General features: G+C 69.5%; 59 protein-coding genes (2 of these 59 only partly in view). 33 read left to right on the top strand and 26 right to left on the bottom strand.

The features are described 5' to 3' along the window. The 3 genes from ESP51_RS02290 to ESP51_RS02280 all read left to right on the top strand — a co-directional run. Window positions 1–199, top strand: the end of a protein-coding gene (locus tag ESP51_RS02290) for a dihydrodipicolinate synthase family protein (RefSeq protein ID WP_129519253.1). 1004 nt of this gene lie to the left of the window's left edge; 199 of the gene's 1203 nt are visible here — the last part of the coding sequence; its start codon lies off the left edge, out of view; its stop codon occupies window positions 197–199. Continuing rightward, window positions 196–1074 (top strand): sugar phosphate isomerase/epimerase family protein, encoded by an 879-nt coding sequence (locus ESP51_RS02285; protein WP_129519252.1) that lies wholly within the window; start codon window positions 196–198, stop codon window positions 1072–1074. Before ESP51_RS02290 ends, ESP51_RS02285 begins: the two co-directional genes overlap by 4 nt. Before the next feature lie 66 nt (window positions 1075–1140). Next, a complete protein-coding gene (locus ESP51_RS02280) occupies window positions 1141–2508 on the top strand; it encodes a GNAT family N-acetyltransferase (RefSeq protein WP_129519251.1) in 1368 nt (455 codons plus the stop codon). A gap of 36 nt (window positions 2509–2544) precedes the next feature. On the opposite strand, the gene ESP51_RS02275 is transcribed toward ESP51_RS02280, so the two are convergent. Next, window positions 2545–3675: an AI-2E family transporter gene (locus ESP51_RS02275; protein ID WP_206737165.1), complete on the bottom strand. Its 1131-nt coding sequence runs from the start codon at window positions 3673–3675 to the stop codon at window positions 2545–2547. Window positions 3676–3791: 116 nt separating this feature from the next. On the opposite strand from ESP51_RS02275, the gene ESP51_RS02270 reads away from it, so the two are divergent. After that, window positions 3792–5249 carry an MDR family MFS transporter gene (locus ESP51_RS02270; RefSeq protein WP_129519250.1) on the top strand — a complete coding sequence of 486 codons (1458 nt, stop codon included), beginning with the start codon at window positions 3792–3794 and terminating at the stop codon, window positions 5247–5249. 61 nt (window positions 5250–5310) lie between these two features. Here ESP51_RS02270 and ESP51_RS02265 read toward each other — a convergent pair whose 3' ends face one another. The 3 genes from ESP51_RS02265 to ESP51_RS02255 all read right to left on the bottom strand — a co-directional run bounded on the left by ESP51_RS02265 (window position 5311) and on the right by ESP51_RS02255 (window position 11325). Then, complete coding sequence (locus ESP51_RS02265) at window positions 5311–8898, bottom strand: metallophosphoesterase family protein (protein ID WP_129519249.1); 3588 nt, start codon at window positions 8896–8898, stop codon at window positions 5311–5313. A 205-nt stretch (window positions 8899–9103) separates the two neighbouring features. Next, on the bottom strand, window positions 9104–10543 hold the full coding sequence (locus tag ESP51_RS02260) for a lipase maturation factor family protein (protein ID WP_129519248.1): 1440 nt from the start codon (window positions 10541–10543) through the stop codon (window positions 9104–9106). A 53-nt stretch (window positions 10544–10596) separates the two neighbouring features. Beyond that, window positions 10597–11325 carry an NUDIX hydrolase gene (locus ESP51_RS02255; RefSeq protein ID WP_129519247.1) on the bottom strand — a complete coding sequence of 243 codons (729 nt, stop codon included), beginning with the start codon at window positions 11323–11325 and terminating at the stop codon, window positions 10597–10599. 81 nt (window positions 11326–11406) lie between these two features. Between ESP51_RS02255 and ESP51_RS02250 the strand changes: the two genes are divergently transcribed. Next, on the top strand, window positions 11407–12219 hold the full coding sequence (locus ESP51_RS02250) for an MBL fold metallo-hydrolase (RefSeq protein WP_129519246.1): 813 nt from the start codon (window positions 11407–11409) through the stop codon (window positions 12217–12219). 3 nt (window positions 12220–12222) lie between these two features. On the opposite strand, the gene ESP51_RS02245 is transcribed toward ESP51_RS02250, so the two are convergent. Next, on the bottom strand, window positions 12223–12795 hold the full coding sequence (locus tag ESP51_RS02245; RefSeq protein WP_129519245.1) for an NADPH-dependent F420 reductase: 573 nt from the start codon (window positions 12793–12795) through the stop codon (window positions 12223–12225). A gap of 101 nt (window positions 12796–12896) precedes the next feature. Here ESP51_RS02245 and ESP51_RS02240 point away from each other — a divergent pair, with 101 nt between their 5' ends. The 3 genes from ESP51_RS02240 to ESP51_RS02230 all read left to right on the top strand — a co-directional run bounded on the left by ESP51_RS02240 (window position 12897) and on the right by ESP51_RS02230 (window position 14822). After that, window positions 12897–13418 carry a MarR family winged helix-turn-helix transcriptional regulator gene (locus ESP51_RS02240; RefSeq protein WP_129519244.1) on the top strand — a complete coding sequence of 174 codons (522 nt, stop codon included), beginning with the start codon at window positions 12897–12899 and terminating at the stop codon, window positions 13416–13418. 130 nt (window positions 13419–13548) lie between these two features. Then, entirely contained in the window at window positions 13549–14190 is a 642-nt protein-coding gene (locus tag ESP51_RS02235) for a ClpP family protease (RefSeq protein ID WP_129519243.1), read from the top strand. Further along, window positions 14187–14822, top strand: a complete 636-nt coding sequence (locus tag ESP51_RS02230; RefSeq protein ID WP_129519242.1) for a ClpP family protease — start codon at window positions 14187–14189, stop codon at window positions 14820–14822. Before ESP51_RS02235 ends, ESP51_RS02230 begins: the two co-directional genes overlap by 4 nt. Here the strand turns inward: ESP51_RS02230 and ESP51_RS02225 are convergent. The 3 genes from ESP51_RS02225 to ESP51_RS02215 form a co-directional block, all read right to left on the bottom strand. Then, window positions 14804–15265 (bottom strand): helix-turn-helix domain-containing protein, encoded by a 462-nt coding sequence (locus ESP51_RS02225; protein ID WP_129519241.1) that lies wholly within the window; start codon window positions 15263–15265, stop codon window positions 14804–14806. The two genes, ESP51_RS02230 and ESP51_RS02225, sit on opposite strands and share 19 nt — an antisense overlap. 77 nt (window positions 15266–15342) lie before the next feature. Further along, window positions 15343–15645 carry a DUF1540 domain-containing protein gene (locus tag ESP51_RS02220; protein WP_129519240.1) on the bottom strand — a complete coding sequence of 101 codons (303 nt, stop codon included), beginning with the start codon at window positions 15643–15645 and terminating at the stop codon, window positions 15343–15345. Between the two features lie 157 nt (window positions 15646–15802). Beyond that, window positions 15803–16000 carry a hypothetical protein gene (locus tag ESP51_RS02215; protein WP_129519239.1) on the bottom strand — a complete coding sequence of 66 codons (198 nt, stop codon included), beginning with the start codon at window positions 15998–16000 and terminating at the stop codon, window positions 15803–15805. Between the two features lie 283 nt (window positions 16001–16283). On the opposite strand from ESP51_RS02215, the gene ESP51_RS02210 reads away from it, so the two are divergent. Beyond that, the gene (locus ESP51_RS02210; protein ID WP_129519238.1) at window positions 16284–16757 is read left to right on the top strand and encodes an NUDIX hydrolase; all 474 of its coding nucleotides are present in this window, start codon (window positions 16284–16286) and stop codon (window positions 16755–16757) included. Between the two features lie 9 nt (window positions 16758–16766). Here ESP51_RS02210 and ESP51_RS02205 read toward each other — a convergent pair whose 3' ends face one another. Genes ESP51_RS02205 through ESP51_RS02195 form a run of 3 tightly spaced genes read right to left on the bottom strand, consistent with a single transcriptional unit; the run spans window position 16767 to window position 18939 of the window. Then, window positions 16767–17057, bottom strand: a complete 291-nt coding sequence (locus tag ESP51_RS02205) for a DUF4287 domain-containing protein (RefSeq protein ID WP_129519237.1) — start codon at window positions 17055–17057, stop codon at window positions 16767–16769. 42 nt (window positions 17058–17099) lie between these two features. Then, complete coding sequence (locus tag ESP51_RS02200) at window positions 17100–18320, bottom strand: AI-2E family transporter (RefSeq protein WP_241842928.1); 1221 nt, start codon at window positions 18318–18320, stop codon at window positions 17100–17102. 34 nt (window positions 18321–18354) lie between these two features. Continuing rightward, on the bottom strand, window positions 18355–18939 hold the full coding sequence (locus ESP51_RS02195; RefSeq protein ID WP_129519236.1) for a cupin domain-containing protein: 585 nt from the start codon (window positions 18937–18939) through the stop codon (window positions 18355–18357). Window positions 18940–19053: 114 nt separating this feature from the next. Between ESP51_RS02195 and speB the strand changes: the two genes are divergently transcribed. The 4 genes from speB to ESP51_RS02175 are packed head-to-tail and all read left to right on the top strand — an operon-like array spanning window position 19054 to window position 22583. Next, window positions 19054–20094 carry an agmatinase gene (gene speB, locus ESP51_RS02190; protein WP_129519235.1) on the top strand — a complete coding sequence of 347 codons (1041 nt, stop codon included), beginning with the start codon at window positions 19054–19056 and terminating at the stop codon, window positions 20092–20094. Continuing rightward, entirely contained in the window at window positions 20091–20525 is a 435-nt protein-coding gene (locus ESP51_RS02185; RefSeq protein WP_129519234.1) for a YybH family protein, read from the top strand. Before speB ends, ESP51_RS02185 begins: the two co-directional genes overlap by 4 nt. Window positions 20526–20569: 44 nt before the next feature. Then, complete coding sequence (locus ESP51_RS02180) at window positions 20570–21961, top strand: purine-cytosine permease family protein (protein ID WP_129519233.1); 1392 nt, start codon at window positions 20570–20572, stop codon at window positions 21959–21961. Continuing rightward, window positions 21954–22583, top strand: a complete 630-nt coding sequence (locus ESP51_RS02175; RefSeq protein ID WP_129519232.1) for a cyclase family protein — start codon at window positions 21954–21956, stop codon at window positions 22581–22583. The genes ESP51_RS02180 and ESP51_RS02175 overlap by 8 nt, the downstream gene beginning before the upstream one ends. Window positions 22584–22639: 56 nt before the next feature. Here ESP51_RS02175 and ESP51_RS02170 read toward each other — a convergent pair whose 3' ends face one another. Genes ESP51_RS02170 through ESP51_RS02155 form a run of 4 tightly spaced genes read right to left on the bottom strand, consistent with a single transcriptional unit; the run spans window position 22640 to window position 25324 of the window. Beyond that, window positions 22640–23335: an NAD-dependent deacylase gene (locus tag ESP51_RS02170; RefSeq protein ID WP_129519231.1), complete on the bottom strand. Its 696-nt coding sequence runs from the start codon at window positions 23333–23335 to the stop codon at window positions 22640–22642. Window positions 23336–23338: 3 nt separating this feature from the next. Beyond that, entirely contained in the window at window positions 23339–23758 is a 420-nt protein-coding gene (locus ESP51_RS02165; protein ID WP_129519230.1) for a DoxX family protein, read from the bottom strand. Continuing rightward, a complete protein-coding gene (locus ESP51_RS02160; RefSeq protein WP_129519229.1) occupies window positions 23755–23946 on the bottom strand; it encodes a hypothetical protein in 192 nt (63 codons plus the stop codon). The genes ESP51_RS02165 and ESP51_RS02160 overlap by 4 nt, the downstream gene beginning before the upstream one ends. Window positions 23947–23980: 34 nt before the next feature. Next, the gene (locus ESP51_RS02155; protein WP_164990360.1) at window positions 23981–25324 is read right to left on the bottom strand and encodes an HNH endonuclease signature motif containing protein; all 1344 of its coding nucleotides are present in this window, start codon (window positions 25322–25324) and stop codon (window positions 23981–23983) included. 276 nt (window positions 25325–25600) lie between these two features. Between ESP51_RS02155 and ESP51_RS02150 the strand changes: the two genes are divergently transcribed. The 3 genes from ESP51_RS02150 (at window position 25601) to ESP51_RS02140 (ending at window position 27509) form a co-directional block, all read left to right on the top strand. Further along, a complete protein-coding gene (locus tag ESP51_RS02150; RefSeq protein ID WP_129519227.1) occupies window positions 25601–26698 on the top strand; it encodes a trans-sulfuration enzyme family protein in 1098 nt (365 codons plus the stop codon). 69 nt (window positions 26699–26767) lie between these two features. Next, on the top strand, window positions 26768–26995 hold the full coding sequence (locus ESP51_RS02145) for a helix-turn-helix domain-containing protein (RefSeq protein ID WP_129519226.1): 228 nt from the start codon (window positions 26768–26770) through the stop codon (window positions 26993–26995). Window position 26996: 1 nt separating this feature from the next. Further along, entirely contained in the window at window positions 26997–27509 is a 513-nt protein-coding gene (locus ESP51_RS02140; protein ID WP_129519225.1) for a Clp protease N-terminal domain-containing protein, read from the top strand. Between the two features lie 67 nt (window positions 27510–27576). Here the strand turns inward: ESP51_RS02140 and ESP51_RS02135 are convergent, their stop codons facing one another. Continuing rightward, the gene (locus ESP51_RS02135) at window positions 27577–28881 is read right to left on the bottom strand and encodes a glycosyltransferase (RefSeq protein ID WP_129519224.1); all 1305 of its coding nucleotides are present in this window, start codon (window positions 28879–28881) and stop codon (window positions 27577–27579) included. 75 nt (window positions 28882–28956) lie between these two features. On the opposite strand from ESP51_RS02135, the gene ESP51_RS02130 reads away from it, so the two are divergent. Beyond that, window positions 28957–29613 (top strand): TetR/AcrR family transcriptional regulator, encoded by a 657-nt coding sequence (locus ESP51_RS02130; RefSeq protein ID WP_164990359.1) that lies wholly within the window; start codon window positions 28957–28959, stop codon window positions 29611–29613. A gap of 18 nt (window positions 29614–29631) precedes the next feature. Here the strand turns inward: ESP51_RS02130 and ESP51_RS02125 are convergent, their stop codons facing one another. Both ESP51_RS02125 and ESP51_RS02120 read right to left on the bottom strand, forming a co-directional pair. Then, a complete protein-coding gene (locus tag ESP51_RS02125) occupies window positions 29632–30573 on the bottom strand; it encodes a cytochrome b/b6 domain-containing protein (protein WP_338420333.1) in 942 nt (313 codons plus the stop codon). Between the two features lie 174 nt (window positions 30574–30747). Beyond that, window positions 30748–31593, bottom strand: coding sequence for an alpha/beta fold hydrolase (locus ESP51_RS02120; protein WP_129519222.1), 846 nt, complete (start codon window positions 31591–31593; stop codon window positions 30748–30750). A 71-nt stretch (window positions 31594–31664) separates the two neighbouring features. Here ESP51_RS02120 and ESP51_RS02115 point away from each other — a divergent pair, with 71 nt between their 5' ends. Further along, window positions 31665–32447 carry an EI24 domain-containing protein gene (locus ESP51_RS02115; protein WP_241842932.1) on the top strand — a complete coding sequence of 261 codons (783 nt, stop codon included), beginning with the start codon at window positions 31665–31667 and terminating at the stop codon, window positions 32445–32447. On the opposite strand, the gene ESP51_RS02110 is transcribed toward ESP51_RS02115, so the two are convergent. Next, window positions 32444–33034, bottom strand: a complete 591-nt coding sequence (locus tag ESP51_RS02110) for a class I SAM-dependent methyltransferase (RefSeq protein WP_129519221.1) — start codon at window positions 33032–33034, stop codon at window positions 32444–32446. The genes ESP51_RS02115 and ESP51_RS02110 overlap by 4 nt on opposite strands. 155 nt (window positions 33035–33189) lie before the next feature. Here ESP51_RS02110 and ESP51_RS02105 point away from each other — a divergent pair, with 155 nt between their 5' ends. Further along, window positions 33190–34071 (top strand): intradiol ring-cleavage dioxygenase, encoded by an 882-nt coding sequence (locus ESP51_RS02105; protein ID WP_129519220.1) that lies wholly within the window; start codon window positions 33190–33192, stop codon window positions 34069–34071. Window positions 34072–34152: 81 nt separating this feature from the next. On the opposite strand, the gene ESP51_RS02100 is transcribed toward ESP51_RS02105, so the two are convergent. Next, window positions 34153–35304, bottom strand: coding sequence for an epoxide hydrolase family protein (locus ESP51_RS02100; protein WP_129519219.1), 1152 nt, complete (start codon window positions 35302–35304; stop codon window positions 34153–34155). A gap of 61 nt (window positions 35305–35365) precedes the next feature. Beyond that, a complete protein-coding gene (locus ESP51_RS02095) occupies window positions 35366–36775 on the bottom strand; it encodes an MFS transporter (RefSeq protein ID WP_206737163.1) in 1410 nt (469 codons plus the stop codon). Between the two features lie 80 nt (window positions 36776–36855). Here ESP51_RS02095 and ESP51_RS02090 point away from each other — a divergent pair, with 80 nt between their 5' ends. Next, window positions 36856–37290, top strand: a complete 435-nt coding sequence (locus ESP51_RS02090) for a winged helix-turn-helix transcriptional regulator (RefSeq protein WP_129519218.1) — start codon at window positions 36856–36858, stop codon at window positions 37288–37290. Between the two features lie 2 nt (window positions 37291–37292). Further along, complete coding sequence (locus ESP51_RS02085) at window positions 37293–38258, top strand: helix-turn-helix transcriptional regulator (RefSeq protein WP_129519217.1); 966 nt, start codon at window positions 37293–37295, stop codon at window positions 38256–38258. Between the two features lie 21 nt (window positions 38259–38279). Here ESP51_RS02085 and ESP51_RS02080 read toward each other — a convergent pair whose 3' ends face one another. Further along, complete coding sequence (locus ESP51_RS02080) at window positions 38280–38894, bottom strand: histidine phosphatase family protein (protein ID WP_129519216.1); 615 nt, start codon at window positions 38892–38894, stop codon at window positions 38280–38282. 146 nt (window positions 38895–39040) lie between these two features. Between ESP51_RS02080 and ESP51_RS02075 the strand changes: the two genes are divergently transcribed. Further along, window positions 39041–40294 carry an endonuclease/exonuclease/phosphatase family protein gene (locus ESP51_RS02075; protein WP_129519215.1) on the top strand — a complete coding sequence of 418 codons (1254 nt, stop codon included), beginning with the start codon at window positions 39041–39043 and terminating at the stop codon, window positions 40292–40294. Between the two features lie 17 nt (window positions 40295–40311). Here ESP51_RS02075 and ESP51_RS02070 read toward each other — a convergent pair whose 3' ends face one another. Both ESP51_RS02070 and ESP51_RS02065 read right to left on the bottom strand, forming a co-directional pair. Continuing rightward, window positions 40312–40848 (bottom strand): hypothetical protein, encoded by a 537-nt coding sequence (locus ESP51_RS02070; protein WP_129519214.1) that lies wholly within the window; start codon window positions 40846–40848, stop codon window positions 40312–40314. Window positions 40849–40950: 102 nt separating this feature from the next. Then, window positions 40951–41940, bottom strand: a complete 990-nt coding sequence (locus ESP51_RS02065; RefSeq protein WP_206737162.1) for an NAD(P)-dependent alcohol dehydrogenase — start codon at window positions 41938–41940, stop codon at window positions 40951–40953. A gap of 143 nt (window positions 41941–42083) precedes the next feature. Between ESP51_RS02065 and ESP51_RS02060 the strand changes: the two genes are divergently transcribed. From ESP51_RS02060 to ESP51_RS02045, 4 genes are all read left to right on the top strand, one after another. Beyond that, complete coding sequence (locus ESP51_RS02060) at window positions 42084–42782, top strand: TetR/AcrR family transcriptional regulator (protein ID WP_129519213.1); 699 nt, start codon at window positions 42084–42086, stop codon at window positions 42780–42782. Window positions 42783–42942: 160 nt separating this feature from the next. Then, window positions 42943–43677: a DUF2306 domain-containing protein gene (locus ESP51_RS02055; RefSeq protein WP_129519212.1), complete on the top strand. Its 735-nt coding sequence runs from the start codon at window positions 42943–42945 to the stop codon at window positions 43675–43677. 5 nt (window positions 43678–43682) lie between these two features. Beyond that, the gene (locus ESP51_RS02050) at window positions 43683–44813 is read left to right on the top strand and encodes a sensor histidine kinase (RefSeq protein ID WP_129519211.1); all 1131 of its coding nucleotides are present in this window, start codon (window positions 43683–43685) and stop codon (window positions 44811–44813) included. Beyond that, window positions 44768–45463 (top strand): response regulator, encoded by a 696-nt coding sequence (locus tag ESP51_RS02045; RefSeq protein ID WP_422386820.1) that lies wholly within the window; start codon window positions 44768–44770, stop codon window positions 45461–45463. The genes ESP51_RS02050 and ESP51_RS02045 overlap by 46 nt, the downstream gene beginning before the upstream one ends. A gap of 48 nt (window positions 45464–45511) precedes the next feature. On the opposite strand, the gene ESP51_RS02040 is transcribed toward ESP51_RS02045, so the two are convergent. Continuing rightward, complete coding sequence (locus ESP51_RS02040) at window positions 45512–46447, bottom strand: aldo/keto reductase (RefSeq protein ID WP_129519274.1); 936 nt, start codon at window positions 46445–46447, stop codon at window positions 45512–45514. Between the two features lie 44 nt (window positions 46448–46491). Further along, a complete protein-coding gene (locus ESP51_RS02035) occupies window positions 46492–47364 on the bottom strand; it encodes an aldo/keto reductase (protein ID WP_129519209.1) in 873 nt (290 codons plus the stop codon). A gap of 102 nt (window positions 47365–47466) precedes the next feature. Here ESP51_RS02035 and ESP51_RS02030 point away from each other — a divergent pair, with 102 nt between their 5' ends. The 7 genes from ESP51_RS02030 to ESP51_RS02000 form a co-directional block, all read left to right on the top strand. Further along, entirely contained in the window at window positions 47467–48390 is a 924-nt protein-coding gene (locus ESP51_RS02030) for a LysR family transcriptional regulator (protein WP_129519208.1), read from the top strand. A gap of 101 nt (window positions 48391–48491) precedes the next feature. Continuing rightward, window positions 48492–50024, top strand: coding sequence for an alpha-N-arabinofuranosidase (locus tag ESP51_RS02025; RefSeq protein WP_206737174.1), 1533 nt, complete (start codon window positions 48492–48494; stop codon window positions 50022–50024). A 20-nt stretch (window positions 50025–50044) separates the two neighbouring features. Next, a complete protein-coding gene (locus ESP51_RS02020; protein WP_129519206.1) occupies window positions 50045–51046 on the top strand; it encodes a LacI family DNA-binding transcriptional regulator in 1002 nt (333 codons plus the stop codon). 96 nt (window positions 51047–51142) lie between these two features. Next, window positions 51143–52126 carry a carbohydrate ABC transporter permease gene (locus tag ESP51_RS02015; protein WP_241842927.1) on the top strand — a complete coding sequence of 328 codons (984 nt, stop codon included), beginning with the start codon at window positions 51143–51145 and terminating at the stop codon, window positions 52124–52126. Further along, window positions 52123–52950: a carbohydrate ABC transporter permease gene (locus tag ESP51_RS02010; RefSeq protein ID WP_129519205.1), complete on the top strand. Its 828-nt coding sequence runs from the start codon at window positions 52123–52125 to the stop codon at window positions 52948–52950. Before ESP51_RS02015 ends, ESP51_RS02010 begins: the two co-directional genes overlap by 4 nt. Before the next feature lie 94 nt (window positions 52951–53044). Then, a complete protein-coding gene (locus tag ESP51_RS02005) occupies window positions 53045–54244 on the top strand; it encodes an ABC transporter substrate-binding protein (protein WP_164990357.1) in 1200 nt (399 codons plus the stop codon). An 89-nt stretch (window positions 54245–54333) separates the two neighbouring features. After that, window positions 54334–54534: the start of a glycosyltransferase family 39 protein gene (locus ESP51_RS02000; protein WP_129519203.1), read on the top strand. The gene runs 1389 nt beyond the window's last position; 201 of the gene's 1590 nt are visible here — the first part of the coding sequence; the start codon lies at window positions 54334–54336; the stop codon falls past the right edge of the window.

Here is a 54534-nt window from a genome sequence, read left to right as displayed (position 1 = left end):
GGCGTTCAGTATGGTCGGCGGCCTGCACGCCGCCCGCAGCCTGCCGCACCTCTCCGAGATTGTGCGGCTCGCGAACGCGTGCGGCGCGCTCGAGCGGCCCGAGCTCGCGGCGGCGCGCTGGCAGTCGCTGCTGACGCTCAACGGCATCGAGCCGGCGGAGGTCACGATCGAGGCGGACCTCGCGGAGGCCCTCGCATGACCGCGCATCCGCGACTCTCGCTCAACCAGGCCACGATCAAGTACGCCCCGTTCGACGAGGCCCTGCGCCTCACGCGCGCCGGCGGCTACGAGTCGATCGGGCTCTGGCGGGAGCCCGTCGCCGCGGTCGGCCTCGACGAGGCGGCCCGCCGGCTCGCCGACTCGGGCCTGCGCGTGTCGAGCCTCTGCCGCTGCGGGTTCTTCACCCTGCCCGAAGGCCCCGAGCGGCGTGCGGCGATCGACGAGAACCGCAGGGCGATCGAGGAGACCGCGACGCTCGCCGCCGCCGGTGCTCCCGGTTCGGCCGCCGTGCTCGTGCTCGTCGCGGGCGGCATCCCTGCCGGGTCCACCGACCTGGCGGGGGCACGTGCACGCGTGAGCGAAGCCCTGGGCGAGCTGGCTCCGGATGCCGCGGCCGCCGGGGTGACCCTCGCGATCGAGCCGCTGCATCCGATGTACGCCTCCGACCGTGCCGTCGTCTCGACGCTCGGGCAGGCGCTCGATCTCGCGGAGCCGTTCGACGCGGCGACCGTCGGGGTCGTCGTCGACACCTTCCACGTCTGGTGGGATCCCGCGGTGTTCGGGCAGATCGCGCGCGCCGGGGCATCCGGTCGCATCGCGAGCTACCAGGTCTGCGATTGGGCCACGCCGCTGCCGGCCGACGTGCTGCTCGCGCGGCACTACCCGGGCGACGGCGTCATCGACTTCACCGCGTTCACTCGGGCCGTCGAGGCCGCCGGATACGCGGGCGACATCGAGGTCGAGATCTTCAACGAGGCGATCTGGGATGCCGCGTGGGCCGAGGTCGTCGAGCGCACCGCGTCGTCGTTCGAGCGCATCGTGGCACCGCACCTGTCGGCGCGCGTCGGGGCCTGACCGCTCCGGCAGCAGCAGCACCTCTTCTCGCCCGAATCCCCAGCGTGCCGCAGGTACTCTGGGGTGATGTCGTTCGATCTGCAGGACATCCCGCTCGACTCCGCGGCATCCGCTGCCATCGCGGCGCAGGGACTCGAGTATCGGCTGCTCGACCCGGGCAACCGGGCCGCGCTCGCGGCGTGGATCCAGGCAGACGTACGCGGCTTCCACCGCGCCCGGCCACGCAAGTCGGATGCCACGCATCAGTTGCAGGTCCTGACAGACCGGCGCGTCCTCGGCGTCTACGACCCGAAGGCCGCCGACCGCGAGACTCCGGTCGCGACGGTGTCGGGCTGGCCGGCCGGACTCACGGTACCCGGCGGACGCAGCGTCGACGCCTGGGCGGTCAGCTCGGTCACCGTCTCGCCGACGCATCGGCGCCGCGGCATTGCGAGGGCGCTCATGGCGGGCAGCGTCGCCGATGCCCGTGCCGCCGGCGCTGCGCTCGCGATGCTCACCGCCACCGAGGCGACGATCTACGGTCGCTTCGGCTACGCCCCCGCTGCACAGGCGGCGACCATCACGATCGACCGTCCCCGGGTTCGCTGGATCGGTCCCGCCGCGCCCGGACGCCTCGAGCTCGTCGAGCCCGCCGAGCTGCGCAACGACGCCGCAGCCCTCGTGCGTCGCGCCGTCGCGCGCACCCCGGGCGAGATCGACCGCTGGCCCGGCCTCCTCGATCGCGTGCTCGGTCTCATCGATCTCGAACGCGACTTCGCCCGAGCAACCCGTGTCGTGCGCTACGACGACGAGGACGGGCAGCCGCAGGGCTTTGTCACCTATCGCATCACGCGCGAGCTCGACGAGCCCGGCATCCTCGATTTCGACTTCCTCGTCGCCGCCACCGACGATGCGGAGCGCGCGCTCTGGCGATTCCTCGTGGAGCAGGACTTCGTGACGGCGGTGCGCGGGCGACTGCGCTCAATCGACGAGCCGGTGGCGTGGCTGCTCGAGGACCCGCGGGCGATCACGGTCAGCGACGTCGTCGACCATCTCTGGGTGCGAGTGCTCGATCCCGTCGCGGCACTGTCCGCCCGGGTCTACGGCGCGACCGGAACGCTCACCCTCGAGATCGCCGACCCCGACGGCCCCGCCGACGGCACGTTCGAGCTCGAGGTCGCCGGCAATGGACGGGGCGAGTTGCGGAGGGTCGACGATACGCCGTCGGCGCCAATGGCCACGCCAACGCGGGCCGCGCCGAGCACTCGTCGCTCGCGTCCGTCGCAGGGCATCCGACTCGGTGTGCAGGAGCTCGGCGCGATCTACCTCGGCGGGGTGCGGCCCTCGGTGCTCGCGCGCGCCGGTCGGCTGGCTGAAGTGGCGCCCGGGTCGATCGCGCTCGCCGACCGCATGTTCGCGTCCGAGCGCACGCCGCACCTCAGCATCTGGTTCTGACGAGCCCGGGCGTTCACACGGTGCAGCGCCGCAGCGCTACATCGCGTCCTGTCGCGGGAACACGACCTTGTCCATGATGATGACGAGCGACGCCGCCACGGGGATGGCCACGAGCGCCCCGAGCACGCCGCCGAGCGTTGCGCCGGCCACCGCGGCGATGACCACGAGTGCGCCGGGCACGGAGACCGCGCGCGACATGATGCGCGGGCTCAGCACGTAGGCCTCGACCTGCATATAGATCAGGTAGTAGATCGCCGCCGCGAGTGCGGTCGCCGGCGAGGCGGCGAGCGACACGAGCGAGATGATGACGGCGCCCGTGATCGTGCCGACGAGCGGAACGAGCGAGGCGAGGAAGGCGATGAAGGCGAGCAGGATCGGCTGGGGCGCGCCGATGATCGACAGGTAGACGAGGCTCAGGATGCCGTTGATCGCGCCGAGGCTCACTTGGCCGATGACGTACCGACCGACGGAACCGGTGATCTCCTCCGAGACCTCGCGGTACGCACCGCGCGAGCTTCGGGGCACGAATCGCGCGGCGTAGCGCTTCAACGAGTCGAGTGAGGCGAGGAAGTAGAGGGTCAGGATGAGCACGATCACCGCGCCCGTGAATCCGCCGAGGATGCCGGCGCCCACCGCGAGGATGCCGCCGCCGAGCGAGCCGAGATTGTCAGGGTCGGCGAGCCAGTCGCCCGCGGAGACGATGGTGTCTTCGATGGCGGTTCCGGTGCCGGTCAGCGAATTGAGCCAGCCGACGAAATCGCTGTTCAGCACCCGCTCGACGATCTCGTCCCAGTCGGTGATGATGTTCGTCGTCTGCTGGATCACGATCGGCACGATGAGGGAGATGAGGCCGACGAAGAGGCCGATCACGATGACGAATACGAACAGGATCGCGAGCCCTCGCGGCATGTCGCGGCGCTGCAGCCAAGTGACGATGGGATCGAGGCCGAGCGCGAGGAAGAGCGCGAGGGCCACGTAGAGGATGACCGTGCCGAGCTCGCCGACGATGTTGCCGAGCAGCAGGGCGAGCAGCACGCCGAGCGCCCCGACGAATCCGATGCGGAACGCGCGGATCTTCACCTCGGGTGCGCGCGATCCGCTGTAGGCCGTGAGTTGCGTCGTCGGCTCAGGTTCCGGCCTCGGCCGTCGTTTCAATCGCACCCGCATGCCCCGACGCTACACGGGCGCGGGGCGTCCGGCGGGAATGAAACGGGCGCGAACGCGTTGCGACTGAGAGAGTGACTGAAGGGGCGACCGTCGGCGTCGCTTCAGCGAGGAGCAGGATGACGGAGCAGAGCGCGGTGGGATTCCGCTCCGATCGAGGCCCCGTGCTCGTCGCGGTCATGCTCGCGACGGGGCTCATCGCCATCGACGCCACCATCCTCGCGACCGCCGTGCCGTCGATCGTGGCCGACCTCGGCGGGTTCACGCAGTTCCCGTGGCTGTTCTCCATCTACCTGCTCGCGCAAGCGGTGTCGGTGCCGGTCTACTCCAAGCTCGCCGACACGATCGGGCGCAAGCCGATCATGCTCATCGGCATCGGCCTGTTCCTCGTCGGCTCGATCCTCTGCGGCTTCGCATGGGACATGACCTCGCTCATCGTGTTCCGCGCGCTGCAGGGGCTCGGCGCCGGAGCCGTGCTCCCCGTGTCGATCACGATCACAGGTGACATCTACACGGTGCGCGAGCGTGCGCGGGTGCAGGGTTATATCGCGAGCGTCTGGGCGGCCTCGTCGGTCATCGGGCCGACGCTCGGCGGGCTGTTCGCCGAGTTCGCGTCGTGGCGGTGGATCTTCTTCGTGAACATCCCGCTCTGCATCATCGCCGCGTGGATGCTGCTCCGCGCGTATCACGAGTCGGTCGGGCGTGAGAAGCACCGCATCGACATCGCGGGTGCGAGCGTGCTCAGCGTCGCGCTCACGCTGCTCATCCTCGCGGTGCTCGAGGGAGGCCAGGCCTGGGCGTGGCTGTCGTGGCAGAGCGTCGGCGCCTTCGCCGTCGGTGGGCTGCTCCTCGTCGCGTTCGTGCTCATCGAACGGCGGGCGGCCGAGCCGGTGCTGCCGCTCTGGCTGTTCTCGCGGCGGCTCATCGTCACGACCTCGCTCATCTCGCTCGGCGTCGGCGCCGTGCTCATCGGCCTGACGTCGTACGTGCCGACCTTCCTCGAGGTCACGGCCGGCGCTTCGCCGCTCATGTCGGGGCTCGCCGTCGCCGCGCTCACCCTCGGCTGGCCGATCGCGGCCGCTCAATCCGGCCGCCTCTACCTCCGCATCGGGTTCCAGCGCACCGCGCTCATCGGGCTCGCGATCACCGTGCTCGGCTCGGCGGCGCTCCTCGTGTCGTCGTTCACGCCGAGCGTGGTGGCGACCGCGATCGCATGCTTCATCGTGGGACTCGGACTCGGGCTCGTGGCCTCACCCACCCTCATCGCGGCGCAGTCGTCGGTGGCGTGGACCGAGCGCGGCGTCGTCACGGGCGCGAACATGTTCCTCCGCTCGATGGGCAGTGCCGTGGGCGTCGCGATCTTCGGCGCGGTCGCGAACGGCGTCATCGTGCGCTCCGGGCTCGGCGAGCACTCCCCCGTCGCGATTCAAGCCGCATCCACGGCCGTCTTCGTCGCGGTGCTCGTCGCTGCGTTCGTCACGATCGCGGGCGGCATCGCGATGCCCCGAGCCGACGTCGACGATGTCGAGCATCGCCCGGCCGAGGAGCCCGCAGCCGAGACCGTAGCCGAGGCCTGAACACGGCCGACCGCCGCCGCGGCCCGGGTGAACGGGACGCGACGGCGGCGAGGGTCGTGCGTCATCCGGCCTCTGGCTCACCCTGCCGGAAGTACGGGAAGAGCGGCGAGCTCTCGTCCCACGTGCCGGACTTGCCCGCGGCATCCGCCGTGATGAACACGGCGGGCTCCGAGGTCGACTCGCCGCCGCCGGCCGAACGGGCCGTGACGATCCAGGCATAGGCGGTGGCAGGCTTGAGGCCGGTCCACTCGACCGAGGCGACCTCGCCCGAGGCGACGGTCGACTCGCCGACCACCTGCGTCGGCACGTAGAGGGCCACCGAATCGGTGTGGAGGCTCGTGACCCGGCTCGTGAGGTCGATCGGCAGGACCATGTCGTCTTCGGTGCCGTCGTACCGATGCCGGTCGTCGTACTCCGTGGCGCCGAACTCCTCGAGGAGCGGTGAGTAGGTGTCGACGTTCATGATCCCGCGGTCGACGTCGATCTGCAGGAGGCGCAGGAAGCTCGCACCGAACTGCAGTTGGTCGTCGGGCTGGTAGCCGCCGATCTCGGTCAGCCCGAGGCGGTCGGCAGACACCGTGTAGAACTGGTAGTCGGCGAGCAGCTCGACGACCCCGTGGCCGACCTCGCCCACATCCGGCTTCACGTTCGTGCCCACGCCGTGGTGGTGCCCGGCGAGGATGAGGAAGACGTTCGGGTTGTCCTTCACGATCGTGTTGTAGAGCATCGAGCCGTCGGCGCCCGAGAGCGGTGCGTCGCGTCCGTCGGGCAGCGTGCTCGGCTGCAGGTAGTCGTGCGTGAGCAGGATGGCGTTGCGTTCGCTGAACTGCGTGAACACGCCGTCGGCCCATTCGGCCTCCTCGCGGGTCACACCGTACGAGAGCCCGACCACGACGAACTCCAGGCCGCCGGCCGAGAAGAGGTCGTAGTGGTTCTGGTTGTCGCCCTCGCGCCACGGCCCGCCGTACTCGGCCTGCTCCCAGCCCGCCGCAGCCGCCGCGTAGCGGTCGGGCCCGTAGTACTGGTTGAAGATGGCTCCCGGGCCGTTCTCGGTGCCCGACTGGTTGTCGTGGTTGCCCGCGACGACGCCGTTCGGCACGCCGGCGGCATCCAGCACCGCCTGCTGCCTGCTCGACACCTCGAACTCGCCGACCACCTGCTGCTGCATCGCCTCGGTCGCGGGAACCCGGATGTTGTTCTCGATGACATCGCCGGTGTGCGCGACGTACGCGATCTTGCGCTGCTCGGCATTGCCGGCGATCCAGTCGACGATGCCGGCGTACGCCGACTCCCAGATTGCACGCTCCGCGGCCGTCTCCTGCTCGACCGCGCCCTCCGAGATGTACTGCGTGTCGGTGAAGTGCGCGATCGAGAAGTCGTAGCTGCCCGGATCGGCGAACCCGTTCGGATCGCCGACTTCGAGATCGTCGGCGAATGGGTCTTCGCCGGTCACCATCGCGTGAACCTGACGGCCGTCGAGGTAGCGGTCATCGACCCCGGCGGTGAGCACGGTGTCACCCTCGGCTGCGCCGCGGGCGCTCGCCAGCACGTCCCACGTGCTCGTCGTGAGGTTCCACGCCCGCAGCGAGGCGAGCCGGTCGGGGTCGATGGTGCCCACCCATCGCAGCACCGGCGCATCCACGTGGCCCTGCACCATCACGTCGAAGCGCTGCCAGGCGATGTCGCGGGTCGACTCCGTGTCGAGCGTCAGCCCGTCGCCGGGAAGCAGGGTGTCGGGTCCGGCGATCTTCTGCTCGCCCTCGACCTGCAGTGTCGTCGGAACCTCGGGCGAGGTGCCCTGCCACACCTGGTTGGGTGTCAGGATCTCGGCCTGCGAGAAGGTGGCCGTCACGTCGCCGCCATCGGGCTCGGCGACCTTCGCCTCGAGGGTGACGGCGTCGTCGACGCCCTCGGTGCCGGATGCCGGGGCGAGCTCGGCCGGTGCATCGGGGATGCCGGCCGACGTGAACACGATCTCGTGGGTCACGCCATTGCCGATCCCGTCGGCCGCGGTCACGGCGAGCGCGTGCTCACCTGCGCTGAGGCCGGGTCCGATGAGGTCGGCGAGGGTCACGGGAGCCCCGTCGAGCGTCACGTCGGGGCCGGAGAGCACGCCCGAGAAGTCCTCGAGTCGCACGTCGAGTGCGACCGCCTGGGTGATGGTCGAGCCGGCGGACGGCACGCTCGACACGACGGCGGGACCGGAGTTGTCGGTCACGAGGGTGCGAGTGGCCACTTCGCCCGAGACGGATGCCGCGGCGATCGTGTGCTCACCGTCGGCCAGGGCGGAGGTGTCGAGGTCGGCGCGCAGGCTCTGCGAGGCGGCGTCGACCGTGAACTGCAGCGCGACCTCGCGGAGCGCGGTCGCGCTCGAACCGCAGTTGCCGTCACCCATGCTGTAGGAGGACTTCAGTCCGACGCCCGCGGCAGTGCCGGCCGCCGGCGCCAGCGCGAGGGCCGACACCGCGAAGTCGTCGCGGTTCACGCCGCAGGCGGCGTCGACTCCGCCGGTCACGAGCCGGATCGTGTTCGTGCCGGGCTGCAGCCACTCGTTGGGGAACACGACGTGGGTCCGCTCGTTCACGGCGTCGCCGATGTCGAAGCGCATCCCGTTCACGAGGAGGTGGTTGCGGTACCGGGCCTCGAGGGCGTTCGAGCCGACATCGAAGCTCAGGGTCGCGTCGCCTGCACCGAGCGTCGCGACCGACGGCGTCGCTGCCCCGTCGACCGCGAGCGAGGCGACGCCGGCGTCGAGGGCGGCGGGCTGCGTCGCGAAGATGGTCTGCACGCCCTTCACGATGGTGCCGTCTGCGGGCGTCACGAGCGGGGCGCCCCCGGGTGCGTTGTTCACCGTGACGGTGCTCGAGGCGGTGGCGCCCGAGGCGGTCGTCGCGACGATCATGTGCGAGCCGTTCGCGACGGTGGTCGTGTCGAGGTCGGCGGTGAGTCCGGTCGTGCCCTGCGGGTCGCCGAGGATGAAGAAGGAGAGCGTCGCGCTCAGCCGAAGCGACGTGTTCGACCCGCAGCTGCCGTCGCCGAACGCGTAGCTGTACTCGTTCTCCTCGCCGTCGGCGACCTCGCCGAGCAGTTCGAGGCCGATGTTCGAGAGCACGAAGTCGTCGTGGTTGATCCCGCACGAGGTCTCGATCGTGCCGGTGACGACCTCGATCGAGTTCTCGCCCTGCACGAGGTGCTCGTTCGGGATCTCGAGGTCGACGCGCTCGTTCACGTGGTCGCCGAGGTCGATGCGGTGGTCGCCGTTCACGAGCACGTGGTTGCCGTACCGCGCCTCGGTCGAGTTCGTGCCGACGTCGAATCGCAGGTGCGACACGCCGACGGTCGGCGTCGCGTCGACCGCCGCACCGTCGAGGGTGAGCGAGGTCACGTCCTCGTCGACGACGACGGGCGTGGCCGCGACCGTGACGATGCCCTCGAGGAAGGCACCGTCCTCGGGCGTGAGCAGGGGCGGCGTGGGTTCCGCCGGCGTCGGCTTCGCCGCCGGCAGTGTCACCGTGCCGGGCGCCGCCGAAGCCGCCTGCACGTGCACCGGCGCGATCGCGAGGCCCGCTCCGAGGAACGCCGAGATCACCACCGCCACCACCCCCATCGGTCTGCCGCCGTTGCCGCGTCCGTTCCTCCACCACTGCATGCGTGTGCACCCTCCCTGGCAAGCCGTTCGGGGCCACGCGGTCGTTGCGAGGCACCCCGGATGACACGGTGGCCAGCCACGGTGAACAACGAGAGTTCGATGGACGACGTGTCGGGGTCAGCTGGGAGAACGGTTGCCGGAAAGCAGGCACCGGTGAACGATCAGCCCCAGCCCGGTCGGCCGCAGAACGGTCAGTACCGCCCGATCAGCGCAGCCCGGCGGGCGGAATGACCTCGCCCTGCAGCGTGCGCACCCAGCGCTCACCCGTCTCGCGATACTCCGCGTGCGTCGAGAAGCGGTAGTGGTACGCACGGGCGCGCACCCATCGCGGCTGCCGCCCGTCGAACGGGTCGATGCGGATGAGCTTCAGCGTCGCGGCATCCGCTTCGAGCAGCCGCAGCAGGAACATCTCGAACCACGGCTCCCAGATGCGGCCGAGCGGCAGGAACCACATGAGCCAGTCGAGACGCAAGTGATAGGGCGCCCATTGCGGCGGCATCCGTCGCAGGTCGCCGGGCTTGCCCTTGAACTCGTACTCGCACCACTCGGCGTCGGCGTCGGGCGACTCGGCAAGGGTGCCCTCGACGACGATCTCGATGCGCCGTTTCGTGACGGTGCCGAACGCACCGTAGGCGTTCACGAGCATCCAGCGGTTGAAGCTCGCGTTCATGAGCTGCCGGCGTGAGAAGAGGTTCTGCACCGGGCGCCAGCTGAGCGCGAGCAGGAGCACCGCCACCGCCGCGACGATGACGAACCACCAGAGCGGCGTCGACGCGGCATCCGTGCCCAGGTCCGTCGGGATCGCCGGGATCAGCCAGTGCCAGGCGGAGTCGGTGACGGCGGATGCCGCGAGCACCACGGTGATCCAGTTGAGCCACGCGAAGTTGCCGGTGACGATGAGCCACAACTGGGTGAGGATCACGATCGCGGCGGCCGAGGAGCCGACCGGCCCGGGCACGAACAGCAGGAACGGCACGATCAGCTGGGCGAAGTGGTTGCCGAGCACCTCGCCCTTGTGAAACCACTTCGGCAGCAGGTGCGCCTGGCGGCTCACCGGGTTCGGCATCGGCTGCGTCTCGTGGTGGTACATGAGCGCCGTGAGGTCGCGCCACTCGCTCCCGCCGCGGATCTTGATCATGCCCGCCCCGAACTCGAGCCGGAACACGAGCCACCACACGGCGACGATGATCATGATCGGCGGCGGCTCGTTGATCGAACCGAGGAACGCGACCGTGAAGAGCGCCTCGCAGAGCAGCATCTCCCAGCCGAAGCCGTAGAAGGTCTGGCCGACGTTCACGATCGAGAGGTAGAGGATCCAGAGCACCAGGAAGACGAGCATCGGCAGCCACGGAGGGCCGAGCTGCGGGAGCCCGAGGATCACGGATGCCGCGAGCACGAGCCCCGCGATCGCCACGGCCACGAGCCGCTGATCGGTGTATCCCCAGCGGAAGACGGTGGGACCGCGGAGCCGCGACGAGAGCTGCAGCAGCACGGGAACGGGCAGCAGCCCGTGCTCGCCGAGGAGCGGCCGGAACTGGTTCAGCGTCGACCAGAACGCCACGAAGGCGAGCGCGCCCACTCCGCGCTGCAACACCTGGCGGGCGATCTCGTAGTCGTGCGCATCGAACCAGTCGATCCAGTCCACACGCTCACGGTACCGCCGGCGAGCAGCCGCCGTCGATCAGCGCCGGCCGTCGATCAGAAGCGGTGCAGGTAGACCCACGGCAGCCGGTCCATCACGAGTCGGTGCCGGCGGCCCTCGGCGTCGGGGGCGTCGTCGGGAACGGCAGGCTGGTCGCGCTCGGCGCCGTTCGCGGCATCGTACTCGTCGTCCTCCTGCCAGAACACGGTCGTGCGTCGCTCGTTGAACCGACCGACGTAGGGGCGCACCTCGCCGCTCCGCAGCTCGGCGAGTGCAGCGTCGACGGATGCCGCGTGCTGCAGGCCGTGCAGCGTGACCCACGTCGGCGGCCACAGCGTCATGGCGCCGGCGGCGTGCCGCTCGAGCGCGTCGACCGGACGCAGCCACTCGGCATCGGTGACCTCGTCGGGCGCCAGCCGCAGCTCGCCGTCGGGCACGCGCACGGCGAAGAACGTCGTCGTGAGCTGCTTCTGCGAGCCTTTCGGCGGGGTCCAGTGCGAGAACGGCACGAGCTCGGCGGGGTCGATCTCGAGGCCGACCTCCTCACGCGTCTCGCGCACGGCGGCCCTGCGGGCGGCTTCGATGCCGTCGATCGGATCTCCTGCGGCATCCGCCTCGTCGACCGCACCGCCCGGGAAGACCCACGCACCGGCGAACGAGCCGCGGTCGCGCGGTCGCTCGGCGAGGAGCACTTCGACCCCGCGCTCGCCATCGCGCAGCAGCACGACCGTCGCCGCGGCACCGGTGGTGGCGGGATCGGTGAGGGATTCGAGGTCGCTGTCCATGCCCTCAGACTAGGCCGCGCGGCACGCGAGCACACGGGTCGCGGCGTACTCCGAACTGGGTTGCGCCGATACACTGCGGGCATGGACGAGACCTCTTCCGGCCCCTCCGTCGGCGAGCCGGTCTCGGCGGTCGCGACGCTCGTGCGGGCGCCGAATCCCGGACCGATGACGCTCGACGGCACGAACTCCTTCGTGCTGCGCGCGCCTGGTGCCGCGGGCTGCGTGGTCGTCGACCCCGGCCCCGACGACGCCGGGCATCTCGCCCGGCTCGCCGCCGACGGCCCCGTCGAGCTCGTGCTCGTCACGCACCATCACGCCGACCACACCGAAGGGGTCGCCCGGTTCGCCGCGATGACGGATGCCCCGGTGCGTGCCATCGATCGCAGGCTCTGCCTCGGCGCTCCGCCGCTCAGCGATCGCGAGCGCATCAAGGTTGCAGGCCTCGAGATCGAGGTCGTCGCCACGCCGGGACACACCGCGGACTCGGTGTGCTTCGTGCTGCCCGCCGACGCGGCGCTCGGCGTGAAGGATGCGATTCTGACGGGCGACACGATCCTCGGTCGGGGAACGACGATCATCTCCGACCCCGACGGGGCGCTCGGACCGTACCTCAGCTCGCTCGAGCGGCTGCGGGCGCTCGGCTCCGAGGCGCCCGTGCTCGTGCTGCCCGGCCACGGACCGGTGCTCCCCGATCTCGCCGAGATCTGCGACGCCTACCTCGCCCATCGCGCTGAGCGGATCGAGCAGATTCGTGCCGCCCTCGCCGAGCTCGGCGCGGACGCGTCGACCGCTGCCGTCACCGACCTCGTCTACGCCGACAAGGATGCCTCGGTGCGAAGTGCAGCCGAGGCATCCGTTCGAGCGCAATTGCGGTACCTGCGCGGCACCGCGTAGCCGTCAGGCTGCGACCGCGAAGCCGCCGGTCCAGCCGATCTTCTCCTGCACGGCGAGCGTGAGCTGGAGGAAGCCGACGGACTCGAGCTCGCGGGCACGCGACAGCGAGCCTGCGTCGACCGCAGCGACGCCGCCGGCACGCACGACCTCGGCGAGGGCGTTCTTCGCGTCGACGTCGTCGCCGGCGATGAGCACGGTGGTCGGCTGGCCACCGACGGTCTTCGCGGCGAGCGTCGAGGCGAAGTTCGTATTGAACGCCTTGAGCACGCGGGAATCGGGGAGGGCCTTCGCGAGCTCGCTCGCCTTCGAGCCGTCGGCCGGCGTGACGAGGGAGTCGAAGGTCTCGAAGTTCAGGGGGTTCGTGATGTCGACGACGATCTTGCCGGCGAGCTCGGCGCCGCGAGTCGCAACGATCTCGTCGAGCGCGGGGTGCGGCACGGCGAGCACGACGATGTCGCCCGTGATGGCCTCTGACGTGTCTCGGCCGATGTACTCGACGGTGTTGCCGCCGGCGGTGACGATGTCGCCGATGACGCTGCCCATGTTGCCGGATCCGATGATGCTGACGGTGGTCATGTGTGTTCCTCTCGGCGCCGCAGGGGCGCATTACTTGTCGGTACAACCAACACTCTAACGGCAATCAGTTGTAGCGTCAACCAATGCGGTAGGATGAAGACATGAGCAGCGACACGAGATGGCTGAGCACCGAGGAGTCCGCCGCCTGGGTGCGGCTCGTCGCGCTCACAGAGCTACTGCCGAACGCACTCGATGCACAGCTCCTCCGCGACGCGGGCCTCACCCACTTCGAATACGGCGCCCTCATGGCACTCGCCGGGGCGCCCGAACGCACCATGGTCATGACCGAGCTCGCCTCGCGCACCAATGCCACCCTGCCGCGCCTCTCCCACGTCGCTCGCCGGCTCGAGGAGCGCGGCCTCATCGAGCGTTCTCCATGCCGCACCGACCGCCGCGCCACGAACGCGCGGGTCACCGAGGCCGGTCTCGACCTCATCGACCAGGCGGCGCCCGGTCACGTCGACACCGTGCGCGCGAACGTGCTCGACCTGCTCACCGAGGAGCAGATCGGCCAGCTCTACCAGATCGCGGGCGCCGTGCTCGCGAAGCTCGATCCCGAGGAGCGCCTCGCCGCCACCTCGTGCCAGTTCAGCGAGGGCCCGGCGGTCGCGCGCGCGGGGTGACGTAGCGCGAGGGTGGTTTCGATACGCGTCCGGCTTCGCCGGGCGCTACTCAACCACCGGTCTGCTCTCGGCAGCACTGCCGTGAGCGGCATCCGCCCCACGGCGCAGCGTGCCCGCGCAGGCTGGAGACATGAGCAACTATGAGACCCCTCCGATCCTCCCGATCGACGCCGAGCTGACGAAGCGGCTCTTCCACGAACGCATCATCGTGCTCGGCGACGAACTCGACCAAGCGGGCGGCAACCGCCTGGTCGGGCAACTCATCACCCTCGCGGCCGACGACCCGCGCCGAGACATCCGCTTCTGGATCAACTCCCCCGGCGGCTCGGTCTCGGCGATGCTCGCGATCGCCGACGTCATGCGCTCGATCCCGAACGACGTCTCGACGATCGCCGTCGGCATCGCGGCGAGCGCGGGCCAGTTCCTGCTCTCGGCCGGCACGCCGGGCAAGCGGTTCGCGCTGCCGCACGCGCGCATCCTCATGCACCAGGGATCCGCGGGCATCGGCGGCACCGCCGTCGACGTCGAACTGCAGGCCGACGACCTGCGCTACACGCGCGACACGGTGCTCGGCCTCGTCGCGGAGTTCACGGGCCAGCCCGTCGAACGCATCGCCGAGGACTCCCTGCGCGACCGCTGGTACACGGCGACCGAGGCCGTCGACTACGGCTTCATCGACCGCATCGCCGACGGCTTCGACGAGATGTACCCGCAGGCCCTCCGGCCCCAGTCCGGAATACAGGCACCGACCGGATTGCGAGTGACCGCATGACCAGTTACACGATCCCCTACGTCATCGAGAAGCGCGGCAACTCGGAGCGCTCGCTCGACGTCTACAGCCGGCTGCTCTCGGAGCGCATCGTCTACCTCGGCACCGAGATCGACGACGGCGTCGCGAACGTGCTCATCGCGCAGTTCCTGCATCTCGCCTCGGAGTCGAACGACGTGCCGATCAGCCTCTACGTGAACTCCCCCGGCGGCTCTCCGGGCGCCGCGCTCGCGGTGTACGACACGATGCAGCACATCCGGCCGGATGTCACGACGACGTGCGTCGGCCAGGCCGGCGGGCCTGCCGCGGTGCTCCTGGCCGGTGGGGCGAAGGGGCAACGCGCGATCCTGCCGCACGGGCGGGTGATCCTGCACCAGCCGTCGACGCAGGGACGCGGCTCGATCCCGGACCTCATCCTGCACGCCGACGAGGTGGTGCGCGTGCGCGCCGAGCTCGAGGCGGCGCTCGCCGCCGACACCGGCCGTGATGCCGTCACGCTCCGGCACGACACCGATCGCGACCTCATCCTCCCCGCGGCTGCCGCGGTCGAGTACGGCCTCGCCGATCACGTGCTCACGGCGCAAGTGCCGATCGGGGCGGCGAGCGTCGCGGCGTCCTACGCGGCGAGCAGGTAGGCGTCGAAGCGCGCGGGAGCCGGTGCCGGGTCGGGCATGGCGATGTCGGGCATGGCGTCGGGAGTGGCGAGCGGATGCTCCGGCACGGCGTCGGCGCGGAACGCGAACGAGGCCTCGACCCGCAGGAGCTCGCGCCGCTCGGCGTTCCGGCGCTCGGCCTCCTGCCGCTCGCCGAGCACCTCGCCGACACGGCGGACCACGTCGACGAGCGCGAGCCCGAGCGCGTCGGCCACCGAGCCGAGCACCTCGGACGACGGCTCCTTGCGGCCGCGCTCGATCTCGGAGAGATACTGCGGCGAGACGCCCGCGGTCGACGCGACCTCGGTGAGGATGCGCTCCTGCTCGAGTCGCTCGCCGCGCAGCACCTCGCCGAGCACGTGCCGCCACAGCGGCTTGGACGTGGGCGAGCCAGTGGCCCGCGTGAACTCGACGACCTTGCCCATGGCACGAGGGTAGCCGCGGCATCCGCTCGGGAACAGGCTGATCCGCTCAGAGCAGAACGAGTGGGTCTCTCTCAGGCTCAGCGGGGGTCGTAGGTGAGGCAATCCGCCTCGACGGCGCCCGGGCCGACGCGAACGGATGGCGCCGTGCACTCGAGCGAGGAGTTGTGCACGCACTCCGCACGCTGGCAGGCGCCGACGTGGGTGAGCACCTTGTCGAGCCCGCCCTTCGTGCCGAGCGGGATGAACGTGGCGCACTCGGCATCGCCGATGGAGCCGCCGATCGTCACCGCCGCCGCATGGCAATGCGAGTGGTCGTTGTAGGAACATCCGGAAACCGAACACTCGCTGACTGCGGGCATGTCGTCAAGGGTCATGCTCATGGTGACCTCCACTGCGTCTCGACCGTGCAATACCGAGATGCTAGCCCGGACACCCGGCGGCGCACAGCAGTTGCCGCCCGAATTTCCGCAGATCACGGGCAGTTTCTATTGAGGGGAGGCTAACCTACCCGGCCCGGATGCGAGCCCGCCGACGCCGTCAGGCGGGCGGGTTCTCGGGATCGAGCGTGTCGATCGTGTCCTGCTCGACCTCGTTGTCGGCGTCGAGCTCGTTGGCGTCGGGCCCGAGTTCCTCGGCGTCGTTGCCCTGCTCGGGGCGCACCTTCTCGGGCTCGCCGACGTCAGGGGTGTTCTCGTCGGGGTCGCGTCGCTCGAACGGCTCGCGTGGGTCGGTCATCATCGCTCCATAACTCGCCGGTAGGGGTGCGTCCAGCCTGCGCCCGGTCGCGGCATCCGTCAACTGCTTGACAGCACCGCGCCGCGACGCGCGCGGCGATTGCCACTGGCTGGACTGCGACGGCCGCGACAGAATGAACCCAGACACTCGGAGGTGGGCGATGTCAACCGAATTCGTGCTGTGGTCGATGCTGGGCCTGTATGGCGCCGTAGGCGGCCTGCTGCTCCTCGCCGCATTGTGGTCGATCATTCGCGCGAAGCGCTGAGCATCGAGGAGCAACGGCGTGCCGGTGACGAGCGCGGGACTGCTGCTCTACCGCGAGGGCGAGGAGCTCGAGGTGTTCATCGCGCACATGGGCGGCCCCTTCTGGGCGCGCAAGCGCGAGGGCGCGTGGTCGATCCCGAAGGGCGAGTACGACGCCGGCGAAGATCCGCTCGCCGCCGCCCGGCGCGAGTTCGCCGAGGAGATCGGGGTTGCGGCCCCCGACGTCGGCTACGCCGACCTCGGGTCGTTCCGCTACACGTCGGGCAAGCTCATCCGCGTGTTCGCCGGCGCCGCTGCCGACTTCACCATCGACGAGGTGCGCAGCAACACCTTCGAGGTGGAGTGGCCGCCGCGATCCGGCCGGCGGCAGTCGTTCCCCGAGATCGACGACGCGGCCTGGGTCACGGTGACGGAGGCGCGCTCGCTGCTCGTGGCCGGGCAGCGACCCGCCCTCGATGCACTCGAGCTCCGCCTCGCGGCAGCCGCCGAGTAGGGCGCGCCGTCACGCGGGCTTGGTCGCCTTGCCGTCGAGCCAGAGCATCTCGGACTCGTCGCGATGCACGCCGTCGGTGCCGACGTGCTTCACGTCGATCTGCGGGCCCTTCTTGATGACGTGCACGAGCGCCATCGCATGGCCGCGGCCGAGGTCGTAGTCGGCCTTCAGCCAATCGACGATCACACCGGCCTTCACCGCCGGGTCATCGAATCCCTTCTCGTGAGCAAGAGCGATGAACTGGCGCGGGGTCAGGCCCGTCTTCTCCTCGATGTTGTCGAGGTATGCCTGGAACGACATGGTGGGGTCCTTTCGGTGAATCGGTTCGAACGGCGGTGAACATCAGGCGACCGGGGTTCCGCCGGCCGTGCCGGGGGCTTCCGCCTTCGCTGCGCGTCGTCGTCGGCCCAGCGACCGTCGTTCCTCGATCGACGGATCTGGGCCATCCCAGACCTTGATCATCGCCCAGCCCACTGCCGCGATCGGGACGGAGAGCACGGCGCCGACGATGCCGGCGAGGATCGTGCCGGCCGTCAGCGCAACGAGGATGACGAGCGGATGCAGCTTCAGGGACTGCGCCATGACGACGGGTTGCAGGAAGTTGCCCTCGAGCTGGTTCACTCCGATCACGATCGCCACGACGATGAGGGCAACGCCCGGCCCGTTCGCGACGAGCGCGACGAGGGCGGCGAGGATTCCGGTGATCGTGGCACCGACGATCGGGATGAAGGAGCCGAGGAAGACGATGACCGCAAGCGGCAGCGCAAGCGGCACCTGCAGGATGGCGAGGCCGATGCCGATGGCCGCCGCGTCGACGAACGCGATGACGGCGGTGCCGCGCAGGTAGCCGCCGAGCACGTTGACGCTCGTCTCGCCGATTCTGCGGCCGCGAGCGAGCTGCGCCCCGCGGAAGGGACGCAGGAAGAACGCCCAGATGCGGTCGCCGTCTTTCAGGAGGAAGAAGAGCAGGACCACCACGAGCAACGCACCGGTCAGCACTTCGGCCGCCGCCTCCACCCCGGCGAGCGCTCCCGTGCCGAACTCGGCGCTCGTGAAGAATTCGACGACCGCATCGCGCGCAGCGTTGATCTGCGCCTGATCGATCGGCACCGGCAGTGTCTGGAGCCAGGCGAGCAACTCGTCGAAGCCCTCGTTCGCGGAGATGACGAGCTCTCCCCATTGATCGCGCACCGCGAACACGATGAGCGTGATGATCGCGCCGAGCAGGAGGATGCCGCCGAGCAGGGTGATCCATGCGGCGAGGATCGAGGACACGCCGTGCCGGCGCAGCCAGCCCACGAGCGGGGCTGCCGCCGCCGCGAGGATGATCGAGATGAGCACGGGGATGACCAGGAGCTTCACCTGCACGAGCGCCCAGATGGCGAGGGCCGCGAGGGCGACGACGATGAGCACCTGCAGGCTCCGCGTGGACCAGCGGCCGAGGCGATCGTGCCACATGGAGCCGAGCGCTGCGGGGGTCGAGGCGTCCTCGATGTCACGCTCGAGGGCGTCGTCGCGCGGGGGCTCGGCCGGGGTCGTGTCAGGTCGCTTGAAGAGCCGCATTCCGCCACCCTATTGCTCGAACGGCGGCGCTCGCTCAGGCCGAGCCGCTCCACGGCGCCGGCACGAGTACCCAGCACACCTCGGCGGGCGCGTCATCCTCTGCGTGCCAGGTGTGCGGTTCGCGACCCGGGAACGTCAGCGCATCGCCCGTCTCGAGTCGCACCGATCGGTCGGCGAATCGCACCGTGACCGCTCCCTCTACGACGTGCAGCACCTCGACGTCGCAGTTCACGGTGTAGAGCTCTTGGCCGCCGTGCGCTCCGGGTTCGAGGGCCGACCGGATGAGCTGCACGCGGGATTCACCGCGGGGCGACATGAGCAGCTCGCTGACCCCGACGCCGCCGAGGTTGATGTGCGGTGCGTCGGCGCGCGTGATGCGCTGGATCTCGGGCTCGGCGAAGAGCGCGCCGACGGGAAGGGACAGCACCTGGCAGAGCTGCACGAGGGTGGCGACGCTCGGCGAGGTCTCGTCGCGTTCCACACGGCTGAGGAAGCCCTTGCTCAGGCCGCTCGAGTCGGCGACCTGCGCGAGCGTGAGGCCCTGCGCGATGCGGGTGCTTCGGAGCTTGGCGCCGATCGGCGTTCCGGCAGCGTCGGCTGAAGGGTGGATCGGCCGCATGAGGCTCCCCTCTCGTCGCGTCGTCGAACACGTTCCAGCCAGGCCTTGACGGCGGCACGGGCCGCGGCTTACAGTTACGGCAAGTTTCCTCAACAGTACCGGAAGTTTCGTAATATGCAACTCACTCCTGAACCGAGCGCCGATCACACCGGAGCGGATGTCGCCACCCCGACCGACGGCATCCGCGGCCCCGTCGACGCGAGCGTCGTGCCGCGCTTCGCCGGCATCGCGACGTTCGCCCGGCTGCCGCGGCTCGACGAGGTGGGGCACGCTGCGATCGCGATCGCGGGCGTGCCGTTCGACAGCGGAGTGAGCTACCGACCCGGAGCGCGCTTCGGGCCGGCGCACGTACGCGAGGCCTCGCGGCTCCTCCGCCCCTACAATCCCGCGCAAGACGTGTTCCCGTTCGGCGCGCAGCAGGTGGCGGATGCCGGCGACCTCGTCGCCAACCCGTTCGACATCGCCGAGGCGGTTCGCCAGATCGAAGCGGGTGCGGTCGCCCTCGGGGAGCACGCCGACCGCATCGTCGCGATCGGCGGCGACCACACGATCGCCCTGCCGCTGCTCCGCGCGGTGAACGCGAAGCACGGCCCGGTCGCGGTGCTGCACTTCGATGCCCACCTCGACACGTGGGACACCTACTTCGGCGCCCCGACCACGCACGGCACACCGTTCCGCCGTGCCTCGGAGGAGGGCCTCATCGACCTGACGGCGAGCATGCACATCGGCATCCGCGGCCCGCTCTACGCGAAGTCCGACCTCGAGGACGATGCCCGGCTCGGTTTCGCGATCGTGACGAGCGAGCAGCTCGAGGAGCAGGGGGTCTCCGCGGCGATCGAGCGCATCCGCGCGCGCATCGGCCAGGCACCGCTCTACGTCTCGATCGATATCGACGTGCTCGATCCGGCACACGCGCCGGGCACCGGCACCCCCGAGGCGGGCGGTCTCACGAGCCGCGAGCTGCTCCGAATCATCCGGAGCCTCAGCGATCACGACATCGTCGGCGCCGATGTCGTCGAGGTCGCGCCCGCCTACGATCACGCCCAACTGACGGCCGTGGCGGCGAGTCACGTCGCCTACGAGCTCATCAGCGCGATGGCGCCGCGCACCACGACCGCCACCACCACCGTCCAGGCGAAGGAGCCGAACCGATGAACGCACCGACCGAACCCACCCGCGACGCGGTGCTCGCGGCGGCATCCGAGATCGTCGACGCCTTCGCCGCGACCGACGGCGAGCGCTACTTCGCCGCATTCGCCCCCGACGCGAGCTTCGTCTTCCACACCGAGCCCGAGCGGCTCGCCGACCGGGCAGCGTACGAACGGCTCTGGGCGGGATGGGTCGACGGCGGCTGGCGCGTCGTCTCCTGCACGTCGAGCGAGCCGCTCGTGCAGCCGTTCCCGGGTGGCGCCGTGTTCACCCACTCGGTCGCGACGACGGTCGAGACCGGCGAGGGCAACGAGTCCTACCGCGAGCGAGAGACCATCGTCTTCCGAGTCGAGGCGGCGACGGATGCCGTGTCGCCGCGCCTCATCGCCGTGCACGAGCACCTCTCCCCCATGCCCGACGCGTCCGACGCATCCTGACGCCCACTCCAACCCGACCCACCACTCAACGAGGAGACCTGACCATGTCGCTCTACTCACGCCTCGAGCAGTACCTCGAGGAACACTCCGATGACGCCGGGCCCGTTCGCGGCACCCTGTCGCTGCCGCGCATCGGCATGATCTGGCTCGCCGCGAACCTCGTGGTGACGACCCTGCTCACGGGCACGCTCTTCGTGCCGGGCGTCGACTACGGCCTCGTCGTCGTGCTCATCATCGTCGGCACGCTCATCGGCGCCGCCGTGCTCGTGACCGTCGGCAACATCGGCACGCGCACGGGCCTGCCGACGATGGCGCTCACCCGCGGGCCGTTCGGCACGCGCGGCAGCCTGCTGCCGGTCGCCGCGAACGTCATCATCCTCATGGGCTGGAGCTGGGTGCAGGCGATGCTCGCGGGCATCGCGCTCGATTTCCTCGTGGCATCCGTCACCGGGTTCTCGAGCCCCGTGCTGTTCGCGGTGATCTGCCAGACCCTCGTCGTCATCCTCGCGATCTTCGGTCACACGGGCATCGCGCGCGTCGAGCCGTGGCTCGCCGTGCTCATCCTCGGCATCATCGCGTACATCTTCGTGGTCGCGTTCACGACGTATGCACCCGCGGAGTTCGCCGCGATCCCGGCCGACGCGTCGATCGGCTACACGCCGATCCTCGTGCTCGACGTCGTCATCGCCACCGCGATCTCGTGGACGGTGCTCTCGGCGGACTTCAACCGCTTCGCGACGTCGAGCAAGGCCGGCATCATCGGCTCGGGGGTCGGCTACACGCTCTCGACGGTCATCTCGATGGTCGTCGGCGCAACCGCGATCGGCTATGTCGTACTCTCGGGTGGCGAGGCCGTTCCGTTCGACCCGGTGACGATCGTCACGCCGTTCGGCGCCCCGCTCGCGGTGGTGATCTTCCTGTCGGTCATGGCCACGAACACGATGGTCGTGTACGGCATGGTCACGACGATCGTGAACGCCGTGCCGGGCGGCACGAAGCTGAAGTTCCTGCCGACCGCGCTCATCGTTGGCGTCATCTCGATCGTCGGGTCGACCTGGTTCGGGCTGCTGAACCAGTTCACGACGTTCCTCGTGACCATCGGCGCCCTCTTCGCGCCGGTGTTCGCGATCATGATCGCCGACTACTACATCGTGAAGCGGGGGGCGTACACGCGCGACATCCTGCGCTCGCGCGACGGGCGCTATTGGTACCTCGCGGGCGTGAACTGGGCTGCGATCGTCGTGTGGCTCATCGGTGCGGTCGCAGCTTACGTCTTCACCTACGTGTGGCCCACGCCGGTCGGCGCGACGATCCCGGCCTTCGCGCTCACGTTCGTGCTCTACCTGCTGGTCTCGCTGCGCGAGCGCTCGTCGGCACCGGCGGTGAGGAGCGAGCACCTCTCGGATGCCGCGGCGCAGCCGATGCCGCATGCGTGACCTGAGCCAGCCGCTGCGCACGGGCATGCAGGTCTACCCCGGCGATCCCGGCGTGGACCTGTCGCCCGCGCTCGAGCTGGAGCGCGACGGCGCCGCGGTGTCCGCCCTGCACCTCGGATCGCACAGCGGCACCCACGTCGATGCGCCCGCGCACACCGTCGCCGGCGGGCGCACGATGGACCGTGTCGCGCTCGACGAGCTCGTCGGTGAGGCGCTCGTGATCCACCTCCACGGTCTCGGCGACGGCGACACCATCACGAGTGAGGCGCTCGGCGAGCTGCCGCAGAGGGTGCCGTCGATCGTGGTGATCGAGACGGGGTGGGCCCGGCATTTCGGCACCGAACGTGCGTTGCGGCATCCGTCGCTCGATGCCGGCGCCGCCCGTCACCTCGTCGCCCGGGGCATGCACGTGCTCGCCGTCGACACGCTGAGTCCCGACCCGACGGATGCCGCGGGCACGAGCGAGTTCCCGGTGCACGACGTCGTGCTGGGCGGCGACGGCCTCATCGTCGAGAACCTCACCGGGCTCGAGGGCCTGCCCGCCCGCGTGCGGATCGGCGTGTTCCCGTTGCGGCTCGATGCCGACGGGGCGCCGGTGCGGGCGGTCGCGTTCCTCGACTGAGTGACTGGTGGTGGTTTCGATACGGCCCTGGCGGGCCTACTCAACCACCGTGGGCGTCAGCTGATCGTCGCGAGCTGCTCCTCGACCCACTCGGGAACCACGATGCTCGCGGGCCCGTGCCGCACCTCGTCGAAGAGCGGGGTGATCTCGCTCGCGGCGAGGTTCAGCTCGATCGTGCGGGCGCCGAACTCCGTCGCGACCATCACGAATCCCGCGGCCGGGTAGACCCCGCCCGACGTGCCGATCGCCGCGAACAGGTCGCACCGCACGAGTGCCTCGTCGATGCGGTCGAGCTCGTACGGCATCTCACCGAACCAGACGACATCGGGCCGCAGCATCCGCTCTCCGCAATTCGGGCAGGGTGGCCGCTCGATGAGGTCGGCCGAGTGCGGAGAGCGGTCGCCGCACGATTCGCAGAGGGCCATGAAGAGATCGCCGTGCATGTGCACGACTCGCTCGGATCCGGCGCGTTCGTGCAGGTCGTCGACGTTCTGCGTGACGATGAGGAAGTCGTCGCCGAGCAGTTGCTCGAGCCGGGCGAGAGCGAGGTGCGCCGGATTCGGCTCTGCTTGCGCCGCGGCGCGCCGCCGTGCGTCGTAGAACCGATGCACCGTGTCGGGGTCGCGCGCGAATCCCTCGGGCGTCGCGACGTCTTCGACGCGGTGCCCCTCCCACAGTCCGCCCGCGTCGCGGAACGTGGGCACGCCGCTCTCCGCCGAGATCCCGGCACCGGTCAGGACGACGACCCGCATGTGTCAGCGCCTCGAGCCGCTCGGCGTGGTCGACCAGACGGCGAGCGCGACGAGCACGGGCTGGAAGAACAAGCGGATGAACCGCGCCCGATCGGTCGAGAGCCCGAACGCATCGCGCCGCCCGGCCCATTGCGCGAGGTTGCCGGGGAAGACGGCGACGAAGAACGCCGCGACGATCGCCCCGATGCGCCGGCGCTCCCGCGGCAGCACGAGGAGCGCGCCGCCGAGGCCGATCTCGGCGACGCCCGACGCGACGACGACGGCGTCAGGGTCCATCGGCACCCAGTCGGGCACTTGCGCACGGAACTCGCGCCGCGCCCAGAAGAGGTGGCTGACGCCCGCGAAGACGAGACCGGATGCCAGGGCGATGCGCCCGATCGTTCGCGCGGGCGTGGACCGCGCGACGCCGGGTCTCGGGCTCATCGCTCGATCGACTTCGTGCCGCGCGGCCGCACGAGCGAGCGGAGCACGAAGAACACGATGACCGCGACCACGGCGACGACGGCGAGCTTGGCGATGAACCACAGCACACTGAACGCGACATCGACGAGGATCCAGGCGATGATGACGGCGACGATGACGCCGATGACGGTCCATACGTTCCGACTCATGCTTCGAGGCTAGCCGAGCGCTCCGATGCTCGGCTCAGAACGGCGGTGATTCGTTGGTCGTATCGAGGCGTGGTGGCGGGCCGGTCGAGTCGGCGCTGATCGAGCCGGCAGCGCTCGAGGCAGGGGCGTTCGAGCCGACGCCGACCGGGATGCTGCGTCTCGGATGGGTGACATGCGTGCGCCCGGCCGGTGACGTCCACTCGAGCACGCCGCCCGACATGTGCTGCACCGACCAGGACGACTCGTGCTTCAGATGGTGGTGGAGGGCGCAGAGATGGGCGAGATTGTCGAAGGCCGTGCGACCTTCGTGCTGCCAGTCGACGCTGTGGTCGACCTCGCACCCTGCTGCGCGTCGATTGCAGCCGGGGAACCGGCAGCCGCCATCGCGAACCTCGAGCCACCGCTTGAGATCTGCCGGCGGCCGATAGCTCGCGCGGTCGACGTCGAGCACCGTGCCGGACACCGGGTGAGTGAGCAGGCGCGTGAACGAAGGCGCCATCGCGGCGAGTCTGCGCGCGATGGCGGCGTCGATGGGGCCGTAGCCGTCGAGCTCGCCGGGGTCGGCGGAGTGGCCTGCGAGCGTCAGGACCGGCACCGTCACGTGCACGGTGGGCTGCACCGTCGCCGCGGCGTCGGCGAACACCGACTCATCCGCGAGTCTGCCGTGGAGCAGGAGATCGCGGGTCGCGTCTGCTCGGAGCTGATCGCGGCTCCTGGCATCGTCGCCGCCAGAGTCGCCGCAAGCGCCATCGCCGTGGCCGTCACCGGCGGCTCGCGCGATGCGATCGAGCCGGTCTTTGATCAGCAGCGCGTCTTCAGCGGGCAGGAACGCGTGCAGCCACGCCATGCCGTCTCGCGCGGTCTCGAGCTCGACACGGCGTTCGGCGCGGGCCGCACGATGGCGGGCTTCGAGGGACTCGATGCCGAGCTTCTCACGCAGCGCACGGGCCCTGACTCGCAGGGTTGCGGCGGTCGTGCCGGTCGCAATGATGGCGAGCTGCTCGTCGAGGCGAGCGCGCAGGCCCGGATCATCGTCGAGGTCGGTCGTCTCCTGCACGATGACCGCGGCGTGGCGGGAGCTGATCTGGCCGTTGCGCATGGCCCGCAAAGTGGCCGGCAGGGTGGTGGAGAGGGCCCAAGCCTCGGAGATCTGACGCTCCATGGTGCGCTCGGGGACGTGCAGGGCGGTCGCGAGCTCGGCCGTGACGCTGCGATGGGCCATCTCGCGACGGCGTTGCGCGGAGAGCGTGTTCGGGACGAATGCCTCTTCGCTGCGCAACGCGTGGCCGACGGTGAGGAAGATCACGTCGACCTGCATCGCCGCGTTCATCGCCTCGATGCGCTGGGCCTGCACGGCCGCCTCGATCAGCTCGGCCAAGCCGTCTTGCGCGATCGCGTATGGCGAGCGGGGCTCATCTTCAATCAGTGCCGCAGGATGCTCGGAATAGCCACTTGACCAGCCATTCGAGCCACCACGATGCATACCTTCATCCTAGCGGAATTCGAACATGCGTTCGAGGGTTGTGGAGAACTTCAGGCCACTCGGACGCGGCCGCGACCCGCGGACCGGCTCGGTGCGGGCCGGGATACGCTGGCCCTGCGCGCTGCCGCGGCCCGCGGCATCCGCTCGCCTTCGCTTTCCACTGGAGGACCAATGCCCGATGCGAACACGGCCGGTGCGCCGGCGCTGCACCCCGACACCGTCGCCGTCATCGCGGGGCGTCCGCCGCACACGCCCGACCAGCCGATGAGCGTGCCGGTTCACCTCACGTCGACCTACGTCGCCGGCGGCGAGCTCGAGTACGGGCGCTACGGCAATCCCTCTTGGACCGCGTTCGAAGACACGCTCGGCGCCCTCGAGGGCGGACACTGCGTGTCGTTCGCCTCGGGCATGGCCGCGATGGCAGCGGTGCTCGACCTGGTCGAACCGGGCGGAACGGTCGTGGCACCACGCCACTCCTACACGGGCACGGTCGCCATGCTGAAGGAGCTCGAGACCAAGGGCCGAGTGAAGGCCGTCTTCGTCGACATCACCGACATCCAAGCGGTGACGGATGCCTCCGCGGATGCCGCGATGGTGTGGTTCGAGTCGCCGACGAACCCGGCGCTCGAGGTCGCCGACATTCCCGCGATCGTGCGCGTCGCCCACGAGCATGGAGCCCTCGCCGTGGTGGACAACACGTTCGCGACGCCGCTGCTGCAGCGTCCGCTCGAGCACGGCGCCGATCTCGTCGTGCACTCGGCGACGAAGTACATCTCGGGGCACAGCGATGTGGTCATGGGCGCCGTGATCGCGGCGTCGGAGGAGCTCGCCACCGCGGTCGTGGCGCACCGTTCCCTGTTCGGCGCGACGCCGGCGCCCCTCGAGACGTTCCTCGCGCTCCGCGGCCTTCGCACACTGCCCGTGCGCCTGGAGCGCGCGCAGGCCAACGCGCAACAGCTCGTTCGGCGACTCGAAGGACATGCCGCACTCGAGGAGGTGCGCTACCCGGGATTCGGCGCCATCGTCTCGATCGTCGTGCGCGGCGGGGCCGAGCCGGCCGACGCGCTCGTGCAGCGCACGAGCATCTGGGTGCACGCCACGAGCCTCGGCGGCGTGGAGTCGACCTTCGAACGCCGGCGGCGGTGGCCCCTCGAGCAGCCCACGATTCCCGAGGGGCTCGTGCGGCTTTCGGTGGGTCTCGAGCACGTCGACGACCTGCACCGCGATCTCTTGGGAGCGCTCGACTCGCTGATCGAGACGGCTCCTTGAGCTCTATCACCCCGCCTGCTCGTATCAACAAAAGTTGACACACGGCCCGCCATCAACCATAGTTGATGCGTGGCCGCCTTCCCCGAACTCCCATCACCGGCGAATCCCGACGACGCCCTCGCGGCGGTCGTCGCCTTGCGCCGGCTCGCCGCCTCGCTCGAACGCGAAGCGGTCGACCACGCCCTTGAGCAGGGCTGGAGCTGGCGACGCATCGGCGAGGCGCTCGGCATGAGCGCGCAAGCGGCCCACAAACGACTCGCACCCGGGAAGCGCCGCTTCCCCGACCTGGAGGCATGACATGAGCCGAATCGACGACATGCGACTGATCGCGGAACTGCTCTCCGTGGCCGAGCGTGAGGCTCGAGCCGGCGGCGACGAACGGCCCGGCGCCGAGCACCTGCTGCTCGGGGCAACAGAGGTGGGCGACCCGTCAGCCCGCGATGCGCTCGCACGATGGGATGCCTCGCCCGACGACATCCGCGCCGCGATCGTGGCGGTGCATGCGCACGCCCTTGCGGGGCTGGGCCTCGACCCGGCATCCGCGGCATCCGTGGCATCAGCCGCACCGATCGACGCGGCGCCGCCGCGCGCCTACCGAAGCGACGCGAACGCGCAAGCGGTCTTCACGCGGGCCGGCGAGCTGGCCCGCTCGAGCCGCCCGCGCGGCCTACGCACCGCGCACGTGCTGCTCGCCATCGCTGAGAGCGAAGCCGGCACCGCCCGGCGTGTTCTGCGCGAACTCGAGATCGAGCCCGACGAGCTCGCGGTCGCCGCGAACGCCGCACTCGAGGCGGGTGGCACGGCCCCCTAGGCCGCGTAAGGGAAGACGCCGACCCGCCCGTCGCCCGGGATCCTCCGCACGCTGGTGCGCGGCGGGTTCATGTCGACTCCTTGTGTTGACCTGGCACTCGGGGGAAGTCCTCGGCGAGCGCCGCCTCGATCAGCCCGAGCGAGTCGTAGCCATCGAGGATCGCGCCGGTCTCACGCGCCCGCTCCTGAAGCCCTCGATCGGCGAGCACGCGCGCAACGCCCGCGGCGATGCGTCGAGGAGACGGACGCTCGGTGCGCAGGTCGACCGCGACACCGTTGTAGGCGAGGCGGGCATTGATGTCGTTCTTCCCCTCGCGGGTGCCCGCGAGCAGCAGCGGCACTCGGTACTGCAGCGCGAGCATCACGCTGCCGTGTCCGCCGTTGCAGACGAAGACATCGGCATGCTGGAACAGCTGGTGGAAGTCGATGAAATCCTCGATGATCACGGAGGGCAGCGGGTAACGCCGCCGCAACTCCGCCGTGCCGGAACCGGCGGTCACGGCCACCACGAGCGTGTCGCCTCCGGCGAGCGCCTCGATCGTCGGCGCGATGAGTTTCGACGGATCGCGGTTGTCGACGGTGCCCTGCGACACCACGACGACCTTGCCGTTCCACGCCGCAATTCGCGGATCGAGCGGGGCCGCGGCATCCGTCTTCTGCGGAAGGAGCGCACCGACGTACACCGTGTTCGGCGGAGCTTCGGGGCGCGGGAAGTCGGTCTCTGGGATACCGGACTGGAAGACACGTCTCGCCGTCTGCTCGACGATGAGGAAGACATCGCGTCGCTCCACCGCGGGCAGGCCGGCGACGGCGAACGCCTCGTTGAATGAGGTGAGCCCGCGCTTCAGCGAGCCGAGCACGAGCCTCCAAACGATGCGGTCGCGCACCCGCCCGATGGGGCCACGCGCGGGGCGGAGGCCGAAGAACGGCGGAGGCACGTCGCCCTCAGGGTGCACCGACGGACCGGGATTGATCGCGTAGACGGGCACGTCGAGCGCGCGGGCCACGAGGGCCGAGGCGAAGAAGGCCGAATCGCAGACGAGCAGCTCGAACGGATACTCCTCACGGATCTCCTGCAGGTCGAGGAAGTGGTCGCGCACGGGTGCCGCGAAGACCTTGTCGAAGTCGAAGGCGAGCCGCTCCGGGCCCCGCAGCCTGGCACGCTCGGGATAGAGCTCGCCGATGTTCTCGTCGGTCACCTCAATGGCACGCCGATAGGGCAACGCGGGCACGCCGAGGCGTTCGACCTTGTGCACGAAGCTCGGCGCGGTGTACCAGGCCACCTCATGCCCGCGGTCGAGCAAGCGGGCTGCGACGCCCGTGAGGGGATTGAAGTGCCCCGCGAAGGGCATGGTCGCGATGAGGATCTTCATGGTGCGCCGCCTCGGGCTTCGGAGTGTGGCTAGATGCCGTTACTAGTGACTACCTCTAGTAGAGTAGACCTCACCATGACGGCCCACAAGACTCCAGACGCTCCCGCACCCCTCACTCGCAAGGAGCGAGCGGGCCGCACCCGTGCTCGCATCCTCACAGCGGCACTCGCAGAGTTCACGGCGAAGGGGTATCACGCCACGACGATGGCCGCGATCGCCGCTGAGGCCGGCGTGGCCGTGCAGACCGTGTACTTCGTCTTCGGCACCAAACCGGCACTGCTCCAGGAGCTGCTCGGCGTCGCTGTGATGGGCCAGTCCGACGACGGGCTCCCCGTGCAGCGCCCTGAAGACTCCGACTGGTTCCGCGAGGCACTCGAGTCGAGCGACGGACGCCGCGCCCTGGCCTCGTTCGTGCACGGATCGATGCCGGTCTACTCGCGCGCAGCGGCGGTTGCCGAGACGGCGCGCGTGGCCGCGCAGACCGACCCTGATGTCGCCGACGTCTATGCGCAAGCGGAGGCACGCCGCATCGAGGAGTTCGGTCGCGTCATCCGAGCCCTCGCCGATCACGATGCCTTGCGTTCCGACCTCACGATCGCGCAGGCGACCGCCGTGCTCGCGACGGAATTCGGTCCTCAGAGCTACCTCGGCTACACCGCCGGGCATGGATGGACGGATGCCGCGCTGGCCGAGTGGATGTCCGACGCGCTCGCCCGGCTGTTGCTGCGCTAGACCTACCCCGCCGGTGCGTCAGCCCTGCACGCGCCCCGACGACGCCGCGATGCGCTTCAGGAGCGGTGGCTTCGCGAGCACCCACGCGACGACCATGACGATGACGGATGCCGCGAACACCCCGAAACCGATCCAGTCGTCGGTGTCGCGCACGGCGTACATCTGGTTGAGCTTGCGGAGCGCTCCGGTGGTGAGCACGAGCACGACGTGCACGAAGGTGAACGCAATGAAGAACAGCATGACCGGGTAGTGCAGAGTCTTCGCGAGCTTCTCGGGGAAGGCGCGCACGAGCGGTCCTTCGAGCGGCCACGCCGACGAGAGTCGCAACCCGGTGAGAATGGCGAGCGGTGACGCGATGAACACGACCGTGAAGTACGCGAGTTGCTGGAGCGAGTTGTAGACGACCCAGGAGTTCTCGGTCGGCCACTCGAGCGAGGCGTATTGAAGCGCCGCTGAGATCGCGTTCGGCACGACGGCCCAGTCGGTCGGCACGATGCGCACCCATTGCCCGGTCGCGAAGAGGAGCACGACGTAGCTGAGCCCGGTGAGCACCCAGAGCGCGTCGAGCCAGAGGTGGAACCACAGGAAGATGCCCATGCGCCGCGGCGAGCGCTTGGTGCGCGGCCACCGGGTGTTGTCGCGTGTCCAGAATCCGGGCGGCCGCTTCTTCGAACGCAGCTGGTAGCCGGTGCGCACGATGAGCAGGAGGAAGAACGCGTTGAGGAAGTGCTGCCAGGCAAGCCATGCGGGGATGCCAGTCGGCGCCCATTCCGGTGGCGGCACGATGCCGGGATAGGTCTCGATGAACGACTGCCCCGCCGGCAGCTCACGGAACCAGCGCGCGAGCAGCACGACGACGACGAGCGAGACGACGGCGATGAACGTGGTCCACAGCACCCGCTTGCGCTGCGCCCTCCACCATTCGGCGGCGCGAGTGGACTTCGTCGAGGTCATGGTCATCTCGGGAGGCGGTTCCTTCTCCGGCACGCCGGGAGAGCTTGGGTCCGGTGGCGTGGGCAAACGTGGCCGCAGCGGTGAATTGCGGATGCCTCGACGATAGCGCCGGCCGCTGGGAGCACGAAGTCGTGGCGCAACAGGCGGACACGCAGGATCATCGGGTGCCGCCGCCTGAGCTCACTCGCTGCGGGCCGCCGTCTGCGCGAGCAGCCAGTCCATGGCGTCGGGCACGACGTCGAGCACCGAGATGTGCCCGTCGTCGAGCCGCATCCAGAGCCGGGCGTTCGGCAGCCGGCCCAGCATCGAGACGGCGTGGCTGCGCGGGACCACGCGATCGAGCTCACCCTGCACGAGCAGCACCGGCGCGGCGACCGCCTCGAGGTCGAATCCCCACGGCGACGCGAAGGCGACGTCGTCGTCGATGAGCCCGTCGTCGCCGAACGCCTCGGAGCGGCCCACGTCGGCGCCGAGCGACGACCAGGTTCCCTCGAGGGCGGCGAAGTCGGCCGGCAGGAACTGCTCGGGATCGAACTCGTCGGTCTCGGCGAAGAGCGCGCGCGCCGCGCGACCCTGCAACGCGGCCTGCAGCCCGCCCGGAGAGCGCATGCCGCCGAACCAGTCGAACTCGTCGGTGTAGGGCGCGATGCTCGCGAGCGTCGCGACGCCCGTCACGCGATCGGGCAGCAGCGCGGCGCACGCGAGCGCGTGCGGCCCGCCGCCGGATGCTCCCATCACCACGAACCGGTCGACGCCGAACGCGTCGGCGACCGCCGCGACATCCGACGCCGCCGACGCCACATCGCGCCCAGGCCGCGGCGACGAACCGCCATAGCTCGGTCGCGCAGCGGAGAGCACGCGGACGCCGCGTGCCGCCGCCGCCTCGAGCACCGGGTCGAGCGGGGCGCCGGTCTGCGGCGAACCGTGGTGCCAGACGAGCACGAGCCGCGCCGAGGCATCCGGCCCGCTGTCGTAGGCGCGGAGCACTCGCCCGTCATCGAGGGCCACGTCGAGTTCGATGACCATGCTGCTCCTGCTTCGTCGAAGGCCCGCCTGGATTCCGGCGCCCGCGATGCCAGCCTAGGCTGGTGCGGGTGATGAGCCGCTTCTTCTCGGGCGTCGGAATGCTGCTGCGCGGCTTCGGCTTCTGGCGGCGACGGCCGGCGGTGATGATGCTCGGGCTCATTCCGGCGGCGATCGTCTTCATCGCCGTAGTGGCCGCGCTCGTCGCCCTCGGGCTCGGCCTGCCGTGGCTCACCGAATGGCTCACCCCGTTCGCCGACGAATGGGACGACCCGTGGCCGGGCCTCGTGCGCGGGGCGATCGGCGCCATCGTGCTCGCCGCGGCCGTCGTGCTCGCGGCCGTGACGTTCACGGCGCTCACCCTTGCCGTCGGCGACCCCTTCTACGAGCGCATCTGGCGTGCGGTCGAGCTCGAGCTCGGCGGCGAGGTGCCCGAGCAGGGCGCGGGAGTGTGGCGGTCGATCCTCGACTCGGGTCGGCTCATCGCGTTGGGCCTGCTCGCCGCGATGGGGGTCGGCGTCACGGCGTTCATCCCGATCGTCGGGGCCGTGCTCGCACCGACGCTCGGGGTCATCCTGTCGGGCCGGCTGCTCGCGATGGAGCTCACGTCACGGGCGTTCGACGCTCGCGGCATCCGTTCGATCGCCCGGCGTTCGGTGCTGCGCGGTCGCGGCGCCGAACTGCTCGGCTTCGGCGTCGCGACGCAACTCCTCTTCATGGTGCCGCTCGGCGCGATCTTCACGATGCCGGCGGCCGTGGCGGGCTCGACGCTGCTCGCCCGATCGGCGCTCGACGCCGCTGCCGCCGCTGCTGCTGCCGCCGCCGCTCCTGCCGAGCCGACCCCGCGGCCGCGCTAACCGGCCTGCGTCGGCGCCCGGCCGTCGAAGAGCAGCATCGGCACAGGTCCGAACGGCATCGACCGCACTCGGAATCGACGGATGTCGCTGCCGACGAACCCCGCTGCCTCGAGCGCCGGCTGGGGATCGCGATCCCAGTGGCATCCGTGGCAGAACCGCTTCGAACACGGCGTCGCGACGAGTTGCACGAGGCGCTTCAGGGTGCCGGGCGGTGCGATCACGTGGTCGACGAGCACGATGCGGCCGCCCGGCACGAGCACGCGGCGGAGCTCGGCGAGCGTGGCGTCGACGTCGCCGACCGAGCAGAGCACGTAGGTGCCGACGACCGCGTCGATCGAGTGGTCGGGCAAGGGGATCGATTCCGCCCGCGCATCGAGCGGCACAGCGGAGTGCTTCCACTCACGCGCTCGCGTGGCGAGCTCGGCGCGGCGCTTCGCGTCGGGCTCGAGGCCGACCCACTCGACATCGGGATGGAACGCGCCGAAGTTCTCGCCCTCGCCGGCGCCGATCTCGAGCACGCGCCCGCGCACCCGCGACACGAATTCGCGCTCGAGCTCGTCGAGGGCGTCGTCGTCGATCAGGACCATGCTCGCACCGTACCGCGTTGCGAGATTTCCGGCGAGGGGATGTCTGTTCGCGCACTGCCGGCACAAAGAGAACGCATAGACGGCCCACCGGAGATCGAGAGGAACATGGAGTTGATTCGACTCGAACGCCGACCGCCGACCGAGAGGACACCCCCATGACCCACGACGCCACCGAGACGAAATGGCGCGACGCAGAAGGCCAGATCATCGACGAGGAGGACCGAGGGCTCGTCTACGACATCCGCACGCTCGTCGACCGGCGGAAGGCCCTCGGCCTGTTCGGCGGCATTGCGGCGACCTCGCTGCTCGCCGCGTGCTCCGCCTCGCCGACGCCGACAGCGAGCGCGAGCCCGAGTGCCTCGGCGTCGACCACACCGACCGCCACCCCCGAGGCCACCGCGACGTCGGGACCGCTCACCGAGGTGCCCGACGAGACCGGCGGCCCGTTCCCGGGCGACGGATCGAACGGGGTCAACGTGCTCGACGACTCGGGAGTGGTTCGCCGCGACATCCGCTCGAGCTTCGGCTCGTCGACCACCACCGCACCGGGTGTGCCGCTGACGATCAACCTCACCGTGCGTGAAGCCGCCACGGGCAATGCAATGGCGGGCGCCGCCGTGTACCTGTGGCATTGCAATCGCGACGGCGACTACTCGCTCTACAGCTCGGGCGTCGAGAACGAGAACTACCTGCGCGGCGTGCAGGAGGCCGACGCGACCGGAACCGTGAGCTTCACGTCGATCTTCCCAGGCGCGTACGCGGGCCGGTGGCCGCACATCCACTTCGAGGTGTACTCGGATGTCGCGACGGCCGTCGCGTCGGGTCCGATCGTGAAGACGTCGCAGATCGCCTTGCCGAAAGAGGCATGCGATGCGGTCTACGCCACGTCGGGCTACGAGCAGAGCGTGCGCAACATGAACTCGACGAGCCTCGCGTCCGACAACGTCTTCGGCGAAGACGGCGGCATCCACCAGATCGCGAGCATGTCGGGGTCGGCGTCGGCCGTGTACACCGCGGCGCTCACGATCGGGGTGTGACCGCGTGACCGCGTGAACGCGTGAGCGGATGCCACGGGCGCTGTGCCGTGGCATCCGCTCGACGCGTTCCTCTCGGCCGACTCAGCGCAGCGCCGCGAAGAAGGCGCGGATGTCGCCGGCCACGACCTCGGGCAGCTCGAGCGCCGCGAAGTGACCGCCGCCCTCGTCGAAGCGGCTCCAGTGCACGATGTTCGAGTTGTCGCGCTCGGCGAAGACCCGGATCGTCTGGAAGTCGTCCTTGAACACCGCGACGCCGGTGGGTGCCGTGTTGACCTGCGGCTCGGCCTCGGCACGCGCGTTCTCGAGGTAGGCGCGGCTCATGCCGGCGGCGGCATTCGCGAACCAGTTCACCGTGACCTCGGTGAGGATCTGCTCGAGCGACACGAGCGACGTGCCGTTGCCGAACGAGTTGAACAGCTCGCTGTAGGCGAGGAGTCCGATGGGCGAGTCGCTGAGTCCAACGGCGACGGTCTGCGGCCGGCTCGCGTTCATCGTGTTGTAGCCGCCGACCGACTGGAACCACTGCATGTGCTCGAGTCCCGCGTAGTCCTGCGGTTCGAGTCGCTCGAACTCGCTTGGGTCGCCGCTCGGGAACGAGAAGAGTTGCAGCACATGCAGGCCGAGGAAGCCGTCGGGGTTGAGGAGGCCGAGCTCACGGGCCACCATCGCGCCGTTGTCAGAGCCGTGGATGCCGTACTCGGCATAGCCGAGGCGCCGCACGAGGGTGTCGTATGCGCGGGCGACCCGGGCGGTGGTCCAGCCGCGATCGGTGACCGGTGCGCTGAAGCCGAAGCCCGGGGCATCCGGAATCACGACATCGAAGGCGTCTTCCGCACGGCCGCCGTGCGCGACCGGGTCGACGAGCGGGCCGATCATGTCGAGGTAGTCGACGGATGACCCGGGGTAGGTGTGCGCGAGCAGCAACGGCGTCGCGCCGGGGTGCTCGGACTTCACGTGGATGAAGTGGATCGCCTGCCCGTCGACCTCGGTGACGAAGTGCGGCACGGCGTTGATGCGGGCCTCTTGGGCGCGCCAGTCGAAGCCCGAGCGCCACAGCTCGACGGCTTCGCGGAGGTAGGAATTCGGGGTGCCGTAGTCCCAGTCGTCGACGGGCGCGGGCTGCGGGAGCCGCGTGCGGGCGAGTCGTTCCATCAGGTCGTCGAGCTCGGCTTGCGCGACCTCGATGCGGAAGGGGCGGATGTCGATGCCGGTGTCTGAAGTGGTGTTCGTCATGTCTTCGACGGTACGAGGCATATAGGCACGTTCGATTCCTAATGTGCGAAGTTCTTCAGGTTCAGACTCGCGATACCGCCCGCCGCCTCAGCACGCCTCCCGCCGCGATCGCGACCGCAGCGATCGCGAACACGAGGGGGCCGAAGAGCGCTCCGCGGTAGGCCTCGACGCCCTCGGCCTCGGTCGACTCCAGGGCGACGAGCAGCCCCGAGACCACCGCGAGGCCGATCGCACCGCCGAACTGGAAGCCCGTGTAGAGCAACCCGCCGGCGAGCCCCTGCTCGTCGTCTTCGACGTCCTCGGTGGCCGCGATCGTGAGCGGGCCATAGGCGAACGCGAAGGCGAGCCCGATCGCGAGGAAGCTCGGGAACATCATCGCGTAGGTCCAATCGGGAGCCACCGGCAGGAAGAGCGCGTAGGCGAGGGCCGCGAGCACGAGGCCGCCGAGGATCACGCGCCGGGTGCCGAACCGGGCCACGAGCCGCGGAGTGAAAAGCGGCGCGATGATGACGTCGATGCCGGAGACGAGCAACGCGAGCGACGTCTCGAGCACCGACCAGCCGAGTTCCTCCTGCAGGTAGAGGGCGACGACGAACTGGAACCCCAGGAATCCGCCGGCGAGGAGCGCAGCGCCGAGGTTCGCCCGCACGAGGTTCGCGTGGCGGAAGATGCCGAAGCGCACGAGCGGCTGCGCGGCGCGGCGCTCGACGACGACGAAGGCCAGGAGCAGTAGCGCGCCGATCGCGAAGGTGACGACGGTCGTGAGCAGCGGCCGGTGCGGTGCGCCCTCGATGCCCGCCACGAGCACGACGAGTGCCGTCGTCACCGTGAGCCCGCCGAGCACGTCGAGGCGGCCGCGGCTGAGCGCCGCGAGCGCGTTCGCGGCGCGCGGGATGAACGGCACCGCGATCGCGAGCAGTGCGGCGGCGATCACGAGCGGCGCGATGAAGACCCAGCGCCATCCGAACATCGTGAGCAGCCCGCCCGCGACGAGCCCGACCGAGAACCCGCCGGCGCCGACGCCCGAGTAGATGAGCACCGCGCGGTCGCGAGTCGCGCCGGTGAAGGTCGTCGTGATGATCGACAGGCCCGCGGGAGCCATGAAGGCGGCCGCCACTCCCGTCGCGGCGCGCGCGACGATGAGCATCCACGGATCGGTGGCGAGCGCCCCGAGACCCGTGAACGCGAGGAAGACCGTGAGCGCGATGAGGAAGACCCGTCGCCGCCCGAAAAGGTCTGCCGCGCGGCCGCCGAGGAGCACGAATCCGCCGTAGCCGAGGATGTAGGCGCTGATGATCCACTGCAGTTCACCGGTCTCCATGGGCAGGTCGGCGCGAATCGACGGCAGGGCCACGTTGAACATGCCGACGTCGATGCCCTCCAGGAAGATCGCACCGCACATCACGAGGAGCACGGCGAGCGACCGCCCGGTGATCGAGGTGCTCGGGCGGGTTTCGGTCTCGACAGACACGGTTGCACTCCCAGGTCGGCTGATGGCCACTCACGGTTATCTCTTGTAACTGACCTCATCTTGGGTCACCATTGGGAAGTATGGAAGAAGGCACTTCAACGTCACTCGGTTACCCCGAAGGCACCGTCAGCGCTTGGAGCGATGCCCACCAGTGGGACACGCGTGAAGACTGCGAGGTGCGGCAGATCCTCGACCGCATCGCCGACAAGTGGTCGCTGCTCGTGCTGGCCCTGCTCGCCGAGCGCCCGTTGCGGTTCTCCGAACTGCGCCGGCGCATCGACGGCGTGAGCCAGCGGATGCTCGCGGTGACCTTACGCCACCTCGAACGCGACGGCCTCGTCTCGCGAACGGTCTTCCCGGTCGTGCCGCCCCGCGTCGACTATGCGCTGACGGAGCTCGGCGAATCGCTCGGCAGCACGGTGCAGGCGCTCGTCGAGTGGACCGAGGGTCACCAGGAGCGCATCATCGAGGCGCGCAACCGGTACGACTCGGCCAAGGTGTCGGCCGAGGCGTAGCGATGGCCGACACCGCCACGCGCCTGCTCGCCCTCTTGTCGTTGCTCCAGTCGCGGCCCGATTGGTCGGGCACCGAGCTCGCGGCTCGACTCGGCGTCTCGCCCCGCACCATCCGGAACGACATCGACCGCCTTCGGCAGCTCGACTACCCGGTCGACGCCACACGCGGTGCCACCGGCGGCTACCGCCTCGGCGCCGGCGGCAAGCTGCCGCCCCTGCTCCTCGACGACGAGGAGGCGGTCGCCGTCGCGATCGGGCTGCGCGCCGCCCGAGGCATCACCGGCATCGAGGAGTCGAGCGCTCGTGCTCTCGCGAAGCTCGAGCAAGTGCTGCCGTCGCGCCTCAAGCCGATGGTGACGGCACTCACGTCGACCACCGAGCACGCGCCCGAGAACACCGGCACGGATGCCCCCGACCCCGAGGTCGACCCTGCCGTGCTCAGCGCGATCGCCGGCGCCATCCGCGACGTCGAGTGGCTTCGCTTCGACTACCAGGGCGCTGCGCGTCTCGTCGAGCCGTATCGCCTGCTCAACTGGCAGCGCCGCTGGTACCTCGTGGCTCGCGACCCGTCGGCGAACACGTGGGAGACGTTCCGCGCCGATTGGATGGAGCCACGGATGCCGACGCGCCGACGCTTCTCCCCCGTTCCGCTGCCCGGCGACGACTACACCGCCTTCGCGATGCGTTCGATCGCGGCGAGCGGCTGGAAGGTGCACGCGCGCCTCCGTATCGCCGCCCCCGCCGAGGCCGTGCTCGCTCGCATCAATCCCGCCGTCGGCGTCGTCGAGTCGATCGACGCCGAGACGTCGGTGCTCGTCACGGGCGCCGACAGCCTCGACACGATCGCCGCGTACATCGGGATGCTCGGCATGGACTTCACGGTCGACTCGCCGGCCGAACTACGGCCGGTGCTGCTCAGGTATGCCGAGCGATATGTTCGCGCGGCCCGTGTCGTCGACGATGCCTGACGTCGGTCGATTCACGGCAGGTCAGCTCGCGAGCCGCAGCTCCGTCGCGCGCTCTTCGATGCCGCGGAGCACCTCGGCGAAGTCCACGCCGGCAACCGAGCGCACGTTCCAGCCCACGTCACCGCGTTCGACGAGCGACGATGAGGCGTTCTCGAGCTTCGGGTAATGCCGCGGCTCGTGGCCGGTGATCGTGGCGAGCGTGTGCCTGATGAGCGTGCCATGGGCGACGATGAGCACGTTCCCGCCGTCGTGGTCTTCGACGATCCGCTCGAGGCCGCGGATGCCACGAGGCCCGACCTCCTCGTCGAGCTCCATGCCCTCGAAGTCGCGGTTCGGCCAGCGGGCGTCGAGCTCGGACACGAGCGTGCCCTCGGCGACGCCGAAGTCCTGCTCGGTGAGCTCGTCGTAGGTCTCGCCGAACGGCACGCCCAGATGTTCACCGATGATCTGCGCGGTCTCGCGAGCACGCCCGAGGGGCGAGCTCACGACGGCGGACCACTCGTGATCGGCGAGCAGCGCTGCAGCGGCCCGCGCCTGCTCCCGTCCGGTGGCGTTGAGCGGGATGTCGGTGCGACCCTGCATGCGGCCCGCGAGGTTCCAGTCGGTCTGTCCGTGGCGGATGAGAGAAAGCACCATGCGCTCCAGCCTAGAGCGCGTGAGCTGGACGGATCATCCGCGGCATCCGGTGTGCGGCATCCGGCAACCTCCGGTTCTTCCCAACGTCACCCGGCACCCCTAACTTGGACACGTCGGTCGTTCGAGCCGCCAACGAAGGAGAGCGCATGTCCAGGAGACGCCCCGCCACCGCCGTGATCGCCGTCGTCGTCGGCGCCATCGCGACTGCGACCCTCGGCGTCACCGCCGCCGCTGCGACCCCTGCCGGGAGCGCAGAGCAGAGCGGCACGACCGACCTGCGCGTCGCGACGTTCAACCTCTCGCTCAATCGCAACGCCCCGGGCCAGCTCGTGGCCGACCTCAGCACGGGCACCAATGCGCAGGCGAAGACGGTCGCCGAGATCATCCAGCGCGCGAACCCCGACATCGTGCTGCTGAACGAGTTCGACTACGTGCCCGACGGGCTCGCGGCCGACCTGTTCCGCGACAACTACCTCGAGGTGTCGCAGGGCGGCGCCGATCCGGTCGAGTACCCCTACGCGTATGTGGCGCCGTCGAACACCGGCGTTCCGAGCGGCTTCGACCTCAACAACAACGGCGTGATCGGCGGGGGCGACGACGCCTTCGGCTTCGGCGTGTTCGAGGGCCAGTACGGCATGGCGGTGCTCTCGAAGCACCCGATCGACACCTCCGAAGTGCGCACGTTCCAGAACTTCCTCTGGAAGGACATGCCCGGCGCGCTACTGCCCGACGACCCCGCGACGGCAGAGCCTGCCGATTGGTACTCCGCCGAGGAGCTCGAGGTGATGCGCCTCTCGAGCAAGTCGCACTGGGACGTGCCGGTCGAGGTCGGCGGCAACACCGTGCACGTGCTCGCCTCGCACCCGACCCCGCCCACCTTCGACGGCGCCGAAGACCGCAACGGCCTGCGCAACCACGACGAGATCCGCTTCTGGGCCGACTACGTCACGCCCGGTCAGACGTCGCGGTACATCACGGATGACGCGGGCGACAGCGGCGGGCTGAAGCCGGGTGAGTCGTTCGTGATCCTCGGCGACCAGAACGCCGACCCGCTCGACGGCGATTCGGTGGATGCCGCGATCGACCAGCTACTGGGGCATCCGCGCATCACCGACCCGCTGCCCACATCGGACGGCGCCGTCGAAGCGGCACAGGTGCAGGGCGGCGCGAACCTCACGCACGAGGGCGACCCGCGCTACGACACCGCCGACTTCAACGACAACCCCGCTCCCGGCAACCTGCGTGCCGACTACGTGCTGCCCTCACGCGACCTTCGCGTCACCGACGCCGGCGTGTTCTGGCCGGTGCAAGCCGACCCGCTCTCGGCGCTCACGGGCAGCTTCCCGTTCCCGAGCAGCGACCACCGACTCGTGTGGGTCGACGTGCGCGTGCACGGCTGACCGCCACGGAGGGAGCCTTACCGCGAGCCGTGCAGGCCGATCCGGTCGGGCACGCTTCCGGCGACGCCGGGCAGCCAGGACTCGACCTCGGGCCACGGGCGACCGGTGGGCAGATGGCGCAGGAGGCTCGCGAGAGAGTCGTCGGCGTCGGGCCAGGGGATGACGCGGTTCGGCGACGCATCGGCGAGCACGCCGAGCCACCAGTGCATCCACGTCGTGGGCAGCGACTCGGGATGCAGCACCACGTAGTAGTCGGGCACGCTGATCATGTGCCGCTCGGCGGCCTCGACCGCCCGCTCGATCTCGAGCTCGAGCACGCCGTAGGTCGACTGGTCGTCGTAGAACTCGACCCAGGCCGCAGCGACATGCCCGAGCGGGTCATGATCGTGCACCACGTAGGGGGCGCTCGTGGAGACGGACCAGCGCGCCACCTCGGCATCGGACTCGCCGGAGAACGAGGCGGCCTGCACGTTGGCGTACCGCTCGAGCGAACGGATCGCGCTCGTCGTCTCTTCACCCACCATCACCAGGGTGGTGCTGCCCGGTGGCTCCATTTTCAGATTTTACTGCTGTTCAGCACGGAACAGGGGCGACAAGCCGAGGTCGCAGCCGCACTGTTACCAAGCGGACATCCCGTGGATATCCGCCCGACCCGTCTACGCGATGCGCAACACGACATTTCCCTTCTTGCGGCCCGTGTCGACATAGCGGTGGGCCTCGACGATCTCATCGAGGTCGAACGTGCGGTCGATCACAGGCCGGTACTCGCCCGACTCGGCGAGCCGCACGAGCGAGGCGAGGTCGTCGCCCGTGACGGGTGCACCCGCGAAGGTCACGAGCTTGCCGCTGCGCTTGCGGTCGCGCGACGCTCGCAGCATGCCGGCGAAGCTCGTGATGACCAGGAGCAGCGCGCCCCCGGGCTTGATCGAACCCTCGACGCGTGAGAACGGGGCGTTGCCAACACACTCGACGATCACGTCGTAGGTCTCGCCGCTGCGGGTGAAGTCCTCCACCGTGTAGTCGATCACCTGGTCGGCTCCGAGCGACCGGACGAACTCGGCGTTGCCGCCGCTGCACACGGCGGTGACCCGCGCGCCACGGAGCTTGGCGAGTTGCACGGCTGCCGTGCCCACCGCTCCGGATGCCCCGTTCACGAGCACCTCGGCGCCGGGTGCGAAGTCGACGTGGTTCAGGTACGCCAGCGTGGTGTACCCGCCGAAGACGAGCGTGACGGCCTCTTCCATGGTGAGATTCCGCGGCTTCCGCGCGATCGCGTTGGACTGCGGCACGCAGGCGTACTCGGCGTGACCGCCGAAGGCCGCGCCGAGCATCGCGATGACCTCATCGCCGGGCGCGAACCCGGTGACCTCGTCGCCGACTGCTTCGACGACGCCCGCGACGTCCATGCCGAGCACTCGCTTCCGAGGCCGGAGGACGCCGAGTGCGAGCGGAATGTAGAACCACATGCCATCGGGCAGGTCGCGGCTCCTCGTGCGATGATCGGCGACGCTCACCGTGCTCGCCTCCACCCTGATGAGCACCTCATCGGCGTTCGGCACCGGTCTCGGCACCTCCTCGACCTGCACGACCTCGGGTCCGCCGAACCGGCGTGCGACGGCGGCACGCATCACTGTGCCGGTCTTCATCCGTGTTTCACTCATCTCAGGTCTCCCACCTTACGTTGTACGACTTACAACGTAAGGTACGCTGTGAACGAGGAATTGTCGAGAGTCAGCGACGAGGAAATCCACCCACGCTTGTACCGTGGAGCACGGAGGGAGGCGACCAGATGTCATCGACGACCGAACGGAAAGCCGACCGTCGCGCCCCGCTGACCCGCGACCGCGTGCTCCGAACCGCCGTCGACCTCGCCGACACATCGGGCATCGACGCCCTCACCATTCGCCGCCTCGCCGAGCAACTCGGCGTCGAGCCGATGTCGCTCTACTATCACGTGCCGAACAAGGAGGCGATCCTCGACGGCATCGTCGACCTCGTCTTCCAGGAGATCGAGGAGGCAGTCGGAGGCTTCGCCGTCTCCGAGACGGATGCCGCGTGGAGGGCGACGCTTCGCGCGCGCATCCTCGCCGCTCGCACGGTGATGCTGCGGCATCCCTGGACCCCCGCGGTGATGGACACGCGCACAGAGCTCAGCCTGACGACCGCTCGCCACGTCGACTCGGTCGTGGGCACGCTGCGGTCGGGAGGACTGTCGTACGACCTCATTCACCACGCGATGCACGCGCTCGGAAGCCGCATGTACGGATTCTCGCAGGAGCTCGGCGAAGGCGAGGGCGGCGGCGACTCGAGCGACTCGGGTGCGCTCGAGCAGATGGCCGCCCTCGTGCCGCACCTCGCCGAGATGCTCTCGGTCGTGCGCCACGACGACCCCGATTCCACCCTCGGTTGGTGCGACGACCAGTTCGAGTTCGAGTTCGGGCTCGACATCATCCTCGACGGCCTCGAGCGGCACCACACGCGGGGCTGAGGCTGCTCGGGAGGTCGCGATGTGGCCTCGATACGGGCGCTTCGCGTCCTACTCGACCACCGGGGGACGCTGAAGCAGCGTGCACGATGGCCGATCGGCCGAGACGATTCGGGCCGATCGGCGGATGCCGGGCACCGGCGGTGCTCCCGAGCATGGAGTCATGACCGAATCCTCCACGCATCAGTGGGAGCGCATCCGTCCGCCGCTCCCGGCCCGACCGGCCGTGAAACCGCGACACGAATGGCTCGCCCCCACCGGGCTCATCCTGCTCGCCCTCGTGCCGGTCGCGGCGGGGGCATCGCGCCTGACCCAACTCGCGACGGGCGCCGTCAGCGCCGACAACACGCGGTTCTTCGACTCGCCCGTGCCGGTCGTGGTGCACATCGTGAGCGTCACCGTTTTCAGCCTGCTCGGTGCGCTCCAGTTCGCGCCGTCGCTGCGCCGGCACCGCTGGCATCGCAGAGCCGGGCGCATCGTTGCGCCGGCCGGCCTGCTGACGGCGCTCACGGGCATCTGGATGGCGCTGTTCTACACTCTCCCCTCACACGACGGCCAGGCGCTGCTCGTGCTGCGGCTCGTGTTCGGCACGGCGATGGCCGCGAGCATCGTCGTCGCGTTCATCGCGATCCGCAAGGGCGACGTGCGCACGCACAGCGCGTGGATGACGCGCGCCTACGCGATCGGCATGGGCGCAGGGACCCAGGTGTTCACACTCCTGCCGTGGGCACTCATCGCCGGACCGCCCGACGTGGGCACTCACGCTGTGCTCATGGGGGCCGGATGGGTCATCAACCTCGTCGTGGCCGAGCTCGTCATCCGCCGCCGCGCAGTGCGCTCCGGACGCGCATCCCGTACTTCCGGCCGATCCACGGCGGCGAGTGCACGCCTATCATGAGGGGCATGACGAGCCCCCTCCGCTCGGTGTGGGAGGCTCCGGCCGCCCAGCCGCCACCACCGCGCCGCGTCTGGCGCGACTGGGTGCTCGTCGGCGTCATCCCCGTGATCGCGCTGCTCGAGGGTCTGGCCCGGCCCGACCTGCCGTGGCGGGTGCTCTGGGTCGTCGTGCTCATCGCGGTCGTGCCGACGCTGCTCTGGCGTCGCACCCACCCGCTGCCGATGCTCGCGATCGCGTTCGCGACCACCGCGATCGTCACGGTGCTGACCGGCGCCGACTCCCAATTCGCCACGACCGCGTACTTCCTCATCCTGATCTATGCGGTCGTGCGCTGGGGCTCGGGCCGGGCCATGCTGCTCGGCTCGGCGATCGTGCTGGCGAGCTTCCTCCTCTCACTCCTCCTCGGGCCGCTGCTGCTCAGCGACGTCATCGGCTCCGTCGCGGTGCTGGCCATGACGACCACTCTCGGCGTGGCCTTCCGCGGGCGTGCCGCCGCACGAGCACGCGAGCTCGACCGCGTGAAACTGCAGGAACGCGAGCAGCTCGCGCGCGACCTCCACGACACCGTCGCGCACCACGTCTCGGCGATCGCGATCCAGGCGCAGGCCGGCACGGCGGTCGCCGCGACGGATCCGGATGCCGCGGTCGAGGTGCTCCGGGTCATCGAGCGCGAGGCATCCCGCACCCTGGCCGAGATGCGCTCGATCGTCCGCGTGCTCCGACGCGAGGATGGGCACGAACTGGCGCCGAGCCCGACCATCGCCGACCTCCGACAGCTCGTCCAGCCGGAGTCCGGCGGTCCAGTCGTCGACCTGCAGCTCACCGGCGACATCGAGGCGGTTCCGCCGACGATCGCCGCCACGGTGTACCGCCTCGCGCAGGAGGGGGTGACGAACGCCCGGCGACACGCACGGAATACGACGCGCATCGAGGTGCTCGTGCACGCCGACGCCGCGGGCATCCGGCTCGACGTCCGTGACGACGGCGACCCGGCGGCATCCGCTGCGCCCGGCTACGGCATCACCGGCATGATCGAACGCGCGACCCTCCTCGGCGGCACCTGCCAGGCCGCCCCGGCGCCCGACGGCGGATGGGTCGTCACGGCCGTGCTCCCGCGAAGCGGCTGGTCGACGTGACCGTGCGCGTGCTCATCGCCGACGACCAGGAGCTCGTGCGCATGGGGCTCCGGATGATCCTGAACGCCCAGCCCGACATCGAGGTCGTCGGCGAGGCCGTCGACGGCGCAGAGGCCGTGGCGCTTGCACGGAGCATCCGGCCAGACGTGTGCCTCTTCGACATCCGGATGCCCGTCACCGACGGCATCGAGGCGACGCGCGCCCTTGCGGGGCCGGGCGTCGCCGACCCGATCCCCGTCGTCGTCATCACGACCTTCGATCTCGACGAGTACGTCTACGCGGCGCTCCGCGCCGGCGCTCGCGGCTTCCTGCTGAAGGATGCCGGGCCGGCCCTGCTCACCGAGGCGGTGCACGCCGCCGCACGCGGCGATGCCCTCATCGCCCCGAACGTCACGCTCCGGCTGTTGGAGGCCTTCGCCGATTCCGCCCCGGCCGGGCCGCCGCCACAGCCGATCGAACCGCTCACCGAGCGCGAGGAGCAGGTGCTCGCGACGGTGGCACGCGGGCTCAGCAACACCGAGATCGCCCACGAGCTCCACATCTCGCTCAGCACGGTGAAGACGCACATCTCGAGCCTCATGACGAAGATCGGGGCTCGCAACCGGGTGGACGTCGCGATCTGGGCGCATGAGAGCCGCCGCCGTTCCTAGCGTGAGCACGCGTCGGGTCGGCGACGATCTCGTATGCACGTCAGTTCGTCAGGGAACGATGTGCCCCGCCGCGCGGAAGAGCTCGTACCACTCCGCCCGGGTGAGCGGGATGTCGGAGCCCTGCGCAGCGCCGGCGACGCGCTCGGGACTCGTCGTGCCGAGCACGACCTGCATGTTCGCCGGGTGGCGCGTGATCCACGCGGTCGCGATCGCGATCGGCGGCACGTCGTAGGCAGCGGCGAGCCGGTCGATCACGGCGTTCAGCTCGAGGTACTCGGGCGAGTCGAGGAAGACGCCCGTGAAGAAGCCCGCCTGGAACGGCGACCACGCCTGCACCGTGATGTCGTTGAGGCGGCAGTAATCGACGATTCCGCCGCCGTCGAGCGAGATCGACTGGCTCTCGGCGAGCATGTTCGCCGAGGCGCCCTGGGCGATGATCGGCGCGTGTGTGATCGACAGCTGCAGCTGGTTGGCCACGATCGGCTGGCGCACGTACTTCTTCAGCAGGTCGATCTGCCGAGGGGTGTGGTTCGACACCCCGAACGCGCGCACCTTGCCCGCGGCCTCGAGCTCGTCGAACGCCTTGGCGACCTCCTCGGGTTCGACGAGTGCGTCGGGGCGGTGCAGCAGCAGGATGTCGATGTAATCGGTGTCGAGCGCGGCGAGCGAGCCCTCGACCGATTCGATGATGTGCTCGTACGAGAAGTCGAAGTACGGCCCCTCCCTGACGATGCCCGCCTTCGTCTGGATCGTGAGCTCCGCGCGCTCGGACGGGCTGAGCTGCATCGCCTCGGCGAAGCGGCGTTCGCAGCCGTGCAGCTCGTTGCCGTAGACGTCGGCGTGGTCGAAGAAGTCGATGCCCGCGTCACGAGCAGTGCGCACGAGCTCGCGCACCTCGTCGTCGGTCTTGTCGGGGATGCGCATGACGCCGAGCACGACGTTGGGAACGACGATCTCGGTGCCCGGCAGGGTGAAGGTCTTCATGGTGTTCTTCACGGTCTTCATGTTGCTCCTCATGTATGGCGTGGTCATGCAGCCCGCGAGAGCGGGGAGAGCTCGTCGAGCTCGTCGTCGGTCAGGTCGAGCTCGGCGGCGCGCACGGAGTCCCGGATGCTCTCGGGTCGTGACGAACCGGGAATCGGGATGACCACGGGTGCGAGTGCGAGCTCCCACGCGAGGGCCACCTGCTGCGGGCTGACGCCGTGCGCGTCCGCGACATCCTGGAACGCCGAGTGGTGCTGGCCGACGTCAGCGGCGCGACGGATGCCGCCGAGCGGCGACCACGGCAGGAACGCGATGCCCAGCGCGGCGCAGTGCTCCAGCTCGCCGAGGCTCGAGCCGAACGCGGGCGAGAACTGGTTCTGCACCGAGACGAGGCGCCCGCCGAGGATCGCGTTCGCCTCGTCGATCTGCGCGACGTTCGCGTTGGAGATTCCGGCCATCTCGATGACGCCTTCATCGAGCAGGTCGCGGATGGCGCCGATCGAGTCGGCATACGGCACCTTGGGGTCGGGCCGGTGGAACTGGTACAGGCCGATGGCGTCGACGCCGAGGCGACGTGCCGAGGCCTTCGCGGCGTCCTTCAGGTAGTCGGGGTGGCCGTTCTGCGTCCAGCTGCCGCCGCCGGGGCGGAGGTGTCCGCCCTTCGTGGCGATGAGCACCGCCGAGGTGTCGCCGCCGTACGAGCGCACGGCACGGGCGATGAGCTCCTCGTTGTGGCCGACGTCGTCGGCATGCAGGTGGTACGCGTCGGCGGTGTCGATGAGGGTGACCCCTGCGTCGAGTGCTGCGTGGATGGTCGCGATCGACCTGGCCTCGTCAGGACGTCCTTCGATCGACATGGGCATGCCGCCGAGTCCGATCGCACTGACCGAACGGGTTCCGATGGTTCGTTGCTGCACGGATGAGCCTTTCCTGTCGTGTGGGTTGCGTTTCACCCTAGGCAGCCCCAAGCTAGAAGTCCAACAACTACCAGTGATGGTATTCAGAAGCCGGAGTGATCAATGGATCTGCGCCAGATGGAGTACCTCGTCGCCCTCGCCGACGAGCAGCAGTTCACCCGGGCGGCCGCGGTGTGCAGCGTCTCGCAATCGGGCCTCTCCGCCGCGATCCGCAGCCTCGAAGACGAGCTCGGCACCACGTTGTTCGCACGCACGACCCGACGAGTCGAGCCGACGGATGCCGGACTCGCGCTGCTCCCCTTCGCTCGCGCCATGCTCGCCCAGGCCACCGCCGGCCGCGATGCCGTCGTGCGCGCGACGAACGAGCTCTCGGGTGCACTGCGCGTGGGCGCCGAGCAGTGCCTCGGCATCGTCGATGTGCCGTCGCTCCTCGAGCGGTTCCGCCGTCGGTACCCGCTCGTCGACATCCACTTCACCCAGGCCGGTTCGCACGACCTCGTCACGCAGGTGCGCGACGGCGAGCTCGACGTCGCCTTCGTCGCCACCACCGATCACCTCACCCGCGTGTCGAGCACCGAGCTCGGCCGGTGGCCGGTCGTGCTCCTGTGCCCGCCGGAGCATCCGCTCGCCGCTTCGGCGCGCGTGGACTGGACCGACCTTCGCGACCTCGACTTCATCGACTTCCAGGAGTCGTGGGCGGTGCGCTCGCTCAACGAGTCCTCGTGCGCCGCCCAGGGCGTGGGCCGGCGAGTGCGCTGCACGGTCAACGACGTGCACACGCTGCTCGACCTGATCCACCGCGGACTCGGCGTGGCGCTCGTGCCGCAGCACGTCGCGGCGAAGCCGCAAGCGGCCGGGCTCGTCTCGGTGCAGCTTCCGCAGGGCTCGATGCCGCAATGGGTCGTGTCGGCCATCACGGGCAGCCCTGTGGCGGCATCCGCTCCGCTCCTGCTCGAGATCCTCGAGGCGGAGCTGCGCCGGCCGGTGGTCGATGCAGACCCCCGGCAACTGCAGCCATCGGCCTAGGCCGGCGCCCCGGCTCACTTCCCCCGGCACGCAGTTCCCTTCCGACTCCTTTATCGATACAGTCAGGTGTCCACCGGAGGTTTCAAAGGAGAGAACCCGCAGTGACCGAACCACTCACCGCCCGCGCCGTCGTCGATCTCGATGTGCCAGGACCCCAGATCAGTCGCCATCTGTACGGCCACTTCGCGGAGCACCTCGGCCGCTGCATCTACGGCGGCTTCTACGTCGGCGAGGACTCGCCGATCCCGAACGAGGGCGGCATCCGTTCCGACGTCGTCGAGGCGCTGCGACGCATCGACATCCCGAACCTCCGGTGGCCGGGCGGATGCTTCGCCGACGAGTACCACTGGCGCGACGGCATCGGCCCGAAAGCCGACCGCCCGCGCATGGTGAACACGAACTGGGGCGACGTCGAGGAGAACAACCACTTCGGCACGCACGAGTTCATGGCGCTCTGCGAGCTGCTCGGCGCCGACGCCTACGTCAACGGCAACGTCGGCAGCGGCACCGTGCAGGAGATGAGCGAGTGGGTCGAGTACCTCACTCGCGCCGGCGACAGCCCCATGGCGCGGCTGCGGCGCGAGAACGGCCGGGACGAGCCGTGGAAGGTGCCGTTCTGGGGCATCGGCAATGAGGCGTGGGGCTGCGGCGGCAACATGACCGCCGAGCACTATGCCAACGAGGCACGCCGCTACGCGACCTTCTGCCGCGACCACGGAGGCAACACGCTCTACCGCATCGCCGCGGGGGCGTCCGACGACGACGTCAAGTGGACGAGGACCCTGATGGAGTCGCTGAACTGCCTCGGCTGCCAGCGGGAGCCCACGAACATCTTCCAGGCGATCTCATTCCACTACTACACGGTGGCCGGCACGTGGGCGGAGAAGGGCAGCGCGACGGCCTTCACGACCGAGGAGTACTACGCGACCATGGGCAAGGCGCAAGACGTCGAGCGCGTGCTTTCGGCGCATGCGACGGTCATGGACGCCTACGATCCCGGCAAGAAGGTCGGGCTCGTGCTCGACGAGTGGGGCACCTGGTGGGACGTCGAACCGGGCACGAACCCCGGGTTCCTGTACCAGCAGAACACGATGCGCGACGCCCTCGTGGCATCCGTGCACTTCGACGTGTTCCACCGGCACGCCGACCGGCTCGTCATGGCGAACATCGCGCAGACCGTCAACGTGCTGCAGGCGATGCTGCTGACGGATGAGGCGACGGGCGAGCTCGTGCTGACCCCGACGTACCACGTCTTCGAGATGAACCGTGGGCACCACGACGCGACGTCGCTCTCGGTGCACGTCGTCGAACGGCCCGAGACCCGCACCGAGGCCGGCCGGCCACTCGACGTGCTCTCGGCCTCGGCGAGCACGCGCGACGACACGGCACTCATCTCGCTCAGCAACCTCGATGCGGAGCATCCGCTCGAGGTGGTGCTCGACCTGCGGGGTCGCGCCGTCACGGCGCACACCGGTCGGGTGCTGACCGGGGCCCAGCTCCAGGCGCACAACTCCGCGTCGAACCCCGACGCCGTCGCACCGACCGAGCTCACCGCGATCGAGACCGACGACCGCGGCCTGCGGGTCACGCTTCCGCCGCACTCCTTCGCGACCGTCTCACTCACGCTCGGATGAGTCGGCGATAGAGTTCCGCCATGGTCACGATGCAGGATGTCGCGAAGGCCGCGGGCGTCTCCACGATGACCGTGTCGAACGTGCTGAACCACTATCCGCACGTGCGCGACGAGACACGCGACCGTGTGCTCCGTGCGATCGACGACCTCGGGTACCGCGTCAACGTCGCGGCCCGGAACCTCCGGGCCGGGCGAACGAACACGATCGGGTTCGCGGTGCCCGAGGTAGACCGGCCGTACTTCGGCCAGCTCGCCTCCCGCATCATCGCGAGGGCTTCGGCGGCGGGATACCGCGTGGTCATCGAGCAGACGGGCGCCGATCGCGAGACCGAGCTCAGCGCGATCGTGTCGTCGCGCAACCGGATGTACGACGCCCTCATCCTCTCGGCGGTCGGGCTCGGCACCGCCGACCGCGAGCTGTTGCGAGTGGACTTCCCGATGGTGATCCTCGGCGAGACCGTCTTCGAGGGCCCGGTCGATCACATCGCCCTCCCGAATGTCGAGGGCACGTTCGCGGCGACGCGGCATCTCATCGCGCGAGGCAGCCGGCGCATCGCCATCGTCGAGGGCGACGACCTGCTGCCCCCGAACGTGAGCAGCCTGCGCCACGGCGGCTACCTCCGGGCCCTCCGGGAGTCCGGGGTCGAATTCGATCCGGCGCTCTCCGTCGGGATCCCCGAGCTCACGATGTCCGGCGGCCGGAGCGCGGCCGAGCGACTCGTCGATTCCGGCGCCGCATTCGACGGGGTCGTCTGCATCACCGACACGGTGGCGCTCGGCGTCATGCGCGGGCTCGCCGACCGTGGGGTGCGGGTGCCCGACGACGTGCGCGTGATCGGCTTCGACGCGATCGAGGAGGGCGAGTACAGCATCCCCCGGCTCTCGACCGTCGATCCCGACCACGACGAGGTCGCCGCCCTCGCGGTCGACCTCGTGTTGCGGCGGATCGCCGGCGACACCGAGTGGCAGCCGCGCGAGTTCGTGAGCTCGTTCCGCGTCGTCGCGCGAGAGTCGACGGCCTGAGCATGCTGTTCCCCCATTCGTCATCCTCGCTCTTGTCGCGTCTATATCGATACAGGTAGAGTGCGGACCACGAATCCGCCGATCGAAGGAGATCAGGTGACCCTCATCGACGAGCGTCCGACGACGGAGACCCGTGCCATCTCGACGCGCACCCGCGTGTCGAGATGGTGGACGGCCCCGATGTCGACGAACGGCCCCACGTTCCGAGCGGATCGACTCAAGATCGGCCTCTTTCTGGTGCCGATGCTCGTCGTCTTCGTGGTGCTGTTCCTGGTCCCCCTCGTGCAGTCGATCTGGTGGAGCTTCACGGACTTCAACGGCTACAGCACCGACGCAGCGTTCGTGGGATTGCGCAACTACGAGAACGTCTTCACCGACCCGTCGATGCTCGCAGGGCTCGGGTTCACGCTGTTCTTCACCCTCGCGACGACGGTGCTCATCACCGCCCTTGCCATCCCGCTCGCGGTCACCCTCGACCGCGCGTTCATCGGGCGCAACTTCGTGCGAGCGATCTACTTCTTCCCCGCGATCCCGTCGGTCGCCATCCTGGGGCTCGTGTGGGGATTCATCCTCAACCCCCTGGGCTCCGGAGCGCTCAACTCGCTGCTCCAGTCGGTCGTCGGCATCGGGCCGGTTCCGTGGCTCTCGAACAGCACGCTCGCCCAGCTCAGCGTGATCGCCGTCGGCGTGTGGACGAGCACCGGATGGCACGCCATCCTCTACCTCGCCTACCTGCAGTCGATCCCCGACGACTACTACGAGGTCGCACGCATCGACGGGGCATCCGCGGTCCAGCGATTCCGCTACATCACCCTGCCGCTGCTGATGCCGGCGATGACCGTGAGCTGGCTGCTGCTCATGACGGGAGGCCTCAAGGTCTACGACCTGCCGATCACCCTGACGAGGGGCGGGCCGGGATTCTCGACCTTCACGATCACGCAGACGATCATCCAGAACGGCGTCTCCCAGGCGAAGTACGGCCAGGCCTCCGCCCTCGCGGTCATCTTCATGCTCGCGGTCGGTGCGATCGTCGCGGCGCAGCTCATCGTCTCCCGCCGACTCGAAGGGCGGCTCTCATGAGTGCAGCACGAATCCTCACCCGCCCGGGCGCGATCGCGACGAGCCTCATCATGATCCCGCTCGCCGCGGTGGTCGGCCTCCCCTTCTACTACGTGGTGGTCAACACGTTCAAGACGCAAGCGGAGACCACCATGGCGCCGCTGGCACTGCCGACGACCCTGAACCTCGACAACTACCTGACGGTGTTCAGCGAGATCCCCGTGGTCCAGTCCTTCCTGAACACCGTGTACGTCACGGCGGCGGCGATCCTGCTCATGCTGCTCATCGGCTCGATGGCGGCGTTCTCCGTCATCCTGCGCGCATCGCGACTGGTGACGGTGCTGCTCGTGATCGCGTTCCTCGTTCCGGGCCAGGTGACGCTCATCCCGCTCTACCGGATGCTGAGCCAGGCGCAACTCGTGGACACGCTCGAGGGCCTCATCATCCTCTACTCGGGTGGCTCGGTCTTCTGCTACTTCCTCATCGTCGGCTACATGCGCACGCTGCCCGGCGAGGTCATCGAGGCCGCGCGCATCGACGGGGCCGGGCCGTGGCAGATCTACTGGCGCATCGCGCTGCCGCTCATCCGCCCGATCCTCATCACCGTCGGCGTCTTCCAGACGATGTGGGTGTGGAACGACTTCCTGACCCCCGTCGTGTTCATCAGCTCGACCGAGAAGCAGACGCTCGTGCTGCAGACCTATAAGGCGGTCGGCGAGTTCACGACGGATTGGCCGATGTTCCTCACCCTCAGCGTCGTCGTGCTGATCCCCATGGTCGTCTTCTTCATCTTCATGCAGCGCTACATCGTGCGCGGCCTCGTGGCCGGCAGCGTGAAGGGGTAGCCACCATCACCACCAACAGGAAAGGCCAGCAATGAAGCATCCGTTCCCCACCCGGTCACGGGCGCTGCGAGCCCTCGCAGCGACCATCGCCGTCATGTCCGCAGCCACCCTCGCCGGATGCACCGCCGGTGAGGCCGACGACCGCACCGTGCTCACGTTCTTCTCGTGGTCGAACGAGGAGACGATGGAGCCGGTCATCGCCGCGTTCGAGAAGGAGAATCCCGACATCCGCATCGAGTTCTCGAACGCTCCCCCGGTGGCCGAGTACATCTCGACGCTGCAGAACCGACTCGGCTCCAACACCGCGGCCGACGTGTTCGTCATCGCCGCCGAGAACAAGACGAACCTCATCGAGGGCGGCTTCGTGACCGACCTCACCGACGAGCCGTTCATGGAGGTCGCGTCGGAGTTCAACACCGCCACCTACGCGGGCCCCGACGGAGCGGCGTACGGCCTCTCGCTCTCGTCGTGGGCGTCGGGCATCGTCTACAACGTCGACCTGCTCGCCGAGCACGGCATCACGGAGTTCCCCACGACGTGGGACGGATTCGTCGAGACCCTCACGACGCTGAAGGACGCCGGTGTCGTTCCGTTCCTCGAGTCCTGGCAGGGCTTCCCGACGTCGCTCGGCTCGAGCGTCGGGCTCGCCAACTTCGAGGCCGGTGGCACGGTCGACGCCGAGATCTTCGCCGGCGAGTCGACGTTCGAAGAGCTCTGGACCGAGCCGCTCACGCCGTGGCAGCAGCTCTTCGAAGACGGACTCATGTCGCCGGATGTCGTCGGGCTCAAGGGCGAGCAGGTGCGTGACGAGTTCGCCGCGGGCCGCGTCGCGATGATGACCGCCGGACCGTGGGACATCGGGGCGATCCGCGAGGCGAACCCCGATCTCGAGTTCACGTTCGCGGGCGTGCCGCAGAAGGGCGGCGAGCCGTTCTTCACCGGTGCTGCCTCTCCCGGCTACGCGATCAACTCGAAGGCGAAAGAGCCCGAGGCGGCCAAGACGTTCCTCGAGTTCCTCGCGAGCGAGGAGGGCGTGCGGATCTTCCAGGAGAAGACGAATGACATGACGACGACCTCGAATTACACACCGGTGATCGACGAGTCGCTCGAAGTGCCGTTCCAGGCGCTGCTCGATGGCAAGTTCTACCTGCCGATGATCTCGTGGCCCAAGTATCAGGACGCTCTCTACACCGACCTCGTCGCGCAGATCCAGCTGATGGCGCAAGGCCAGGCGACCCCCGCCGACGTCGGCGCCGCCCTCGATGCGCGGCTCGCCCAGGAGTCCGGCGAGTAGGTTCACGAACCGGAGGCACCGAACGCCCGGCCCGTCAAGGGTCGGGCGTTCCTTCGTGTTTCGATGCCCGGTGGCGCAAGCTGGGCGTGATGCTTGTGACCGGCGGGGCCGGACGCACCGGCTCCAGAACCATCGAACCGTCGACCGCCCGTTGGAGCGACCGACGGGTCGCCGTCGTGATCGGCGGCGCATCCGCCCTCGTCGCCGTCGCGGGAACGTGGATCCCCTCGTTCTGGGGCGACGAAGCGGCGAGCATCATGTCGGCGCGTCGGGACTGGACGTCGCTCTGG

This window comes from Agromyces albus, assembly GCF_004134825.1.
Taxonomy (GTDB): Bacteria; Actinomycetota; Actinomycetes; order Actinomycetales; family Microbacteriaceae; genus Agromyces; species Agromyces albus.
This window is presented reverse-complemented; position numbering and strand designations above follow the sequence as displayed.

What these genes read in the sequence shown, in the direction of transcription:
- ESP51_RS02285 (WP_129519252.1), top strand. Translation starts at nt 196, where the DNA reads ATGACCGCGCATCCGCGACTCTCGCTCAACCAGGCCACGATCAAGTAC.
- ESP51_RS02280 (WP_129519251.1), top strand. Translation starts at nt 1,141, where the DNA reads ATGTCGTTCGATCTGCAGGACATCCCGCTCGACTCCGCGGCATCCGCT.
- ESP51_RS02275 (WP_206737165.1), bottom strand. Translation starts at nt 3,675, where the DNA reads ATGCGGGTGCGATTGAAACGACGGCCGAGGCCGGAACCTGAGCCGACG.
- ESP51_RS02270 (WP_129519250.1), top strand. Translation starts at nt 3,792, where the DNA reads ATGACGGAGCAGAGCGCGGTGGGATTCCGCTCCGATCGAGGCCCCGTG.
- ESP51_RS02265 (WP_129519249.1), bottom strand. Translation starts at nt 8,898, where the DNA reads ATGCAGTGGTGGAGGAACGGACGCGGCAACGGCGGCAGACCGATGGGG.
- ESP51_RS02255 (WP_129519247.1), bottom strand. Translation starts at nt 11,325, where the DNA reads ATGGACAGCGACCTCGAATCCCTCACCGATCCCGCCACCACCGGTGCC.
- ESP51_RS02250 (WP_129519246.1), top strand. Translation starts at nt 11,407, where the DNA reads ATGGACGAGACCTCTTCCGGCCCCTCCGTCGGCGAGCCGGTCTCGGCG.
- ESP51_RS02245 (WP_129519245.1), bottom strand. Translation starts at nt 12,795, where the DNA reads ATGACCACCGTCAGCATCATCGGATCCGGCAACATGGGCAGCGTCATC.
- ESP51_RS02240 (WP_129519244.1), top strand. Translation starts at nt 12,897, where the DNA reads ATGAGCAGCGACACGAGATGGCTGAGCACCGAGGAGTCCGCCGCCTGG.
- ESP51_RS02235 (WP_129519243.1), top strand. Translation starts at nt 13,549, where the DNA reads ATGAGCAACTATGAGACCCCTCCGATCCTCCCGATCGACGCCGAGCTG.
- ESP51_RS02230 (WP_129519242.1), top strand. Translation starts at nt 14,187, where the DNA reads ATGACCAGTTACACGATCCCCTACGTCATCGAGAAGCGCGGCAACTCG.
- ESP51_RS02225 (WP_129519241.1), bottom strand. Translation starts at nt 15,265, where the DNA reads ATGGGCAAGGTCGTCGAGTTCACGCGGGCCACTGGCTCGCCCACGTCC.
- ESP51_RS02220 (WP_129519240.1), bottom strand. Translation starts at nt 15,645, where the DNA reads ATGAGCATGACCCTTGACGACATGCCCGCAGTCAGCGAGTGTTCGGTT.
- ESP51_RS02215 (WP_129519239.1), bottom strand. Translation starts at nt 16,000, where the DNA reads ATGACCGACCCACGCGAGCCGTTCGAGCGACGCGACCCCGACGAGAAC.
- ESP51_RS02205 (WP_129519237.1), bottom strand. Translation starts at nt 17,057, where the DNA reads ATGTCGTTCCAGGCATACCTCGACAACATCGAGGAGAAGACGGGCCTG.
- ESP51_RS02200 (WP_241842928.1), bottom strand. Translation starts at nt 18,320, where the DNA reads ATGCGGCTCTTCAAGCGACCTGACACGACCCCGGCCGAGCCCCCGCGC.
- ESP51_RS02195 (WP_129519236.1), bottom strand. Translation starts at nt 18,939, where the DNA reads ATGCGGCCGATCCACCCTTCAGCCGACGCTGCCGGAACGCCGATCGGC.
- speB (WP_129519235.1), top strand. Translation starts at nt 19,054, where the DNA reads ATGCAACTCACTCCTGAACCGAGCGCCGATCACACCGGAGCGGATGTC.
- ESP51_RS02185 (WP_129519234.1), top strand. Translation starts at nt 20,091, where the DNA reads ATGAACGCACCGACCGAACCCACCCGCGACGCGGTGCTCGCGGCGGCA.
- ESP51_RS02180 (WP_129519233.1), top strand. Translation starts at nt 20,570, where the DNA reads ATGTCGCTCTACTCACGCCTCGAGCAGTACCTCGAGGAACACTCCGAT.
- ESP51_RS02175 (WP_129519232.1), top strand. Translation starts at nt 21,954, where the DNA reads ATGCGTGACCTGAGCCAGCCGCTGCGCACGGGCATGCAGGTCTACCCC.
- ESP51_RS02170 (WP_129519231.1), bottom strand. Translation starts at nt 23,335, where the DNA reads ATGCGGGTCGTCGTCCTGACCGGTGCCGGGATCTCGGCGGAGAGCGGC.
- ESP51_RS02165 (WP_129519230.1), bottom strand. Translation starts at nt 23,758, where the DNA reads ATGAGCCCGAGACCCGGCGTCGCGCGGTCCACGCCCGCGCGAACGATC.
- ESP51_RS02160 (WP_129519229.1), bottom strand. Translation starts at nt 23,946, where the DNA reads ATGAGTCGGAACGTATGGACCGTCATCGGCGTCATCGTCGCCGTCATC.
- ESP51_RS02150 (WP_129519227.1), top strand. Translation starts at nt 25,601, where the DNA reads ATGCCCGATGCGAACACGGCCGGTGCGCCGGCGCTGCACCCCGACACC.
- ESP51_RS02140 (WP_129519225.1), top strand. Translation starts at nt 26,997, where the DNA reads ATGAGCCGAATCGACGACATGCGACTGATCGCGGAACTGCTCTCCGTG.
- ESP51_RS02135 (WP_129519224.1), bottom strand. Translation starts at nt 28,881, where the DNA reads ATGAAGATCCTCATCGCGACCATGCCCTTCGCGGGGCACTTCAATCCC.
- ESP51_RS02130 (WP_164990359.1), top strand. Translation starts at nt 28,957, where the DNA reads ATGACGGCCCACAAGACTCCAGACGCTCCCGCACCCCTCACTCGCAAG.
- ESP51_RS02125 (WP_338420333.1), bottom strand. Translation starts at nt 30,573, where the DNA reads ATGACCATGACCTCGACGAAGTCCACTCGCGCCGCCGAATGGTGGAGG.
- ESP51_RS02120 (WP_129519222.1), bottom strand. Translation starts at nt 31,593, where the DNA reads ATGGTCATCGAACTCGACGTGGCCCTCGATGACGGGCGAGTGCTCCGC.
- ESP51_RS02115 (WP_241842932.1), top strand. Translation starts at nt 31,665, where the DNA reads ATGAGCCGCTTCTTCTCGGGCGTCGGAATGCTGCTGCGCGGCTTCGGC.
- ESP51_RS02110 (WP_129519221.1), bottom strand. Translation starts at nt 33,034, where the DNA reads ATGGTCCTGATCGACGACGACGCCCTCGACGAGCTCGAGCGCGAATTC.
- ESP51_RS02105 (WP_129519220.1), top strand. Translation starts at nt 33,190, where the DNA reads ATGACCCACGACGCCACCGAGACGAAATGGCGCGACGCAGAAGGCCAG.
- ESP51_RS02100 (WP_129519219.1), bottom strand. Translation starts at nt 35,304, where the DNA reads ATGACGAACACCACTTCAGACACCGGCATCGACATCCGCCCCTTCCGC.
- ESP51_RS02090 (WP_129519218.1), top strand. Translation starts at nt 36,856, where the DNA reads ATGGAAGAAGGCACTTCAACGTCACTCGGTTACCCCGAAGGCACCGTC.
- ESP51_RS02085 (WP_129519217.1), top strand. Translation starts at nt 37,293, where the DNA reads ATGGCCGACACCGCCACGCGCCTGCTCGCCCTCTTGTCGTTGCTCCAG.
- ESP51_RS02080 (WP_129519216.1), bottom strand. Translation starts at nt 38,894, where the DNA reads ATGGTGCTTTCTCTCATCCGCCACGGACAGACCGACTGGAACCTCGCG.
- ESP51_RS02075 (WP_129519215.1), top strand. Translation starts at nt 39,041, where the DNA reads ATGTCCAGGAGACGCCCCGCCACCGCCGTGATCGCCGTCGTCGTCGGC.
- ESP51_RS02070 (WP_129519214.1), bottom strand. Translation starts at nt 40,848, where the DNA reads ATGGAGCCACCGGGCAGCACCACCCTGGTGATGGTGGGTGAAGAGACG.
- ESP51_RS02065 (WP_206737162.1), bottom strand. Translation starts at nt 41,940, where the DNA reads ATGAAGACCGGCACAGTGATGCGTGCCGCCGTCGCACGCCGGTTCGGC.
- ESP51_RS02060 (WP_129519213.1), top strand. Translation starts at nt 42,084, where the DNA reads ATGTCATCGACGACCGAACGGAAAGCCGACCGTCGCGCCCCGCTGACC.
- ESP51_RS02055 (WP_129519212.1), top strand. Translation starts at nt 42,943, where the DNA reads ATGACCGAATCCTCCACGCATCAGTGGGAGCGCATCCGTCCGCCGCTC.
- ESP51_RS02050 (WP_129519211.1), top strand. Translation starts at nt 43,683, where the DNA reads ATGACGAGCCCCCTCCGCTCGGTGTGGGAGGCTCCGGCCGCCCAGCCG.
- ESP51_RS02045 (WP_422386820.1), top strand. Translation starts at nt 44,768, where the DNA reads ATGGGTCGTCACGGCCGTGCTCCCGCGAAGCGGCTGGTCGACGTGACC.
- ESP51_RS02040 (WP_129519274.1), bottom strand. Translation starts at nt 46,447, where the DNA reads ATGAAGACCTTCACCCTGCCGGGCACCGAGATCGTCGTTCCCAACGTC.
- ESP51_RS02030 (WP_129519208.1), top strand. Translation starts at nt 47,467, where the DNA reads ATGGATCTGCGCCAGATGGAGTACCTCGTCGCCCTCGCCGACGAGCAG.
- ESP51_RS02020 (WP_129519206.1), top strand. Translation starts at nt 50,045, where the DNA reads ATGGTCACGATGCAGGATGTCGCGAAGGCCGCGGGCGTCTCCACGATG.
- ESP51_RS02010 (WP_129519205.1), top strand. Translation starts at nt 52,123, where the DNA reads ATGAGTGCAGCACGAATCCTCACCCGCCCGGGCGCGATCGCGACGAGC.
- ESP51_RS02005 (WP_164990357.1), top strand. Translation starts at nt 53,045, where the DNA reads ATGTCCGCAGCCACCCTCGCCGGATGCACCGCCGGTGAGGCCGACGAC.